Origin of the sequence: Stenotrophomonas sp. 22385, assembly GCF_052045085.1 — a bacterium.
Taxonomy (GTDB): domain Bacteria; phylum Pseudomonadota; class Gammaproteobacteria; order Xanthomonadales; family Xanthomonadaceae; genus Stenotrophomonas.
The window spans coordinates 864857-921457 of sequence record NZ_JBQEOG010000001.1; the positions used below are offsets into that span (position 1 = coordinate 864857).

The 56601-nt window shown below is 64.9% G+C and carries 51 protein-coding genes and 1 tRNA gene (2 of these 52 only partly in view); 33 read left to right on the forward strand and 19 right to left on the reverse strand.

The window, feature by feature from the left end; genetic code table 11:
- From ACTJI4_RS03700 to ACTJI4_RS03735, 8 genes are all read left to right on the forward strand, one after another.
- Positions 1–318: the final stretch of a TonB-dependent copper receptor gene (locus ACTJI4_RS03700; RefSeq protein WP_440868539.1), read on the forward strand. Its footprint begins 1743 nt before the window's first position; the window shows 318 of its 2061 coding nt (coding positions 1744–2061); its start codon lies beyond the left edge, outside the window; the stop codon is at positions 316–318.
- 410 nt (positions 319–728) lie between these two features.
- Positions 729–1907, forward strand: coding sequence for an efflux RND transporter periplasmic adaptor subunit (locus ACTJI4_RS03705; RefSeq protein ID WP_392917764.1), 1179 nt, complete (start codon positions 729–731; stop codon positions 1905–1907).
- Complete coding sequence (locus tag ACTJI4_RS03710; RefSeq protein WP_392917762.1) at positions 1904–5029, forward strand: efflux RND transporter permease subunit; 3126 nt, start codon at positions 1904–1906, stop codon at positions 5027–5029. Before ACTJI4_RS03705 ends, ACTJI4_RS03710 begins: the two co-directional genes overlap by 4 nt.
- Positions 5022–5561 (forward strand): GNAT family N-acetyltransferase, encoded by a 540-nt coding sequence (locus ACTJI4_RS03715; protein WP_440868540.1) that lies wholly within the window; start codon positions 5022–5024, stop codon positions 5559–5561. Before ACTJI4_RS03710 ends, ACTJI4_RS03715 begins: the two co-directional genes overlap by 8 nt.
- A gap of 231 nt (positions 5562–5792) precedes the next feature.
- A complete protein-coding gene (locus tag ACTJI4_RS03720; protein WP_440868541.1) occupies positions 5793–7310 on the forward strand; it encodes an alanine/glycine:cation symporter family protein in 1518 nt (505 codons plus the stop codon).
- Complete coding sequence (locus tag ACTJI4_RS03725; protein ID WP_440868542.1) at positions 7303–8136, forward strand: TrmH family RNA methyltransferase; 834 nt, start codon at positions 7303–7305, stop codon at positions 8134–8136. Before ACTJI4_RS03720 ends, ACTJI4_RS03725 begins: the two co-directional genes overlap by 8 nt.
- A 556-nt stretch (positions 8137–8692) precedes the next feature.
- Positions 8693–9685: a hypothetical protein gene (locus tag ACTJI4_RS03730; RefSeq protein ID WP_440868543.1), complete on the forward strand. Its 993-nt coding sequence runs from the start codon at positions 8693–8695 to the stop codon at positions 9683–9685.
- Positions 9685–11124 carry an alanine/glycine:cation symporter family protein gene (locus tag ACTJI4_RS03735; RefSeq protein WP_440868544.1) on the forward strand — a complete coding sequence of 480 codons (1440 nt, stop codon included), beginning with the start codon at positions 9685–9687 and terminating at the stop codon, positions 11122–11124. Before ACTJI4_RS03730 ends, ACTJI4_RS03735 begins: the two co-directional genes overlap by 1 nt.
- Before the next feature lie 56 nt (positions 11125–11180).
- Here ACTJI4_RS03735 and ACTJI4_RS03740 read toward each other — a convergent pair whose 3' ends face one another.
- The 4 genes from ACTJI4_RS03740 to ACTJI4_RS03755 all read right to left on the reverse strand — a co-directional run bounded on the left by ACTJI4_RS03740 (position 11181) and on the right by ACTJI4_RS03755 (position 14299).
- Positions 11181–12602 carry a M20/M25/M40 family metallo-hydrolase gene (locus ACTJI4_RS03740; RefSeq protein WP_440868545.1) on the reverse strand — a complete coding sequence of 474 codons (1422 nt, stop codon included), beginning with the start codon at positions 12600–12602 and terminating at the stop codon, positions 11181–11183.
- A 152-nt stretch (positions 12603–12754) separates the two neighbouring features.
- Positions 12755–13159, reverse strand: coding sequence for a large-conductance mechanosensitive channel protein MscL (gene mscL / locus ACTJI4_RS03745; RefSeq protein WP_392917741.1), 405 nt, complete (start codon positions 13157–13159; stop codon positions 12755–12757).
- 58 nt (positions 13160–13217) lie between these two features.
- On the reverse strand, positions 13218–13925 hold the full coding sequence (locus ACTJI4_RS03750; protein ID WP_392917738.1) for a fumarylacetoacetate hydrolase family protein: 708 nt from the start codon (positions 13923–13925) through the stop codon (positions 13218–13220).
- Between the two features lie 98 nt (positions 13926–14023).
- Positions 14024–14299: a hypothetical protein gene (locus ACTJI4_RS03755; protein ID WP_392917735.1), complete on the reverse strand. Its 276-nt coding sequence runs from the start codon at positions 14297–14299 to the stop codon at positions 14024–14026.
- Positions 14300–14476: 177 nt separating this feature from the next.
- On the opposite strand from ACTJI4_RS03755, the gene ACTJI4_RS03760 reads away from it, so the two are divergent.
- A complete protein-coding gene (locus ACTJI4_RS03760) occupies positions 14477–14824 on the forward strand; it encodes a Rieske (2Fe-2S) protein (RefSeq protein ID WP_392917733.1) in 348 nt (115 codons plus the stop codon).
- 103 nt (positions 14825–14927) lie between these two features.
- Here the strand turns inward: ACTJI4_RS03760 and ACTJI4_RS03765 are convergent, their stop codons facing one another.
- The 4 genes from ACTJI4_RS03765 to thiS form a co-directional block, all read right to left on the reverse strand.
- A complete protein-coding gene (locus ACTJI4_RS03765; RefSeq protein ID WP_392917730.1) occupies positions 14928–16775 on the reverse strand; it encodes an SLC13 family permease in 1848 nt (615 codons plus the stop codon).
- 27 nt (positions 16776–16802) lie between these two features.
- On the reverse strand, positions 16803–17537 hold the full coding sequence (trmB, locus tag ACTJI4_RS03770; RefSeq protein ID WP_392917728.1) for a tRNA (guanosine(46)-N7)-methyltransferase TrmB: 735 nt from the start codon (positions 17535–17537) through the stop codon (positions 16803–16805).
- Positions 17537–18331 carry a thiazole synthase gene (locus tag ACTJI4_RS03775; RefSeq protein ID WP_440868546.1) on the reverse strand — a complete coding sequence of 265 codons (795 nt, stop codon included), beginning with the start codon at positions 18329–18331 and terminating at the stop codon, positions 17537–17539. The genes trmB and ACTJI4_RS03775 overlap by 1 nt, the downstream gene beginning before the upstream one ends.
- 77 nt (positions 18332–18408) lie before the next feature.
- On the reverse strand, positions 18409–18618 hold the full coding sequence (gene thiS, locus ACTJI4_RS03780) for a sulfur carrier protein ThiS (RefSeq protein ID WP_392917721.1): 210 nt from the start codon (positions 18616–18618) through the stop codon (positions 18409–18411).
- Between the two features lie 192 nt (positions 18619–18810).
- Between thiS and ACTJI4_RS03785 the strand changes: the two genes are divergently transcribed.
- From ACTJI4_RS03785 to ACTJI4_RS03795, 3 genes are all read left to right on the forward strand, one after another.
- Positions 18811–20640, forward strand: a complete 1830-nt coding sequence (locus ACTJI4_RS03785; protein ID WP_392917719.1) for an autotransporter outer membrane beta-barrel domain-containing protein — start codon at positions 18811–18813, stop codon at positions 20638–20640.
- 86 nt (positions 20641–20726) lie between these two features.
- Positions 20727–20800: transfer RNA gene (locus ACTJI4_RS03790), tRNA-Gly, on the forward strand.
- 361 nt (positions 20801–21161) lie between these two features.
- A complete protein-coding gene (locus ACTJI4_RS03795; protein WP_440868547.1) occupies positions 21162–21521 on the forward strand; it encodes a nuclear transport factor 2 family protein in 360 nt (119 codons plus the stop codon).
- On the opposite strand, the gene ACTJI4_RS03800 is transcribed toward ACTJI4_RS03795, so the two are convergent.
- The 3 genes from ACTJI4_RS03800 to ACTJI4_RS03810 all read right to left on the reverse strand — a co-directional run bounded on the left by ACTJI4_RS03800 (position 21502) and on the right by ACTJI4_RS03810 (position 24238).
- Positions 21502–22374, reverse strand: coding sequence for an NAD(P)H-hydrate dehydratase (locus tag ACTJI4_RS03800; RefSeq protein WP_440868548.1), 873 nt, complete (start codon positions 22372–22374; stop codon positions 21502–21504). The two genes, ACTJI4_RS03795 and ACTJI4_RS03800, sit on opposite strands and share 20 nt — an antisense overlap.
- A gap of 1 nt (position 22375) precedes the next feature.
- Positions 22376–23155: a histidine phosphatase family protein gene (locus ACTJI4_RS03805; RefSeq protein ID WP_392917709.1), complete on the reverse strand. Its 780-nt coding sequence runs from the start codon at positions 23153–23155 to the stop codon at positions 22376–22378.
- Positions 23156–23332: 177 nt separating this feature from the next.
- Entirely contained in the window at positions 23333–24238 is a 906-nt protein-coding gene (locus ACTJI4_RS03810; protein ID WP_440868549.1) for a manganese catalase family protein, read from the reverse strand.
- Positions 24239–24507: 269 nt separating this feature from the next.
- On the opposite strand from ACTJI4_RS03810, the gene rimK reads away from it, so the two are divergent.
- The 4 genes from rimK (at position 24508) to ACTJI4_RS03830 (ending at position 28129) form a co-directional block, all read left to right on the forward strand.
- A complete protein-coding gene (gene rimK / locus ACTJI4_RS03815; protein WP_440868550.1) occupies positions 24508–25410 on the forward strand; it encodes a 30S ribosomal protein S6--L-glutamate ligase in 903 nt (300 codons plus the stop codon).
- 232 nt (positions 25411–25642) lie between these two features.
- The gene (locus ACTJI4_RS03820) at positions 25643–26116 is read left to right on the forward strand and encodes a hypothetical protein (protein WP_440868551.1); all 474 of its coding nucleotides are present in this window, start codon (positions 25643–25645) and stop codon (positions 26114–26116) included.
- 8 nt (positions 26117–26124) lie between these two features.
- Positions 26125–26802: a response regulator transcription factor gene (locus tag ACTJI4_RS03825; protein WP_017356179.1), complete on the forward strand. Its 678-nt coding sequence runs from the start codon at positions 26125–26127 to the stop codon at positions 26800–26802.
- Positions 26765–28129, forward strand: a complete 1365-nt coding sequence (locus ACTJI4_RS03830) for a sensor histidine kinase (RefSeq protein WP_440868552.1) — start codon at positions 26765–26767, stop codon at positions 28127–28129. The genes ACTJI4_RS03825 and ACTJI4_RS03830 overlap by 38 nt, the downstream gene beginning before the upstream one ends.
- 89 nt (positions 28130–28218) lie before the next feature.
- Here the strand turns inward: ACTJI4_RS03830 and coaE are convergent, their stop codons facing one another.
- The 3 genes from coaE to ACTJI4_RS03845 are packed head-to-tail and all read right to left on the reverse strand — an operon-like array spanning position 28219 to position 30966.
- Entirely contained in the window at positions 28219–28827 is a 609-nt protein-coding gene (gene coaE, locus ACTJI4_RS03835; RefSeq protein WP_440868553.1) for a dephospho-CoA kinase, read from the reverse strand.
- 8 nt (positions 28828–28835) lie between these two features.
- A complete protein-coding gene (locus ACTJI4_RS03840; RefSeq protein ID WP_440868554.1) occupies positions 28836–29699 on the reverse strand; it encodes a prepilin peptidase in 864 nt (287 codons plus the stop codon).
- A 7-nt stretch (positions 29700–29706) separates the two neighbouring features.
- Positions 29707–30966: a type II secretion system F family protein gene (locus ACTJI4_RS03845; RefSeq protein WP_440868630.1), complete on the reverse strand. Its 1260-nt coding sequence runs from the start codon at positions 30964–30966 to the stop codon at positions 29707–29709.
- A gap of 360 nt (positions 30967–31326) precedes the next feature.
- On the opposite strand from ACTJI4_RS03845, the gene ACTJI4_RS03850 reads away from it, so the two are divergent.
- The 8 genes from ACTJI4_RS03850 (at position 31327) to ACTJI4_RS03885 (ending at position 42027) form a co-directional block, all read left to right on the forward strand.
- Complete coding sequence (locus ACTJI4_RS03850) at positions 31327–31755, forward strand: pilin (RefSeq protein WP_440868555.1); 429 nt, start codon at positions 31327–31329, stop codon at positions 31753–31755.
- A gap of 111 nt (positions 31756–31866) precedes the next feature.
- On the forward strand, positions 31867–32280 hold the full coding sequence (locus ACTJI4_RS03855; RefSeq protein ID WP_440868556.1) for a pilin: 414 nt from the start codon (positions 31867–31869) through the stop codon (positions 32278–32280).
- A 78-nt stretch (positions 32281–32358) separates the two neighbouring features.
- Positions 32359–34086 (forward strand): type IV-A pilus assembly ATPase PilB, encoded by a 1728-nt coding sequence (gene pilB, locus ACTJI4_RS03860; protein ID WP_440868557.1) that lies wholly within the window; start codon positions 32359–32361, stop codon positions 34084–34086.
- Between the two features lie 243 nt (positions 34087–34329).
- Positions 34330–38889, forward strand: a complete 4560-nt coding sequence (locus ACTJI4_RS03865) for an RHS repeat-associated core domain-containing protein (RefSeq protein ID WP_440868558.1) — start codon at positions 34330–34332, stop codon at positions 38887–38889.
- 13 nt (positions 38890–38902) lie between these two features.
- Positions 38903–39223 (forward strand): hypothetical protein, encoded by a 321-nt coding sequence (locus tag ACTJI4_RS03870; RefSeq protein WP_440868559.1) that lies wholly within the window; start codon positions 38903–38905, stop codon positions 39221–39223.
- A 398-nt stretch (positions 39224–39621) separates the two neighbouring features.
- A complete protein-coding gene (locus tag ACTJI4_RS03875; RefSeq protein WP_440868560.1) occupies positions 39622–40056 on the forward strand; it encodes a hypothetical protein in 435 nt (144 codons plus the stop codon).
- A gap of 258 nt (positions 40057–40314) precedes the next feature.
- The gene (locus ACTJI4_RS03880) at positions 40315–40593 is read left to right on the forward strand and encodes a hypothetical protein (protein WP_440868561.1); all 279 of its coding nucleotides are present in this window, start codon (positions 40315–40317) and stop codon (positions 40591–40593) included.
- A gap of 960 nt (positions 40594–41553) precedes the next feature.
- Positions 41554–42027, forward strand: coding sequence for a hypothetical protein (locus ACTJI4_RS03885; protein ID WP_440868562.1), 474 nt, complete (start codon positions 41554–41556; stop codon positions 42025–42027).
- Between the two features lie 102 nt (positions 42028–42129).
- Here the strand turns inward: ACTJI4_RS03885 and ACTJI4_RS03890 are convergent, their stop codons facing one another.
- The 3 genes from ACTJI4_RS03890 to ACTJI4_RS03900 form a co-directional block, all read right to left on the reverse strand.
- Positions 42130–42678, reverse strand: coding sequence for a SymE family type I addiction module toxin (locus ACTJI4_RS03890; RefSeq protein ID WP_440868563.1), 549 nt, complete (start codon positions 42676–42678; stop codon positions 42130–42132).
- A 537-nt stretch (positions 42679–43215) separates the two neighbouring features.
- Positions 43216–44601 (reverse strand): sigma-54-dependent transcriptional regulator, encoded by a 1386-nt coding sequence (locus tag ACTJI4_RS03895; RefSeq protein ID WP_440868564.1) that lies wholly within the window; start codon positions 44599–44601, stop codon positions 43216–43218.
- Positions 44602–44665: 64 nt separating this feature from the next.
- Positions 44666–46279, reverse strand: a complete 1614-nt coding sequence (locus tag ACTJI4_RS03900; RefSeq protein ID WP_440868565.1) for a sensor histidine kinase — start codon at positions 46277–46279, stop codon at positions 44666–44668.
- Positions 46280–46523: 244 nt separating this feature from the next.
- On the opposite strand from ACTJI4_RS03900, the gene sucC reads away from it, so the two are divergent.
- The 6 genes from sucC to ACTJI4_RS03930 all read left to right on the forward strand — a co-directional run bounded on the left by sucC (position 46524) and on the right by ACTJI4_RS03930 (position 52511).
- Complete coding sequence (gene sucC / locus ACTJI4_RS03905) at positions 46524–47693, forward strand: ADP-forming succinate--CoA ligase subunit beta (protein WP_259206417.1); 1170 nt, start codon at positions 46524–46526, stop codon at positions 47691–47693.
- 21 nt (positions 47694–47714) lie between these two features.
- The gene (gene sucD / locus ACTJI4_RS03910; RefSeq protein ID WP_017356169.1) at positions 47715–48590 is read left to right on the forward strand and encodes a succinate--CoA ligase subunit alpha; all 876 of its coding nucleotides are present in this window, start codon (positions 47715–47717) and stop codon (positions 48588–48590) included.
- A gap of 241 nt (positions 48591–48831) precedes the next feature.
- Complete coding sequence (locus ACTJI4_RS03915; protein ID WP_440868566.1) at positions 48832–50466, forward strand: NAD+ synthase; 1635 nt, start codon at positions 48832–48834, stop codon at positions 50464–50466.
- A 110-nt stretch (positions 50467–50576) separates the two neighbouring features.
- The gene (locus tag ACTJI4_RS03920) at positions 50577–51503 is read left to right on the forward strand and encodes a hypothetical protein (RefSeq protein ID WP_440868567.1); all 927 of its coding nucleotides are present in this window, start codon (positions 50577–50579) and stop codon (positions 51501–51503) included.
- Between the two features lie 74 nt (positions 51504–51577).
- Complete coding sequence (locus ACTJI4_RS03925) at positions 51578–51910, forward strand: hypothetical protein (protein WP_440868568.1); 333 nt, start codon at positions 51578–51580, stop codon at positions 51908–51910.
- Between the two features lie 211 nt (positions 51911–52121).
- Positions 52122–52511, forward strand: coding sequence for a hypothetical protein (locus tag ACTJI4_RS03930; RefSeq protein WP_440868569.1), 390 nt, complete (start codon positions 52122–52124; stop codon positions 52509–52511).
- A gap of 52 nt (positions 52512–52563) precedes the next feature.
- On the opposite strand, the gene ACTJI4_RS03935 is transcribed toward ACTJI4_RS03930, so the two are convergent.
- Positions 52564–53448, reverse strand: coding sequence for an outer membrane protein assembly factor BamD (locus tag ACTJI4_RS03935; RefSeq protein ID WP_392920936.1), 885 nt, complete (start codon positions 53446–53448; stop codon positions 52564–52566).
- Positions 53449–53564: 116 nt separating this feature from the next.
- On the opposite strand from ACTJI4_RS03935, the gene rluD reads away from it, so the two are divergent.
- The 3 genes from rluD to ACTJI4_RS03950 are packed head-to-tail and all read left to right on the forward strand — an operon-like array spanning position 53565 to position 55803.
- On the forward strand, positions 53565–54560 hold the full coding sequence (rluD, locus tag ACTJI4_RS03940) for a 23S rRNA pseudouridine(1911/1915/1917) synthase RluD (RefSeq protein ID WP_392920934.1): 996 nt from the start codon (positions 53565–53567) through the stop codon (positions 54558–54560).
- On the forward strand, positions 54560–55405 hold the full coding sequence (gene pgeF, locus ACTJI4_RS03945) for a peptidoglycan editing factor PgeF (protein WP_440868570.1): 846 nt from the start codon (positions 54560–54562) through the stop codon (positions 55403–55405). Before rluD ends, pgeF begins: the two co-directional genes overlap by 1 nt.
- Positions 55402–55803, forward strand: coding sequence for a thiol-disulfide oxidoreductase DCC family protein (locus tag ACTJI4_RS03950; protein WP_440868571.1), 402 nt, complete (start codon positions 55402–55404; stop codon positions 55801–55803). Before pgeF ends, ACTJI4_RS03950 begins: the two co-directional genes overlap by 4 nt.
- Before the next feature lie 35 nt (positions 55804–55838).
- On the opposite strand, the gene ACTJI4_RS03955 is transcribed toward ACTJI4_RS03950, so the two are convergent.
- On the reverse strand, positions 55839–56601 hold the 3' portion of the coding sequence (locus ACTJI4_RS03955) for an OmpA family protein (RefSeq protein WP_392920926.1). 506 nt of this gene lie beyond the right edge of the window; the window shows 763 of its 1269 coding nt (coding positions 507–1269); the start codon falls outside the window, past its right edge; it ends in the stop codon at positions 55839–55841.

The following is a 56601-nucleotide window of genomic DNA, read 5'->3' on the forward strand; positions in this document are numbered from 1 at the left end:
GGCTGGGAAGGCGCGCGCTGGAGCGCGGGCGCACTGGCCCGCGCAGTGACCCGCCAGAACCGCGTGGCACCGGGGCAGGGCAACGTGGTCGCGCGCGACCTCGGCCCAAGCGCAGGCTTCGCCACGCTCGCGCTCAACGCCGGCTACCGGATCAGCGATGCACTGCAGCTCAGCGCAGGCGTGGACAACCTGTTCGACCGCGCCTACAGCGAGCACCTCAACCTCGCCGGCAGCGCAGATTTCGGCTTTCCCGCCGATCCGGTACGCATCAACGAACCCGGCCGCACGGCCTGGATGAAGGTGAATTACCGGTACTGAGGCAGGTGCCGACCATTGGTCGGCACGCCGCACGGGGTAGGGTCGGTTCCCAAACGACTGCCGTGAACGCCCCAGCACCCGGTAACGCATGACAATGATCGGCGCAGGCTCTGGCGCTTCCACGGCCACCGCAAACGCCAGCTTCGGCTACGGTCATGCGTTACCGCACCGATCCGCAGGGTCAGCGGTCGTTTGGGAACCGACCCTACCGCCGATTGCCCTGCACGGTACAGCGGAGACGCAATCCGACATGCGTTGACACATGCCGTTACATGCCCCGCAGGCCCCAGCACGAAAGGGATTGCGCGTGCCACCCGGTGATGTGAAGGTGCCGGTAAACGCTTGGCACATATGCCTGGCGCAGGTCGTGGCTACACTTGCCGGTCGTGGAACATCAAGGGCTGTACTTCATGTCGGGACGCATCACCGCACGCATCATTGCCGGCCTCGGCCTGGCCATCCTGGCCGGGTGTGGCAGCAAGGACCAAGCCGCCCGCCGGCAGGCCGAGGTCGTGCCGGTGACCACCCAGGTGGTGCAGACCTCCGCGTGGAGCGACACCCTGCAGGCGCTGGGCACCGCCAAGGCCCGCGAGTCGGTGACCATCACCGCCAAGGTCAGCGAAATCATCGAAACCGTGCACTTCGACAGCGGCCAGCAGGTCTCCGCCGGCACCCCGCTGGTCACCCTGCGCGGGCAGGCCCAGGAAGCGGCCCTGCTGCAGGCCCAGGCCACTTTTGCCGAGGCCGACCAGCTGTACAGGCGCCAGCGTGAACTGGCCGCCCAGCAGCTCGTCGCCAGCGCCACCCTCGACACCCAGCGCGCCATCCGCGATGCCGCTGAAGCGCGCGTGCGCGAAATGCAGTCCGACATCGGCGACCGCCGCGTGCGCGCCCCGTTTGCCGGCGTGCTCGGCATCCGCCAGGTCAGCGAAGGCTCGCTGGTCACCCCCAGCACCGTCATCGCCACCCTCGACGACATCGAACGCATGCACGTCGATTTCCAGGTGCCCGAAGCCGAACTGGCTTCGCTGACCAAGGGCGACAAGGTCAGCGCCACCAGCGTGGCCTACCCGGGGCGCACCTTTGAAGGCGACGTCGCCACCATCGATACCCGCGTCGATCCCGGCACCCGCGCCGTCACCGTGCGCGCCGATTTCATCAACGCCGACCACGCCCTGCGCCCGGGCATGCTGCTCGACGTGCGCATGTTCCGCCCCGAACGCCAGGCCCTGGTCATCCCCGAGATTGCCGTGGTCCAGGTCGGGCGCGACTCCTTCGTGTTCCGCGTCAAACCCGACCACGTCGTCGAGCGCATCGACGTGGTCAGCGGCGCGCGCCGCTCCGGTGTGGTTGAAATCCGCGAAGGCCTCAAAGCCGGCGACCGCATCGTGGTCGACGGCACCGGCAAGCTGCGTCCCGGCCTGAAGGTCAACGACACCGCCGCGCCGGCAGCAGCACCTGCACCCGCACCCGCAACCCCGGCCGCCAGCCCGGCTGCGGAGAAAGCCACGGATCCGGCCCCGGCCGGCACCACCCGCGCCCCGACCGGCGCGACCGCTGCGGCAGCGCCCGTGGGCAGCGCCGGATGAAACTGTCCAACATCTCCATCCAGCGGCCGGTGTTTGCCGTGGTGATGAGCCTGCTGCTGGTCGTGCTGGGCATCATGTCGTTCACCCGCCTGACCCTGCGCGAACTGCCCGCGATCGACCCGCCGATCGTCTCGGTCTCGGTCGATTACACCGGTGCCTCGGCGGCCGTCATCGAAAGCCGGATCACCCAGGTGCTGGAAGACGCCCTGGCCGGCATCGAAGGCATCGACACCATCAACGCGCGCAGCTCCAACGGCCGCGCCCAGGTCAGCATCGAATTCACCTCCAACCGCGATATCGAAGCGGCCGCCAACGATGTGCGCGACGCCGTCAGCCGCGTCGCCGACCGCATGCCCGAAGAGGCGCGCCCGCCGGAAATCGCCAAGGTCGAGAGCGACGCCGACCCGATCATCTGGTTCAACATGACCTCCTCCAGCATGAACACGCTGGAGCTGAGCGACTACGCCGACCGCTACGTCGTCGACCGCTTCTCCAGCCTCGATGGCGTGGCCCAGGTCCGCATCGGCGGCCGCCAGCGCTATGCCATGCGCATCTGGCTCGACCGCGACCAGCTCGCCGCGCGCGGCCTGACCGTGGGTGATGTCGAAACCGCGCTTCGCAACGAGAACGTGGAGCTTCCGGCCGGTCGCATCGAATCGGCCGACCGCGATTTCACCCTGCGCGTGGAGCGCAACTACGTAAAGCCGGAAGACTTCGCCACCATCCCGCTCGGCAAAGGCGCCGATGGCTACGTGGTGCGCATGGGCGACGTGGCCAGGATCGAACTGGCCTCGTCCGAACGCCGCGCCTACTACCGCAGCAACGGCGAACCGGGCATCGGCCTGGGCATCGTCAAGACCTCCACCGCCAACTCGCTGGACGTGGCGCGCACAGCACGTGCCGAGGCCGAACGGGTCGGGCTGACCCTGCCCGAAGGCACCCACATCTTCGTGGCCTTCGACAACACCACCTTCATCGAAGCCGCCGTCGACCGCGTGTACGCCACGCTGGTGGAGGCCATGCTGCTGGTGCTGGCGGTGATATGGCTGTTCCTTGGCAGTTTCCGCGCCGCGCTGATTCCCGCCGTGACCGTGCCGGTCTGCCTGGTGGCGGCCTTCATCGCGTTGTACGCCTTCGGCTTCTCGATCAACCTGCTCACCCTGCTCGCACTGGTGCTGTGTATCGGCCTGGTAGTGGACGACGCCATTGTGGTGGTCGAAAACGTGCAGCGCCGCATCGACCTGGGCGAGCCGCCACTGGTGGCCTCCAAGCGGGGCACGGCGCAGGTGGCCTTCGCGGTCATCGCCACTACGGCGGTGCTGGTCGCCGTGTTCCTGCCCGTCGGGTTCCTCGAAGGCAACACCGGCCGGCTGTTCCGCGAACTGGCGGTGGCCCTGGCCGCCGCCGTGGCGCTGTCGGCGTTCGTGTCGCTGACCCTCACGCCGATGATGGCTTCCAAGCTGCTCAAGCCGCACACCGGCCAGCCGCCGCGCGGCCTGCACGGGCTGATCAACCGCAACCTGGACCGCGTCTCGGCGGCCTATGGCCGTGTGCTCGACAGGCACGTCGGCAAGATCTGGGTCTATGTCGTAGTGATGCTGCTGTCGCTGGCCGCCAGCGCCCTGCTGCTGAAACTGCTGCCCTCCGAGCTGGCCCCGGCCGAAGACCGTGGCTCGTTCCAGATCATGATCGACGGCCCGGAAGGCGCCGGCTACGACTACACCGTGGGCCAGGTGCAGGAAGTGGAAAAGATCGTGGCCGGGTATGTCGGCGAGGACAAGCCGATCGTGCGCGCCAATCCACGTGTGCCCGGTGGCTTCGGCGCCAGCGAGGAAATGCATACCGGCCGCATCAGCGTGTTCCTGCAACCCTGGCGCGAGCGCGCGACGGCCACCCCCGAGGTAGCGGCCGAACTGCAGAAAGACCTGGACGGCATCCGTGGCGTGCGTGTGCGCACCCAGGTGGGGGGCGGGCTGGTGCGCAGTGGCGGCCAGCCGTTCCAGATTGTGCTGGGTGGGCCTGAATACGCCGAAATCGCACAGTGGCGGGACCGCATGCTCGAGCGCATGGCCGACAACCCCGGCCTGGTCGGCCCCGACTCGGATTACAAGGAAACCCGCCCGCAGATGCGGGTGAACATCGACCGCCAGCGTGCGGCCGACCTGGGTGTGTCGGTCACCGCGATTGGTTCGGCACTGGAAACCATGATGGGCTCGCGCCGGGTCACCACCTTCGTCGACAACGGCGAAGAGTATGACGTGCTGGTCCAGGCCGGCCGCGAAGGCCGCGCCTCGCCCGACGACCTGGCCGCCATCCGCGTGCGTGCCACCAGCGGTGAACTGGTGCCGCTGTCCAACCTGGTCACGCTCAGCGAAGTGGCCGAAGCGGGCAACCTAAATCGCTTCAACCGCCTGCGCGCGATCACCATCAGCGCCGGTCTCGCCCCGGGTTATCCGCTCGGCGAGGCGATCGCCTGGGCCCAGCAGACCGCACGCGAAGAATTGCCGCAGCATGCGCAGATCGACTGGAAGGGCGAATCGCGCGAGTACCAGAACGCCGGCAGCGCGGTGCTGCTCACCTTCGCCATGGCCCTGCTGGTGGTGTACCTGGTGCTGGCCGCACAGTTCGAAAGCTTCATCCACCCGCTGGTGATCATGCTCACCGTGCCGCTGGGGGTGCTCGGCGCGCTGTTGGGCCTGTATGTCAGCGGCGGTACCATCAACCTGTTCAGCCAGATCGGCATCGTCATGCTGGTCGGCCTGGCGGCCAAGAACGGCATCCTGATCGTCGAGTTTGCCAACCAGCTGCGCGATGAGGGGCGCGACGTGCACCGCGCCATCGTCGAATCGGCGATGGTGCGCCTGCGCCCGATCCTGATGACCTCCATCGCCACCGTCGTCGGTGCGATTCCGCTGGTGGTCGCTGGTGGCCCCGGTTCGGCCAGCCGCGGCACCATTGGCATCGTGGTGATCTTCGGCGTCACCGTCTCCACCTTCCTGTCGCTGTTCGTGGTGCCGGCGTTCTACGCACTGCTGGCACCGTACACGCGCTCGCCCGAAGCAGTGGCCCGTGAACTGGAGAAGCAGGAAGCCGACACCCCGTCGGTTGGCGGCCATGCCTGACCTGCCGCTGCGGCTGGAAGGCCCCGGATTCGTGCTGCGCCCCTGGCGCAGCAGCGATCTGCAGGCGCTGCTGCAGCATGCCAATGACGAGGCGGTGTCGCGCGGGCTGCGCGACCGCTTCCCGTTTCCGTACACCCGCGAAGACGGCGAAGCCTTCCTCGGTGGCCGGATCCTGGCCCCCGGGACGCTCAACCTGGCCATCGAGATCGACGGCTGCGCCTGCGGCAGCATTGGCGCCCAGCCGGGCGTGGCCGAGCGCGTTCACACCGCCGAGCTGGGTTACTGGCTGGGCCGCGCGTACTGGGGGCAGGGCTGGATGACCCGCGTGGTGGGCCTGTTCGTCCCTTGGGTGATGGACGAACTGCGCCTGTTCAGGCTGCAGGCCGACGTGCTGGATTTCAACGAAGGCTCGGCCCGGGTGCTGCTGGGCAACGGGTTCCAGGAAGAGGGCACCGCCCGCTGTGCGGTCTTCAAGCGCGGCCAGTTGCATGATCTGAGGCGGTTTGCCCGGGTGCGTGAACGGACGCCCTGACGGCCGGCCGCGTCCCGACCAACGGTCGGGACCTACCGGCGTCGGGCACCCCGCACGCCGGTGTGCCGCGACCGCGCGGCGCTGACCCGGGTATGCCACGACCGTTGGTCGTGGCGTGGCGCCCGATGCCGAATATCGGCCCTATCGGGCTGGCGCGCGATCGTGGAGAATCGACCCGGTCCCTTCCAGCCGACGGGACGTCCTTCATTTTCCGCCGACTGGAGAGAGCGCGTGGAAGCAGTAGTTGAATTCATCAATGGCATCATCTGGAGCAAGGCACTCATTTTCCTGTGCCTGGCTGCCGGCCTGTTCTTCAGCGTACGCACCCGCTTCATGCAGCTGCGCGGCTTCTTCGAAATGTGCCGGCTTACCGTGCAGGGCGAAAAGTCCGAGGCCGGTGTTTCTTCATTCCAGGCCCTGGCCATGTCCATGGCCGGCCGCATGGGTATCGGCAATATCGCCGGCGTGGCCACTGCCATCGCCTTCGGTGGCCCCGGTGCGATCTTCTGGATGTGGGTGATGGGCTTCCTCGGTGCCTCCACCTCGTACGTGGAATGCACCCTGGCGCAGATCTACAAGACCAAGGATGCCGAAGGCCGCTACCGTGGCGGCCCGGCCTACTACATCGAAAAAGCCATGGGCCTGAAGTGGTACGCGATGGCGTTTGCCATGGCCACCATCGTGGCCGCCGGCTTCCTGATGCCGGGTGTCCAGGCCAATGCCATCGCCGACAGCATCATCAACTCCTGCCGCGGCGGTGCCCTGTGCGGACCGCTGGATGGCCAGTTCATGGGCATGGAATCGGTGCAGGCGCTGAAGCTGGGCATCGGCGTCGTGGTCGCCCTGCTGCTGGGCGTGGTGATCTTCGGCGGCGTCAAGCGCATCGCCAACTTCGCCGAAGTGGTGGTGCCGTTCATGGCCGCCGGATTCATCCTGATGGCCATCATCATCATGATCCTCAACTACGAGCGCGTGCCGGACATGTTCCGCACCGTGTTCAGCAGTGCGTTCGGTGCGCATGCTGCGTTCGGCGCGATGATGGGCCTGGCGGTGGAGTGGGGCGTCAAGCGCGGCATCTACGCCAATGAAGCCGGCCAGGGTACCGGCCCGCATGCGGCGGCGGCGTCGGAAGTCTCGCATCCGGCCAAGCAGGGTTACGTGCAGGCCTTCGCCATCTACTTCGACACCATGATGGTGTGCACCGCCACTGCCTTCCTGATCCTGGCGGCCGGTACCTACAACGTGTATTCGCCCACGCCCGGCGCCGAGCCGGTGTTCGCCGGCCTGGCCGGTGTGGCCGAAGGGGCGGGCTACGCGCAGGCGGCGGTGGAAACCGTGCTGCCGGGCTGGGGTTCGGGCTTCGTGGCCCTGGCGATCTTCTTCTTCGCCTTCACCACCATCATGGCCTATTACTACATGGCCGAAACCAACCTCAGCTACATCAACCACAACCGCAAGCGCCCGCTCACCGTGCTGGCGCTGCGCCTGGGCATCATCGGCATGGTGGTGTTCGGTGCTTTCCACAACGCCAAGATGGCCTGGGCGCTGGGCGACATCGGCGTGGGCCTGATGGCGTGGTTGAACATCATCGCCATCCTGATCGTGCAGAAGCCGGCCCTGATCGCCCTGCGCGATTACGAGCGCCAGAAGAAGCTCGGTCTGGATCCGACCTTCGACCCCGATGCCCTGGGCATCAAGAACGCCGATTTCTGGCGTCACCGCAAGCTGGAGCAGTCCCGTAGTGAATGATCCCTGGAAGAACGCCCGCCGCCCGTCGTCGCGACCGCCGCGGGCCACTCCGCTGCCGCCGCGCGAAGGCGGCAGCCCGCCACCGCCGGGGCGCGGTAACGACGAGCTGCGCCTGTATGGCTGGAACGCCGTGCAGGCGCTGTTCGAGCGCCGGCCGCAGGCACTGCGCAAGCTGTACCTGGCCGAGGCGTTGATTCCGCGCCTGCAGCCGCTGCTGAAGTGGTGCGTGGCCAACCGCGTGGGCTACCGCGTGGTGGAAGAGGGCGACCTCAACAAACTCGCCGCCACTACCCATCACGAAGGCGTCGTGGCTGACGTGCTGCGCGCCCCGATGCTGGAACTGGGTACATGGCTGGCTGGTCTGCCAGCCGACAAACCGGCGCTGGCGCTGTGGCTGGATGGCGTGGGCAACCCGCACAACTTCGGCGCCATCCTGCGTTCGGCCGCGCACTTCGGCGTGGCCGGCCTGCTGTTGCCGCCCGATTCCACGCTGGCGTTGTCCGGTGCGGCGGCACGCGTGGCAGAAGGCGGCGCCGAAGCGGTGCCGTTGGTGCGGCTGCCGGCGCTGCCGCAGGCAATGGACGCACTGCGTGCCGGCGGCTTTGGCCTTGCCGCCACGCTGGTGGAAGGCGGCGCGGATCTGTTCAGGACCCCATTGCCTGCGCGCCTGGTCTATGTGATGGGCGCTGAAGGCGAGGGCATGGACCGGGCGCTGGCACAGACCTGCGACATGCAGGTATCCATTCCCGGCAGTGGCGCGGTGGAGAGCCTCAACGTCGCATCGGCCACCGCTGTGTTGCTGTCGCACTGGTATGCACAACGGTAACTTCGGGTAACGCTTGCGCGCTGCCCTGCGTGATGTGATCGACGTCTCCAATGAAGTCGTGCCTACAGTGGATTCGGATTTTTCGCATGGTGCGCCGCTCTCGCGCTGCGTCACAGTGCAACGCGGCGCCGTACTGTGTAGGTGAGGAGAGACACCCACCCAGTGCGGCGCCGTTGTCCGGATCACGGTCTGTTCCGTGGCGCTCACCGCGTGGGGTGTGATGAATCCCGGTAGCCCGGCCGCTTGGCCGGGCTTTTTTTATGCCCGATCGCAGCGCGCATGGTCGGAGTGCGACACGTCGGTCCCGCGTATCCGCCGCCGAAGCGGCCGCGCTCGCTGACGTTCCGGGCCGCCGGGGATGAAAATCCGGAAGCGCATTCCATGCGGGAAACCTGCTGAAAAACAGCGTTGGCGCGATAGGCATTTTCCTGTGTGCGCCCGCGCACAGAACACAAGATTCGCGTGATTTACCGATTTTTCCGAGATGACTTCCTGTGCAGATTGCCGGTGCGGCGGATTGGCCTGCCGCATCACTCTGCCACCGAGGAGGCATTCCATGACATTCGATGCGCTGCGTTTCCTGCGCCCGATTTCCTTCGCCCTGATCGCCGGCCTGCTGCCCGCTGCCGCCCAGGCTGCCGAGCACTCGCTCGATGGCGTCAATTTCATGGGCCCGCTGATCACCCCCAACCCCGCCGGTCTGCCGAAAGGGAACCTGTTCATCGAGCCCTACCTGGTCCGCATCGACAGTGATCGCCACTTCGACGGCGAAGGCCGCCGGCATGACAGCGATGGCCGCAGTGCCGCGTGGCTGACCGTGGTGCCGATCGCCTACGGCCTCGGCCAGCGCGTGACCGCCCAGGTCAACCTCAGCGCTTCGCGCGCCGAGACCGGCAGCGACCGCAGCCGCGGTTTCCGTGCCGGTGATACCACTGCCATGGTTCAGTACCTGCTGCAGGCACCGAACGAAGACGGCACCCGCCCGGCGATGTCGGTCTCGCTGAGCCAGCGTTACGCCACCGGCAGCTATGACCGCATCGATGGCAACCCGCTCAACGCCCAGGGCGATGGCGTGCAGCGCACCACCTTCGGGCTGGGCATGCAGCAGGTGGTGTGGCTGCCCAACGGCCGCCCGCTGCGCTGGCGCGGGCAGCTGAGTGCCAGCCCCGCCCCGGCGCGCGTGGCGATCAACGATCACAGCGTGTACGGGACCCCCGATGGCTTCCGCGGCAACGTCGCCCCGGGGTCGCTGCTCGGCCTCTCGGCCGCCGGCGAGTACAGCTTCAATTCGAAGTGGGTGGGCGTGTTCGAGTTCGCCATCAGTCGGCAGAGCGACCGCCAGCTCAGCGGTTACGCACCCGCTGCCGATGGCACCATGCAGCGCATCGATGAGCGTCTTCCCGGCAGCCGCAATGTCACCCTCGCGCCTGCGGTGCAGTACCACTTCAGTCCCAATGTCGGGCTGATTGCCGGGGTGGAGTTCACCGTGGCCGGCCGCAACACCGGCAGCTACATCAATCCGCAGGTCGCCCTGGGCATGTTCTTCTGATGGGCCTCGATGACATCGTTGCCCGCCTGCTGGGCATCGTCTGGAGCCCGGCGCTGGTCGGCTTGTGCCTGCTGGTGGGCCTGTATTTCAGCGTGCGCACCCGTTTCATCCAGCTGCGTGGCCTGCCACAGATGCTCAAGCTGATGTTCCAGGGGCGCAGTTCCGTCGCGGGCGTGTCTTCGTTCCAGGCATTGAGCATGTCGCTGTCCAGTCGTGTCGGCGTGGGTAACATCGCCGGCGTGGCAATGGCGATTGCCTACGGTGGGCCGGGTGCCATTTTCTGGATGTGGATCGTCGCCTTCCTGGGGGCGTCCAGCGCTTTCGTCGAATCGACCCTGGCGCAGATCTACAAGCAGCGCGACAGTAACGGCATGTACCGTGGTGGCCCGGCGTACTACATCGAGAAAGGCCTGGGCAAACGCTGGTACGCGGTGTTGTTCGCCCTCAGCACGGTGATCGGTTGCGGGCTGCTGCTGCCCGGCACCCAGTCCAACGCGATGGTAAGCGCGCTGGATGAGGCATGGGGAGCACCGGACTGGATCACCGCCGCAGGCATCGGCACCGTAGTGGCGATGGTCATCTTCGGTGGCGTACGCCGCATTGCCCAGGTTGCGCAGGTCATCGTGCCGTTCATGGCGCTGGGCTACCTGGTCGTGGCTGCCGTGGTGATGGTTCTGAACCTGGATGCGGTGCCGGAGATGTTCAGCATCATCCTGCGCAGTGCCTTCGGGCAGGATGCCGCGTTCGGCGCGATGATCGGCACGGCCATCCAGTGGGGCGTGCGCCGCGGTGTGATGTCCAACGAAGCCGGCATGGGCAGCGGCGCACATCCGGCCGCGGCGGCGGAGGTGTCGCACCCGGTCAAGCAGGGCCTGGTGCAGGCGTGTTCGGTGTACATCGACACCATGGTGGTATGCAGTGCCACCGCCTTCCTGATCCTGTCGGCCGGCACCTACAACGTGTATGACCCAGGCGCACCCGCGCAGTGGATCGTGGCCAACGTGCCCGGGCTGGAGGCGGGGCCTCGTTTCGTACAGCAGGCGGTGGAGACAGCGCTGCCGGGGTTCGGGCGTTCATTCATCGCCCTGGCGATTCTGCCCTTCGCCTTCACCACCATCCTGGCGCTGTATTACACGGCGGAAACCAACGTGGTGTACCTGTTGCGCAACCGCAACTCGCCGTGGGTAATGGCGTTGTTCCGGCTGGGCTTCCTGTGCGCCATGCTGTATTCGGCGTTGAACAGCGCCACCGTGGCATGGTCACTGGGTGATATCGGCGTAGGCCTGATGACCTGGCTCAATATCATTGCGCTTCTGCTGTTGCAGAAGCCGGCGCTGGCCGCGCTACGCGATTACGAAGCCTCGCGCGGCGCAGGCAGGGATCCGGTGTATCGCCCGGACAACATGACGCTGCCTGCCAGCACGGTGTGGGTGCGATAGGGGCCGTAGCAGCGGACCCACGGTCCGCTGCTACCGGATGACCGGGTTACCCGCCGTCATTCATTCGGCGGGGTAGTGGCCTTGGCTTCACTACCGAAAGTTCCATCGGCTTCGGCGGCCAGGTAGGCGAACACCGTGTATGCCGCCACGTTCTGCGCCAGCGCCGCCGGCTCGATCTTGTCCAGCGTGTCGTCGGCGGTATGGTGCAGGTTGAAGTAGTCGGTTCCGTCCTGTGCCAGCCACGCCCACGCGCCACCCTTGGCGGCCAGCGGGCCGATGTCCGGGCCCGGGCCACCCTTGTCCGGGGCATACTCGATGCCCAACGGCTTGAGCACGTCGGCAATCTGGGCGGTCGCCCCGCGCGAGCCTTCCGGGTTCGGCGAGCCGGTGTTGAACGCATAGATGCGGCCGGCGCCGAAGTCACTCTCGGCGGCCAGCTGGTGCAGCACGATGTCCTTGGCATGCGCTTCGGCATACGCCTTGCCGCCATACAGACCCTGCTCCTCGTTGGCGAAGGCCACCACACGGATGGTGCGCTTGGGCGCCTGCTTGAGTTGGCCGATCAAGTGGCCGGCGGCCATGGTCAGCGCCACGCCGGCACCGTCATCGATCGCGCCGGTGCCCAGGTCCCACGAATCAAGGTGGCCACCAATCACCACCACTTCCTTGGGCAGGCTGCGCCCGGTGATCTCACCGATCACGTTGTACGACGTGGCCGTGCCATCCCAACCGCAATCGAGGCTGAGCTTCACCTTGGTCGGGCCCATTGCGACCAGCCGCGCCAGCTGGTTGGCGTCGGGCACCGACAGCGCCGCCGACGGCACCGGAGTCAGACCGTCGTCGAAGCGGGTGATGCCGGTATGCGGGACGCGGTGCGAATCGGTGCCCGCCGAACGCATCACAAAGCCGACCGCGCCCTTGCGGATCGCTTCGGACGGGCCCTTGCTGCGCACCGCGCCGCCCTTGCCGTAGTCGCGGCCATCGCGGTACGCGGTCATCTGGTAATCCACGAAGGCGATCTTGCCCTTGAGCGAGCCTTCCGGCGCGGCCTGCAGCGCGGCCAGGTCGGCGAAGCGCACCACCTCGGCCTCGACCGTGCCGCCCGGGCTGCCGCCCAACGCGGTGATGCTCAGCGGCTGTGCGTGCCTGCCCACCACCTGGGCATGTTCACTGCGGCGTTCCCACTTGGGGAAGGTCACCGGCTCTTTCCACACCTTGTCAAAACCCAGCGCCTTGAACTTGGCTTCAGCCCAGGCTACCGCGCGGGCATCGGCCTCGCTGCCGGCAATCCGCGGGCCGATTTCGGTCGTCAACGATTCGACCACCTTCCAGCCCGTGTCATCCTTCAGGGCCTGCTCGCGCAGTTCAGCGGCGGTGGCCAGCGATTTCGGCGGCAGGGTGGTGGTGCCCGTCGCGGCGAAGGCCGGCGCGGCCAGCAGGGCGAGGGAAGATGCGATGGCAAGGACGCGGCGACGCATGGGACGGACTCCGGGGGAACAGGGCGGAAGCCCCCGAGCTTAGCAGCCTGCCCGCGCCGCACATGGGCGGGAGGTCATGGTTGGGCGAATGCTGTTTTCCACCGGTGGGCAGGGCGACGACCAACGGTCGTCGCCTACCCGCCAACCCGATCCTACTTTTTCAGGTTGTCGCGGATCTCGCGCAGCAGCACGATCTCTTCCTTCGGCGCCGCCGGTGCCGCTTCCTTCTTGCGGGCCAGGCGGTTGATCACCTTGATCACCATGAATATCGCGAACGCCACGATGATGAACTGCACCAGCGTGTTGAGGAAATCACCGTAGCCGATCACCACCGCAGGAATTTCCTGCCCATCCGGGCCGAGCCGCGCCGGCGCCAGTGTCCACGCCAGTTCGGAGAAATCCACTCGACCGATCAGCCAGCCCAGCGGCGGCATGATGATCTTGTCCACCAGCGCGGTGACGATCTTGCCGAACGCAGCACCGATGACCACACCGACCGCCAGGTCGATGACGTTGCCACGCATGGCAAATTCCTTGAACTCAGTCAGCATTCCCATCGGGTTCTCCTGTAACGGGGGTATCAAAGACCGGCGCAGCGTAACGCAGCGTCTGTCGTCATCCGGCGATGATGCCGTGCCGCTCCGCGACGTTTTCCAGACGCGCGCTGAAGCGATCGCCTGGCTTGAGTGCGGCTACCCCCGCCGGCGTGCCCATGAACACCAGGTCACCGGCGCGCAGCGCCCACAGCTTGGACAGCTCGTGCAGGATCTCCGGCACGTTCCAGATCATCTGGTCCAGCAGCGATTGCTGGCGCACTTCACCATTGATCTCCAGCGACAGGTTGAGTGCGGCAAGGTCGCCTACTTCACCGGCCGGTACCAGTTCGCTGACCGGCGCGGAATGGTCGAAGCCCTTGGCCGAATCCCATGGGTGGCCCTTGGCCTTGGCGGCGGCCTGAAGGTCGCGGCGGGTCAGGTCCAGCCCCACGCCATAGCCGAACACCAGCGCCTCGGCCTGTTCCACCGGCAGCTCGCCGGCAGGCGCGTCACGGCCAATCGCCACCACCAGCTCCACTTCATGGTGCAGGTCCTGGGTGGAAGGCGGGTAGGGGATCACATCGTCATGGCCGACCACGATCGCATCGGCCGGCTTGCTGAAGAACATCGGCCGGCCGCGGTCATCGGTGGCGGGCACGGCAGCGCCCATTTCCCTGGCATGATCGGCGAAATTGCGCCCGACACAGTAGATGCGGCGGACCGGAAACGTTCCGCCACCGGCGACCGGAATACGGGGTTGCTCGGGGGCCGGGATTACATCAGACATGCGCGCGTCCTATGGAAAGGGGTCGCACGAGTGTATTCCGGCGCGCTGCCCACTAAAAGCCGGGTTGCCGGCCAGCAGTCGGCACGACCGCCATGATCTCAGTGGGACAACGGCAAGGCCTGCTTGCGCACCACGCGGTATTCGCCTTCCACCACCTGCGGATCAGCCGCACGGACAGACTGCTTGCGCGAGGCGAGCAGCTTCCACGCAACGCCTGCGATGATCATTGCCGCCCCCACGAACACGCCCACGAACACCAGGGCAGCCAGGATGGCCAAACCCAACAGGCCCACCGCAACGCGCACCAACGGATGACGCGGCTTGCGCGGCGCAAACAGGGAGCGGAACTGGTTGAACTGGAAGCGGTTGTACATGACGGTTCTTTGGCTGAAGTCAGCGAGCCGCCAGTATCCCGTCAGCGCCGCCCGGTTGAGTGAAAAAGTCGTTAAACACCGCCGTTGGTTATTTTAAATCAATGGCTTGTGTTCATCCCGGAGCCAGCGACATGACGGCATGCGACAATTGCGTGCCTCATCAAGGATCGCGTTGTCATGTCCGTTTCCGATGCTTCCGCCACTGCCCTGATCGCGCTGGAACGTATTGCCGACGAGGGGTTCGCCGAAGCCGAAGCATGCATTGACGGCGACCACGAGTCGGTGGTGCTGTACCGCGAGGGTGACGACGTGCGCGGCTGGCTGAACATCTGCCCGCATGCCGGGCGGCGGCTGGACTGGGCGCCGGGGCAGTTCCTCAAGAGCAAGGCGGGCGATCTGGTCTGCGCCGCGCACGGTGCCTCGTTCTCGCTGGCTGACGGCAGCTGCGTGGCCGGCCCCTGCAAGGGCGACCGGTTGCGTGCGGTTGCGCTCGATGTGCGCGACGGCCAGGTATTCCTCGCCTGAGCCAATGCCGACCAACGGTCGGCATCTACCCGTTGCCGGTCAGTGGTCGGCATTTATCCGTTGCCGGTAAACGGCAGGTATCGACCGTTGGTCGATACACGCCTCAAAACATCACGTTGATCATCGCCACCACCACAATGGTGTAGATCATCGACAACGGCGCACCCACCCGCCACAACTCGCGCGGCGTGTAATTGGCCGGGCCGGTGATCATGGAAATCACCGGGTTGGACGCGGTCATGAGATTGTTGGACGCCGACAGCGCCACGATCAACGCAAACGCGGTCGGGCTGCCGCCGGCCGCCAACGCCAGGTTCACCGCAATGGGCACCATCACGATGGTCGCGCCTACGTGGCTGATCACCAGCGAGAACACGGTGGTCAACAACGCCAACGCGATCTCCAGCACCCACACCGGAATGCCGGTAGGCAGGCGGTCGATCGTATGGCCGGCCACCCAGGCTGCCGCGCCGCTGCTGTCCATCGCCCAGCCGAGCGGAATCAGCCCGGCCATCATGAACACCGTTTTCCAGTTGATCGAGGCGTAGGCCTCGTCCATGCGCAGCACGCCGGTGAGCAGCATGCCGGCAACGCCGGTCATCAGGGTCAGCGCCACCGGCAGCCTGGAGGTCAGCGCGATCAGGATGGTGATGGCGAAGATCGACATGGCGATCTTGAACTTGTGCGGGCGCTGCTCGCCCTTCGGGTAATCCGTCACCACCACGAAGTCGCGGCTCTTGGCGGCCTGCGCCAGATCGGTCCAGATGCTGTGGAACACCAGCATGTCGCCGGCGCGCAGCGGCACGTTGCGCACGTCTTCGCGGATTACCTGCTTGTCGCGGTTGATCGCCAGCAGGCTGATGCCGCGCTGCTTGCGCAGGCGCAGGTCCGAGGCGCTCTTGCCGATCACTTCGGAGGTGGGCGGAATCACCGCTTCGGAAATCCCCGCGCGGCTGGGGTTGAACAGGTCACCCAGGTGCTTCAGCCGCGAGGACATGCGCAGGAACTGGTTCTGGGCAAAATCGCCCACCTGCTGGCGGCTGCCCATCACGCCCAGCACGCTGCCCACCCAGATGCGCATCTCCGCGGGCGGCGCCAGGCGGGTGTCGTTGCCGGTCTTGAGCGCCAGCATCAGCGGGGCATCGTGCAGGTTTTCGGCTTCGCCCAGGGTCATGCCGACCAGCGGGCTTTCGGCGCTGACCACCAGCTCGAATACATCGCCCTCGATCCCGTAGGTCTTGGCGAAGTAGCTTTCGGTGCGGGCCGGGGTGACGCCGTCATTGGCCAGCGTCTCTTCTTCCACCAGCTTGCGGTCGCCGAAGTAGCGGAAGTACAGCAACGACGCGGCCAGCAGCGCCACACCGATCGGCAGCGGCGCGAACATGCGCAGCGGCTCGATGGTCGCCAGGCCGGACGGCAGGTTGTTGTTGGCCGAGGCCAGCAGATCGTTGAGCAGGATCAGCGGCGAATTGCCGACCATGGTCAGCGCGCCGCCCATCACGATCGCCGCGGCGATCGGCAGCAGCAGGCGCTGCAGGGTAAGCCCGGTGCGCGCCACCAGCCGCGAGGCGACCGGCAGGTACAGCGCCATCACCGAGGGATTCTGCATGAAAGACGAATTCAACCCGGCGATGGCCGTGGTCATCATCATCAGACGCGTCTCAACCCCATGCCCGCGCCGCAGCAGCCAGGCGGCCAACCGGTTCAGCGCCCCGGTGCGGTCCAGGCCCGCACCCAGAATGGTAGTGGCGATGATGCTCATCACCGCGTTACCGGAGAAGCCGCCGAAGATTTCCTCCGGCGCGATCAGCCCGGTCACGCCCAGCACCACCAGCACCACCAGCGCTACCACATCGGCGCGGATGCGCTCGAACAGGAACATCGCCATCGTGAAGCCGACCAGCCCCAGAACGAGCTTCATGTCGGTGGTCAGCGTCAGCGTGGTGTCCATGGGGTAACGCGGTTCCTTGGAAGGGGATCAGGTACGGTCGTACAGCAGGTCCCACACCCCGTGGCCAAGCTTCTGGCCGCGGGTTTCGAAGTGCGTCTGCGGGCGCCATTCCGGCCGCTCGACCTGGCCGCGCGGACCGGCGCGGTTGGTGAGCCCGGCGGTGGCGTCCAGCACCTCCCACATCTGCTCGGCGTAGTCTTCCCAGTCGGTCGCGCAGTGCAGCCGGCCACCTGCGCGCAGCTTGCGCACCAGCAGGTCGGCGAACGCCGGCTGGATCAGGCGGCGTTTGTTGTGGCGCTTCTTGTGCCACGGATCCGGGAAATAGATGCGCACTTCATCCAGCGCGCCATCGGCGATTTCCTTTTCCAGCACTTCCACCGCATCGTGGTGGTACAGCCGCACGTGGTCGGCATTGTCCTCGGCCAATGCATTGAGCAGGCGGCCCACGCCGGGCGCGTGGACTTCCAGCCCGATGTAATCGCGGCTCGGGTCCTGCTGCGCGGCAAACCGCAGCGCGGCGCCGTTGCCGAAGCCGATTTCCAGTACCTTGCGCGCATCGCGGCCGAAGGTGGCGTCGAGATCGCGCGGCTCGCCGGTGAAGTCCAGCCCGAAACGCGGCCAGCGGTCGTCGAACGCGCGCTGCTGGGCGGGGGTGAAGCGGCCCTGGCGCAGCACGAAGCTGCGCACCTCGCGGCGGCCTTCGGTGACGGTAAAGGGCTTGGGCGGGGCCTTGGCGCCCGCGCTGTCGAAGGGATTGGTCATCAGCCGATCAACCCGTCCACCGGCGAAGACGCGTTCGCATGCCGCCTGCGCGGAATGCGCCCGGCCAGGAACGCCTCGCGGCCGGCCTCGACCGCCTTGCGCATCGCGCTGGCCATCAGCACCGGGTTGCGCGCGCCGGCAATGGCGGTGTTCATCAGTACACCGTCGCAGCCCAGCTCCATCGCGATTGCCGCATCCGAAGCGGTGCCCACCCCGGCATCGACGATGATCGGTACCTTGGCGTTCTCGATGATCTCCATCAGGTTGTACCGGTTCTGGATGCCCAGCCCCGAACCGATCGGCGCGGCCAGCGGCATCACCGCCACGCAGCCGATCTCTTCCAGCCGCTTGGCCAGGATCGGGTCATCGGAGGTGTAGACCATCACCTCGAAGCCGTCCTTGACCAGCGTTTCGGCGGCCTTGAGGGTCTGCACCACATCCGGGTAAAGCGTCTTCTGGTCGCCCAGCACTTCCAGCTTGGTCAGGTTGTGGCCATCGAGCAGCTCACGCGCCAGCCGGCAGGTCCGCACCGCATCTTCGGCGGTGTAGCAGCCGGCGGTGTTGGGCAGGATGGTGTAGCGGTCCGGCGGCAGCACGTCCAGCAGGTTCGGCTCGCCCGGGTTCTGCCCGATGTTCGTGCGGCGGATCGCCACGGTCACGATCTGGGCCCGGGCCGCCTCGGTGGCGGTGCGGGTTTCGTCCAGGTCCTTGAACTTGCCGGTCCCGGTCAGCAGCCGGGAGGCGTAGGTCTTGCCGGCGATCACCAGCGAATCGGGGGAAGAATGAGCAGTCATGGGCGAATTATCACACAGCCCACTGCCGCAGACCGGTAGCGCCCGCCCGTTGGCCGGCGCACGCGATCCGTGGATCGTCACCCACCACCCAACGCATGCACGATCTCGACCACGTCCCCCTCCTGCAGCACGTGACTCGCGTGGCGGCTGCGGGTCACGATCTCGCCGTTGACCTCGACCGCTACCCGGCGCTCGGTCAGCTGTTCGGCCTGCAGCAGGTCCAGGACGGTGGAATGTTGCGGAAGCTGGCGGCAATCGCCGTTGAGCACGAAGTTGACGAAGTTCATGACGGAATTGTCCCCCAAAGCGGTCGGTTGTGCGTACCCTTGCGCCCCCACCGATGCCCGTCCCGGCTCACCTCGGCTGCACGGGTCCCGGCCATGCCGCAACGCAGCGTGATGTCGCGGGGGGGCAGTGGAACCATGGCACCGTGCGCCGGCGTACGTCGGCCGTCATCACCCAGAAAAGGAGTTTTTTCCATGCTGCTCAGCAAGCGTCCCCTGCGTTCCATGATGGCCGTGGCCATCGCCCTGGCCGCTGTGCCGGCCATGGCGCAGTCGCCCTATTCGAAGACCATCTTCATCGGCGACAGCCTGACCGATCAGGGCTACTTCCGTCCGCTGCTGCCCGCGTCCGTGCAGCCGGTCACCGGTCAGTTCACCACCAACCCGGGTTGGGTATGGGCGCAGCACGTGGCCGACTACTACGGCACCAATGCCACCGCCCACGGCAACGGCCAGGGCGGAGACAACTACGCCATCGGCGGTGCGCGCGTTGGCGTGGATTCCACCCAGACCCTGGCCCCGGGCACCCCGGCCATTCCGGTCTACTCGCTCAAGACCCAGACCGCGCAGTACCTGGCGGCCAACGGCGGCAAGGCCGATGCCAACGCGCTGTACACCGTGTGGGGCGGCGCCAATGACCTGTTCGCCATCCAGGCCGGTGCACCGCTGCAGGCCACCCTCGGCGCGGCCGTGACCGACCAGGTCGGCATTGTCGGGACCCTGAAGAATGCAGGCGCGCAGTACATCGTCGTGCCGACCCTGCCCGACATCGGCCTCACTCCCGCCGCACGCGCCGGTGGCGCAGTGGGCATGGCGCAGGGCACCGCGCTGGCCAAGGCTTACAACGATGCCCTGTTCGGCGGCCTGAAGGCAGCCGGTCTGCAGGTCATCCCGGTGGACACGTTCCACATCCTGCAGGAAATCGTCGCCAGCCCGGGCACCTACGGGTTCGTCAATGTCACCAGCCCGGCCTGCACCACCGCCTCGTCGCTGACCTGCAACCCGACCGCGTACGTCAATCCGAACGCGGCCAACAATTACGTGTTCGCCGACGGCGTGCACCCCACCACCGCCACCCACCAGATGCTGGGCCAGTACACGCTGTCCATCCTGGAAGCCCCGCGCAACCAGCAGATCCTGACCCACACCGCGCAGACCGTGGGCCGTGCGCGCGCCGATCAGGTAAGCGGTCACCTGGATGGCCGCCCGGCCGATGGCCTGAGCTGGTGGGGCGGCCTGCGTGGCGACATGCAGCGCTACGACCATGCCGACCTGTACGACGGCCTGGCCCCGGCCGGCCTGTTCGGGATCGACTGGGCCAAGGACGGCATGGTGGTCGGCGGCTTCGCCGGTTACGGTCGCATGGATGCCGACTTCGGCAACAGCAAGGGCGACTTCACCCAGTCCGACACCACCCTGGGCCTGTTCGCAGGCTGGTACGGCGAGAACACCTGGGTCACCGGCCAGGTCAGCTACAGCTGGCTGGATTACGACGTAACCCGCCGCGTGCAGCTGGGCCCGGCCGAGCGCACCCACACCGGTTCGCCGGAAGGCAGCAACCTGACTGCGGCCCTGAATGCCGGTTACGAGTTCGGCACCGAGGGCGGCTTCCGCCACGGTCCGGTGGCCGCGGTGATCTGGCAGCAGGTCAAGCTGGATGGCTACGTGGAATCCAACCCGAGCGCCACTGCGCTGGGCTATGGCGACCAGGATGCCGATTCCACCGTGGGCCGCATCGGCTGGCAGGCCCGCTTCGATGGCGGCAGCATCAAGCCGTACGTGCAGGTGACCTACGACCACGAGTTCGAAGATGGCAAGCAGGCCAGCGCCTGGCTGCAGACCATGCCGGACGTCGGCATGTACAGGGTGCCGGGCCTGGAGTTCGACAAGAACTACGCCACCGCCGTGCTGGGTGCCCGCATGAGCTTGTTCGGCCTGAACAGCAATATCGGCATGAGCACCACCGCAGCGCAGAAGCGGGCACGTGACGTCAGCCTGTTTGCCACCGTGAGCGGCAGCTTCTAAGCACGAAACCGGCGGCACACGGCACATCGCCGTGCGCCGCCCGTTGCCTTTTTACCGCTCCGGCGCATAAACTTGCCCGGCACCAAGCGGGTGTAGCTCAATGGTAGAGCTGTAGCTTCCCAAGCTACTGACGAGGGTTCGATTCCCTTCACCCGCTCCACGGTTTGCGCAGCAAACCATGGAGCGTGGCGGCATGCCACCAGATCCCCGCGCCTGTCGGCGCGGCCCCTTGACTCAGGGGGCCTGTTACTTCGATCGCTTTCTTCGTGGCCTTTGCTGTCCTGACCGCTGCGGCTGCGGCGCGATGCCGGTAGCGTTGGATCCCAATCAACCGCCGGTAACATTCATCGGCGCGGCGAACGCATGATCCCAACCCAGGAGCGCGTGCAGAATTCGCCGTCCCCTTCGACAGCGCAAACGCGTCACGCTGACACTTCGCTTCCATTCCCCTTGCGCGTTGTTAACCTGCCTGTTGTGACCATGGTGTGTCGGCGCCTTGCGCCCCCCACGGAGTATCCCGCATGCATGGTTCCAACAAATCCGTCCTGCTGCAGGCCAATGAGGCCATCGTGGCGGGCGACAACGAAGGGTTCCTCTCCCATTGCACGGAAGACATCCGCTGGACGACGGTAGGCGAGAGCACGCTGGAGGGCAAAGAAGCGGTTCGGCAATGGATGAAGACCGCTTACGCCACACCGCCGCGCTTCACCGTTGACCGCCTGATTGCCGAGGACGATATGGTTGTAGCGTTGGGTACGATCATGGGCGAGGGTGATGGGGGCGAACCGACCCAACTGGCCTACAGCGACGTGTGGCGTCTCCGTGACCGTAAGCTGGCCGAGCTCAACGCCTTTGTCCTGCCTACCGTCCGCCGCAGCTGAAGTGCTGCAGGATTCCTGGCACCCGTGACGAGATCTCCCTGGCGAGAAATCCCAGCGGCCCTGCCGCTTCGGCAAGCAGCCGGCCCGCCTCGCCATGTGTCCAGACGCCCCACAACGCAGCTTCCATCGGTGTGGCACCGCGCGCGGCGAAGCCTGTGATGAGCCCGGCGAGCACATCGCCCGAGCCGGAAGTACCCAGCCCAGGCCCGCCGCCTTCGTGCAGCCACACCTCGCCATCAGGGCCGACGATGAAGGTGCGCGGCCCTTTCAGCACCACCACGCTGGCGGTGGCGCGCGCCATCCGCAGCGCATGTTCGAGCGGCTCGCGCTCCACATCTTCCTTGCGGCCGCCGCACATGAACGCCATTTCGCCCGCGTGCGGAGTAAGAATGAACGGCGCGCTTCCCGCCGCCGACACACCGCCGTTCAGAGCTCCTGCATCGAGTACAACGGTGGCCTTCATCTGATGCAGTCGTGCGGTGAGCCTGGCAAGAAACGGCGTTGCGCTCATGCCTGGCCCGACCAGCACCGCGTCGCACTGGTCCAGTGCCTGGTGAAGCGCAGGGCTGCCCGGCGCGATCTCGCCGCTGGCATCCTCGGGCAGGCCGATGACAAGCGCCTCGGGAACCGCCACGCCCAGTGCGGTCGTGCAGGACCGGACCGTGGCGATCTGCAGCTTGCCCGCGCCTGCACGCAGGGCAGCCTCGGCCGCGAGCAGCGCCGCGCCTGGCACCTGCACCGAACCGCCCACGACGCAGAGCCGGCCCCGATCTTCCTTATCCGTGCCAGGTGCGGGCAGCGGCATCACCTGCAGTGCAGCGGGCGTAAGCTGGCGAACGGCGGGCGTGTGCATGTCAGCGCGCTCCCGCCGGAGCGTCAGGTGCACCGGTGCGACCCTGCTCTGCGAGCTCGGCAGGTACGAAATTGGTGGTCACCAGTTCCAGCGCCTCGCCGGTGGCGGAGGCCCTGTATTCGGTCACCCCGCAGTTGGGTACATCGCCTTGGCGGTCGATATCAAGAATCGCGCGCTCATCCAGGCCTTCCAACAGGTAGCGCATGCAGTTCACGATCACCTGATGGCCCACCACCATGACGTTGGCGCCCACATGGCTGCGCTGCAGGTCGGCGATCACGCCACGCAGGCGCAGGATCACATCGCACCAGCTCTCACCGCCGGGCGGCCTGAAATAGAACTTGCCCACCAGCTTGCGCTGCTCGGACAGCTCTGGGAACTTTGCGATGATGCCGGAGGAGGTGTATCGGTCCAACACCCCGAACTCCTTCTCGCGCAGGCGTTCATCCACGATCACCGTGTTCCGGGAATGCTCCAGCACCGCAGCAACCGCTTCAGCGGTCTGGCGTGCGCGGACGTAAGGGGACACCAGCACGACCGTAGGACGATCACCCTCCGGCATCTTCCTGACCCAGTCGCCCAGTGCGGCCGACTGGCGTTCACCCAGCGGGGACAGCGGCACATCGGCGTCGCGGTGCTCCAGTTCGATCAGCGCGATGCCTTCGGCTTCGGCATGATCCCGCGCCACGTTGCCGGCGCTCTGCCCGTGGCGTACCACCCAGATACGGTCAGGCCATCGGGCCGTGACCCCCTCCATCGCACTCTTCTGATCCACCTGCATCTCCCGGCTGCTTGAACAAGGGCGTCGTACCTTGGTGAAACACTAGAAGCGTGGCTGTTACGCATACGCGTAGCATCGTGAAGACCGGATACACGATGCTACGCGCCCTCGTACATTCTGCTGACACCCCTGCGGCGTGGTCGGCGCCCTCGAAGCCGCCGATCCACTGCATCACGCTCAACCCGGCAACGCGTCGGCAGGCTCTTCACCGCGAGCGCGGCCCGCGCCGAGCTCGGCACCGGTCAGCGGATCGGCATCGGGGTCGGACGCGGTGCGGGCCGCCAGCGCGTCCAGCGCGTCCTGCTGGGCTTCGGTGAGCCCATCGACGCTGGCGTCGCCGTCGCCGCCGTCCAACGCGTACTGCTCATCGCGTGAGGACACCACGGTCCACTGCTTGCCGCTGTTCCAAGGGCCTTCCACATCGCCATCGCCCTGCGACATGTCCATGTACACGTCGGTGAACTCCGGGTCACCCGGCAGCTTGCCCGGCGGGAAGTTGGGTTCAATGGCGTACAGCGCCTTCTCGAATGACTTCTGGTGGGCGATTTCGCGGGTCATCAGGAAGCGCAGCGCGTCCTTGATGCCCGCATCGTCGGTCACGTTGATCAGGCGCTCGTACACGATCTTGGCGCGCGACTCGGCCGCTATGTTCGAACGCAGGTCGGCGGTGGGATCACCGATCGAATCGATGTAGGCCGCACTCCACGGTACGCCGCTGGAGTTGACCAGCGCCGGCCCGCCGCCATACAGGATGGACTGGGTATGGCTGGTGCTGTTCTGGGTCAGCCCGCGCATCTCGATTGCTTCGATCATGCCTTCGGAGAGCTCGCCTTTGACGCCTTTGTTGAGCATCGCGATGATCGAGCCGATGATCTCCAGATGGCTCAGTTCCTCGGTGGCCACGTCCAGCAGCAGGTCCTTGCGGCCGGCGTCTTCCTCGGCCAGCGCCTGGGTGAAGTAGCGCATGGCCGCGGCGAGCTCGCCCTGCGGACCACCGAACTGCTCCAGCAGCAGCGCGGCAAGGATGGGGTCGGGGCGTTCGACGTGGACCGTATACATGAGGCGTTTGTTGTGCATGAACATCGGGGGGTAACTCCTGGATGGCAGCGGCGTGCGCCGCTGCGTGGGTGGGTAGGCCGACATCGTGGGCATCGTTCGGCGATCTGATGCGCTCGACGCTACGCGGCGCGTCGTGAGGGCGGTAACCCGAAGAAGTGAGGACGGAGAGACAGGTCGCGCATACAGGCGGCCCGCGCGCTGAAGTGTTCAGATGCAGGCGCATCGGCACGCCGTCATCTGCACGCGACCCCTGCACGCTATGCTTCGCGCTTTCCCCACCCACCCATGCCGCGATGAAACTGGCCATCCTTTCCCGCAACAGCAAGCTGTACTCCACGCGGCGGCTGGTGGACGCGGCGCGTTCGCGCGGGCACACCGTGCGCGTGCTCGACCCACTGCGCTGCTACATGCGTATCGCCGCCGACGGCTTCACCATGCATTACAAAGGCCGGCCCATTACCGGGGTGGACGCAGTCATCCCCCGCATCGGCGCCTCGGTGACCCGCTATGGCACTGCCGTGCTCCGCCAGTTCGAAATGATGGGGGCGGTTACTCCAAACCCCTCCGACGCCATCCTGCGCGCCCGCGACAAGCTGCGCGCGCACCAGATCCTGGCCTCCAAGGGCATCGACATGCCGGTCACGGTGTTTGGCGACAACCCCGATGACACCGTGGACCTGCTCTCGATGCTCGGCCCGCCGCCCCACGTGGTGAAGCTCAACGAAGGCACCCAGGGGCGAGGGGTGATCCTGACCGAGAAGGCCAGTGCCTCGCGCGGCATCGTCGAAGCCCTGCGCGGGCTGTATGCCAACTTCCTGATGCAGGAGTTCATCGGTGAAGCGCAGGGCGCCGACCTGCGCTGCCTGGTGGTAGGTGACCACGTGGTGGCCGCCATGCAACGCCAGGCCCCGGACGGCGACTTCCGCTCCAACCTGCACGCGGGCGGCAGCGCCCGCGTGGCCAAGGCCACCCGCGCGGAGCAGCAGGTGGCGGTGCGTTCGGCCAGGGCGCTGGGGCTGGGGGTGGCCGGGGTGGACCTGATCCGCTCCAGCCGGGGCCCGCTGGTGCTGGAGGTCAATTCCACTCCCGGCCTGGAAGGGATCGAGGGGATCAGCCAAGACGACCTGGCCGGGCGCATCATCGAACACGTGGCTGGGCAGGTGTCTGCGAAAAAGCCAGCAAAATCAAAGGCATGAATTTTATTTCGGGTCGGTATGCCGGTTTTAACACCGGTTTAATCGCCCTCCGCGTAGCCTTCAACGAACCGCAGCTCTGCCCTCCTCAGCAGATAACGGTAATCGGGAATGACTTCAGGCCCAGGCGGGATCCGTCTGGGCCTTTTTCTTCCCGTGCCATCGCTCACTTGCTGAGGTGAAGGCGAGGGGGATACATTCGGCGTTCCGTTCAGTTGACTAAGGATTGGTTGAAATGAAGCGAGTGATTCTGGCCGCCGGGACCGCGGCCCTCCTGCTGGCATTGGGCACCACCCAGGCAGCGCCGCAGGCCGAAGTGTTTGCCCGTGGCAAGCCGCTGGCAGAGCAGATGCAGCGCATCGACGTCGAAATGAACGACGGCGAGACCTATTCAGAGCTCACCCTTGAAGACCGCAGCCGGGTCCGCGAGGCCTTGGGCCGCATGCGTGGCGTGCTGGACCAGTACCCAGACCAGGCCACCATCACCGACGTCGCCAAGACCGAGCTCTACAACGACCAACAACTTGTGAACACCGTTTTGACGAAAGCGCGCGAAGATAGTCGCCAGATCTGCACCCGCGAAAAGTCGACCGGCTCACACCGTGCAACCACGCAGTGCAGGACCGTGGCCCAGCGCGAGCGGGACAAGACGTCTGCCCAGCACCAGCTTGGCACCGCGCAGCGTGTGGGCCACAACGTCATCCCTTAAGAGGTCACATGCGAATTCTTGTAATTGAAGACAACAGCGACATCGCCGCCAACCTGGGCGACTACCTCGAAGACCGCGGCCACACCGTGGACTTCGCCGCCGACGGCGTGACCGGCCTGCACCTGGCGGTCGTGCACGAGTTCGACGCGATCGTGCTGGATCTCAATCTGCCGGGCATGGATGGGATCGAGGTCTGCCGCAAGCTCCGCAATGAAGCGCGCAAGCAGACCCCGGTGCTCATGCTGACCGCACGGGATTCGCTGGACAACAAGCTGGCCGGGTTCGATTCCGGTGCCGACGACTACCTGATCAAGCCGTTCGCGCTACAGGAAGTGGAAGTGCGTCTGAACGCCCTGTCGCGTCGCGGCAAGGGCGTGCAGACCCGGGTGCTGGAAACCGGCGACCTGGAATACAACCTCGATACCCTCGAGGTTCGCCGGCAGGGCAAGCTGCTGCAGCTCAACCCCACCGCGCTGAAGATCCTCCAGGCGTTGATGGAAGCGGCCCCGGCCGTGGTCACCCGCCAGGAGCTGGAAACCCGCGTGTGGGGCGAAGAGCTGCCCGATTCGGATTCGCTGCGCGTGCATATCCACGGCCTGCGCGCCGTGGTGGACAAGCCGTTCGAGGTACCGTTGATCCAGACCCGCCATGGCATCGGATACCGCATCGCCGCCCCGGAAGCCTGATCCGGTGACGGGCAGGGGGGAGCGGCGCCGGGGCCCGTACCGGCGCCGGCTGCGCAGCCGCATCATCGTCTCGTTCGTTTTGTTGGGTTTCTGCCTGACGACGCTGTTCGCGTTTGCTACGACCTGGACCCGCGCGCGCGTGGAGAACCAGCTCGTCGAAGACGTGATGAACCGCAACATTGACGAGTACGCGCGCCGCTTCCAGCTCGACCCCTCGCGCAGCCCGGATCTGCCCGTTCAGCAGATCCGCGCGTTCGTGTACCCCAGCGACAAGTTCGACCGGGTTCGCGAGGAGCGCCCGGAGTGGGCCGCGTTCTCCAACGGCAACTACAGCATCACCGGCATGGACGAGCAGAACAACCCGTTCTCGTACAAGCTGGCCGTACGCAAGACGCCGGAAGCGTGGTTCTTCCTGGCCTATGACATGACCGAAAGCCTGCGCGGCGAAGGGCAGTTGAACCGCGCGCTGTTCTTCTCAGTGCTGGTGTTCAGCGCACTTTCGCTCGTGCTGGGCTGGTGGTCGGCCTCGAAAGTGATGAAGCCGGTATCCGACCTGGCCGCACGCCTGCGTGCCTACCGGGGCGGCACCAGTGATCCCACGCCCCTGGCGCCACGTTTCCCGGACGACGAAGTCGGGCAGCTGGCGCAGGCGCTGGATGATTATTCGGCGCGGCTCACCGAAGTGGTGCAGCGCGACCGCGAGTTCAATGCCGACGTCAGCCACGAGCTGCGCACGCCGCTGGCCGTGATCCGCGGCGCCACCGAGCTGTTGCTGACAAGGCCGGACCTGGACCCGAAGGTGCTGCAGCGCCTGCAGCGCATCCAACGTGCCGAACAGCAGTGCACCGACCTGATCGGCTCGCTGCTGCTGCTCTCGCGCAACGAGCGCGGGCAGGGCAGCAGCAACGTGGCGCGGGTAGCCGAGCAGCTGCTCGATTCGCACCGCGCCCAGCTGGGCGGCAAGCCGCTGGAGCTGGTGTTGGAGGGCGACCGCGAACTGGTCGTCGATGCCCCGGAATCAGCACTGTCGGTGGCCCTGGGCAACCTGATCGGCAACGCCGTGAAGTATTCGCAGGAAGGCTCGGTACGGGTGCTGGTCACCGGCAACCGGGTTGAAGTGATCGACAGCGGTCCCGGCCTCAGCGCCGAAGACGCGGCCAAACTGTTCCAACGCGGCTATAGGGGCACCCACGCGGGCCACTCGCAGGGCGGTGGTATCGGCTTGTCGATCGTGAGCCGCCTGTGCGATCTGTACGGCTGGCAGGTCAATGTGCGCCCGGGCGAAACCCGGGGAGTGGTAGCCACGCTGACGTTCGCCCCGGCGTAGCGACACGCCATGCGTGTCCCACGCAACCCCGAACGAAGGCCGACATGCCCGGGTGCCCTGGCACCCCGTTGGACACGCATGGCGTGTCCCTACGCGGCGGCCTTCCTGTAGATCCGATCCAGGCGTTCCACTTCCGCCTGCAGATGGTCCGGGTGACCATCATTGACCACCACGTCATCCGCCAGCGCCAGGCGTTCCTCGCGGCTGGCCTGCGCGGCAATCATGCGGTCGGCCAGATCGGCCGTGGTGCCATCGCGCTGCATCAGCCGCGCATGCTGTACCGCCACCGGCGCATCCACCACCAGGATCCGGTCCAGCCATGGGTATTGCTGGCGGCCGCCGGCCTCGGTCAACAGGGGGATGGCCGCGATGGCATATGGGCTTTGCGCCTGCTCACAGGTCTGCCGCAGCAGCTCCCGAATGGCAGGGTGGGTAATGGCTTCCAGCGCCTGCCGCTCTTGGGCGGAGCTGAAGATGCGCTCACGCAGCGCGACGCGGTCAAGCTGGCCATCGGCCAGCAGGATTCCGGAACCAAAGTGCGCCACGATCCGGGCCAGGCCATCGCTGCCAGGGGCCACCACGGCACGGGCGGCCACGTCGGCATCGGCGATGGTGATGCCCAGCGCCTCGAAGCGCCGGGTCACCTCGGTCTTGCCGGCGGCCACGCCGCCGGTCAATCCAATCACGAACTGGCTCATCGCTGTCCTCAGCGCAGGCCGGACATTCTCAGGTAGGCGTTGATCAACGGCTCGCCCCACATGAACACGATCCAGCCGGCAACGGCCAGGTAGGGCCCAAACGGGATCGGGGTGGCGCGGTCGCGTCCCCGCGAGTACAGCCAGATCGAGCCGATGATGGCACCCACCACCGACGACAGCAGGATGATGGGCAGGATGCCCTTCAACCCGCACCAGGCGCCCAGCGCGGCCAGCAGCTTGAAATCGCCGTGGCCAATGCCTTCCTTGCCGGTGATCTGCTTGAACAGCCACCACACCGACCACAGCAGCAGGTAGCCGGCAATGGCGCCCAGCAGGGCGGGCTTGGCCGGCATGTACAGGTTGTCGATGCTGCCAATCAGGCCCAGCCACATCAGTGGCAGGGTCAACTGGTCCGGTAGCAGCTGGGTGCGCAGGTCGATACCGGACAGGGCCACCAGGAAGCAGCTCAGTACGATGGCGCCAAAGCCCTGCCAGCCGAAGCCGAACTGCCACACGCCGGCGACCACCAGCAGTGACGTGATCAGCTCTACCAGCGGGTACTGGATCGAAATCGGCGCATGGCAATGGCGGCACTTCCCGCGCAACACCAGCCAGCTGAACAGCGGGATGTTCTCGTACCAGGACAGCTTGTGCTTGCAGTGCGGGCAGTGCGATGGCTCGACCACCACCCCTGGCGGTGGGGGCTCATAAATATCTGGCAGCTCCAGCACTTCCCGCGCGTCGCGCTTCCATTGCCATTCGAGCCGCTTGGGCAGGCGCAGGATGACGACGTTGAGGAAGCTGCCGATCAACAGCCCCAGTGCGGCCGCGGCGGGATAGCCGAGGCCGGGATGCTGGTCTAGAAATGCCATGGTTACCTTAGCCGACGACGGCGCCGAGTTTGAAGATGGGCAGGTACATGCCGATCACCATGCCGCCGACGATGGTACCAATGAACACCATGATCATCGGTTCCAACAGGCTGCTCAGGGCGTCCACGGCATTGTTGACCTCCTGCTCATAGTACTCGGCCACCTTGAACAGCATGGTATCGAGCGCACCGGCCTCTTCGCCGATGGCGGTCATCTGGATGACCATGTGCGGGAACAGGTTGATCTGCTTCATGGCCATGTTGACCGGGTAACCGACCGACACGTCGTCGCGCATCCGCAGTACGCCTTCTTCGTACACCTTGTTGCCGGTGGCGCCTGCCACGATGCCCAGAGCCTCCACCAGCGGCACACCGGCCTTGAAGGTCACGGCGGTGGTGCGGGCGAAGCGGGCGATGGCGCTGTTGTTCATGATCTCGCCGATGACCGGCACCTTGAGGATCAGGCGATCCATGGTGTGTTGCAGCTTGGGCGAACGCTTGTAGGTGTAAATGAAGCCGGCGAACGCTCCGCCTGCGATCAGCAACATTACCCACCAGTAAGACACGGTAAACCGTGACGCCCCCACGATGAGCTGGGTGAACGCGGGCAACTCTGCGCCGAAGCCTGCGAAGACCTCTTCAAATTGGGGTACCACGAAGATCAGCAGGATCGCGCTCACGATGATGGCAACGGCGACCACCATCGCGGGATAGAACAGCGCCTTCTTGATCTTGCCCTTCAGGGCCTCGATGTTTTCCTTATAAGTAGCCACCGTATCGAGCACGGTTTCCAGCACACCGGCGCCTTCGCCGGCACGTACCAGGTTGCGGTACAGCTCGTCGAACTGCACCGGATGCTTGCTGATGGCCTCATAGAGTGACGAGCCGCCCTCGATATCGGTGCGGATGCCGTCTACCAGCTTCTTCATGCGCGGGTTCTTATGCCCGCTGCCGATGATCTCCAGGGCGCTCACGATCGGCACGCCAGATTTCATCATCGTCGCCATCTGGCGACTGAAGAATGAGATGTCCTTGGCCCCTACAGCCTTGCCCGCCGCCCCGAACAAAGGCTTGGGTTTGGGCTTGACCACGCCGGGCATGATGCCCTGGCGGCGCAGCTCGGCACGCAGGAGGTTGGCATTCTTCGCCACCTGCTCGCCCTTCATCTTCACGCCCCGCTTGTCGGTCCCCTCCCAGACAAAGGGCTGTAGCTCCATGGTGCTTCGCGCCACGGGCTCTTTCTTGATCGCACTACGGCTGACAGACATGTAAGGCTCCCCGGCCGCGCCATCCCCAGGCGGGCTTCTCCGCCGAATGGTAGCCGGTTCCGGGCCGGAGTGGCATCCCTCTTGCACGGCAATCCGTGACCCGGGTCCAGGACCCGCCCCGTCAAAAGGTGACGCAATGCGTCACAATGCCGGTTATGTCGCAATTTGCTGTGAGGGGGGTTCCAATCCTGAAGATTGCTGCCATCATTGCGCCGGGGAAATGCTGGGGAGCATTGCTAAACCACTTGGCACGCAACCTGCTATCAACCACCCGCACGGGCGATTGCCTTGCTCAGCCGGTCCGCCGGCCAGGCTTCGCACCGGTGTTCGTTTTTTACCTACCTCTAGGGGATGTACACAATGAAGAAGCAGCAGGGCTTTACCCTCATCGAACTGATGATCGTTGTCGCGATCATCGCTATCCTGGCCGCCATTGCACTGCCGGCTTACCAGGACTACACCGTCCGCGCCCGCGTCTCCGAAGCAGCTGTCATTGCTGCCGGCGCCAAGGTCACCGTGGCTGAAAACATCGCCAACAACGGTGGCGCGCTGCCGGCCAACGCCTGCCTGGGCGTTGACACCGCGATTCCGGCCGACAACCCGAACGTTGCTTCGATGACCTGCACCGAAGCCACTGGCGCCATCGGCGTCACCATGACCGCTGACAAGGGCAAGGGCACCATCCTGACCTACACCCCGACCGCTCAGGCCGGCGCAGTGGGCACCACCTGGAAGTGCGTGGGCAGCGGCAGCGCGGCCAAGTACTACCCGGCTGAATGCCGCTCGTAATACCTTGCGTCAGCTAGCGTAAAAGGACCCCGCTTCGGCGGGGTTCTTTTTTAGTTGGCATGGAAAGTGCGTAGCTGTATTCATTATTCAATGCCGATCGGGGAGGCATGCGTGAAGAGGGTCAAGGGGTTTACGTTGATTGAGCTGATGATCGTTGTGGCGATCATCGCGATTCTTGCCGCGATAGCACTGCCTGCCTACCAGGACTACACGACCCGGGCCCGGGTGTCCGAGGCGCTTCTCCTGGCTTCGTCGGCCAAGGTGACCGTGACCGAGAACGTCAACAACATCAACGTGCTCGACGCTACCGCCTGCTCGGGTGTCGACTCCACCACAACGGCCACGCAGAACGTGCTGTCGATGGATTGCTCCGGGAACGGCGTGATCACGGTCAAGACCACAGTGAAGGCAGGGTCCGTGACTCTTCTGCTTCGCCCCAGCTACAATCCGAACGAAGTCATCCGCTGGCGGTGTGTCCGCAGCGTGGGTGAGAACAAGCACGTCCCGGCGGAATGCAGGTCCTGACCCAGCGTGGTCTGAGCGGCCCGGCCGGGTAGTGTGTCGGTAGCGCTGGATGCTTCAGCACCAAACTTGGGGTCAAACATGAACGCCGTCGTCACCGCGAACCTTGTCGGAATCACCGGCATAGCCCGTCGCCTCGTCCAGGATGGGGCCTTGGAAGAGGCTACTGCGCGCGATGCGATGGCCAAGGCCGCTGCCGCCAAGCAGCCCCTGCCGCAGTATTTTGCCGAGAAGAAGCTGGTTACCCCGGCACAGTTGGCCGCGGCCAATGCGCTGGAATTTGGCATGCCGCTGTTGGATGTCAACGTGTTCGACAGCGCGCAGAGCGCCATCAGCCTGGTGAGCGAAGAGCTCCTGCGCAAGCACCATGTGCTGCCGCTGTTCAAACGCGGTGGCAAGCTGTTCGTGGGTACCAGTGACCCGACCCATTCGCTGGACGAGATCAAGTTCCACACCAATCTGGTGGTCGAGCCGATCCTGGTCGATGAGGAGCAGATCAAGCGCACGTTGGAGCAATGGCAGTCCAAGCATGACACCCTCGGCAGCTCGCTCGGCGGTGACGACGATGGCATGGGCGACCTGGACGTCTCCAGTGGCGACGAAGAGGGCGGGGCAAGCGAATCGGGCCACGATGCCAAGGGTGACGACACCCCGGTGGTCAAGTTCGTCAACAAGGTGCTGGTGGACGCCATCCGCAAGGGCGCCTCGGACATCCACTTCGAGCCCTATGAAGACGACTACCGCGTTCGGTTCCGCATCGACGGCCTGCTCAAGAACGTGGCCAAGGCCCCGGTCAAGCTCAACCAGCGTATCGCCGCACGCCTGAAGGTGATGTCCCAGCTCGACATCGCCGAAAAGCGCGTGCCTCAGGACGGGCGCATCAAGCTCAATCTGTCAAAGACCAAGCAGATCGACTTCCGCGTCAGCACCCTGCCGACCCTGTTTGGCGAAAAGGTCGTGCTGCGTATTCTGGACGGCAGCGCGGCCAAGCTGGGCATCGACAAGCTTGGCTATGAGCCCGACCAGCAGAAGCTGTTCCTGGAAGCCATCCACAAGCCCTACGGCATGGTGCTGGTCACTGGCCCCACCGGCTCTGGTAAGACCGTGTCGCTGTATACGGCGCTGGGCATCCTCAACGATGAGACGCGCAATATTTCCACGGCCGAGGATCCGGTTGAAATCCGCTTGCCAGGCGTGAACCAGGTGCAGCAGAACGTGAAGCGCGGCATGACCTTTGCCGCCGCGCTGCGCTCGTTCCTGCGACAGGATCCGGACATCATCATGGTCGGCGAAATCCGCGACCTTGAAACCGCCGAAATCGCGGTCAAGGCCGCGCAGACCGGTCATATGGTGCTGTCCACGCTGCATACCAACGACGGCCCGCAGACCATCGCGCGCCTGATGAATATGGGTATCGCCCCGTTCAACATCACCAGCTCAGTGACCCTGGTCATCGCCCAGCGCCTGGCGCGCCGCCTGTGCAACAACTGCAAGCGGCCGGTGGACCTGCCGGACAATGCGCTGCTGGCCGAAGGCTTTACCCAGGCCCAGCTGGATGCAGGTATCACCCTGTACGAGCCGGTAGGCTGCGAAGAGTGCACCGAAGGCTACAAGGGCCGTACCGGTATCTACCAGGTGATGCCGATGAGCGAAGAGATCTCGGTGATCGTGCTGGAAGGTGGTAATGCCATCCAGATTGCCGAGGCGGCGCAGCGTGCGGGCATCCGGGATCTGCGCCAGTCTGCGCTGGTGAAAGCGGCTGCGGGCACGACCAGTCTGGCGGAGATCAATCGCGTCACCAAGGATTGATCCAGCGTCAAGATCAATGCCCCGAGATGTACAACAGGCCCCGATTTTTGGGGCCTTTTGTTTTGTGAGGGAAGTTCCATATCGTTGCCCCGGTGCATGTCATCATCGGCCATGCTGATCAACAACACAGAACGGAATCGCGGCACCGAAACCATGCCGCCCTAAAGGGATTTGGGTATGCAATCTGCAGCTGCAGGGAAGCTTGGGCCATGGTTTGCCAGAGCCGGGGCGCTCATGCGAAGCATGTCCCGTTTTGCTCCGGTCGGCATGGCTCTGATGGTGCTGGGTCTGCCGCTGGCGGCGTGGGCGCAGGCTCCACAGGAGTGGACGGCCACCGGACAATCCGGGAAGTTTCCCAGCGAGTCGGCAGCGCTGGCGGCGATCCATGCTATGGGCGGGCGATACGCGCTTGCGGAAGAGATTGAGTCAGTCTCGGTCTCCCCTACGGGCGACAGGATTACATACGCGTACAGGGCTAGGCCCCGCCCTCAGAACATCAGCGAATGGAAGTATGCCGGGCAGTGGACAATCGGCGCTCCGTTCTCGTCTGGGGACGAGGCTCTCGCCAACGCGCTAGCCAATCTTAAGTCTGAGTATCCGCAGTGTGGTTTCCAGTCCATTGAGGTAGTTAACGATTGGTGGCTGTACCAGTCAAATTTCGATATCCCCACGATCTACATGCGGGACCTGAAGGCCGAAGCTGCGGAAGGCTCGACCTGTTCTAAGACGTGGACACTCCAGCACTATAAGCAAAGGACCGTTACATGCCCTCCGCTTATGGGCCTTAGTGATGGAGTTTGTGTGGCAACTCAAATCGCGCACACCAGCACCGCGCCTCCTCCGTGCGATCCGTGCGATCAGCGTGGCAATCCTGTAAGCGTCAACAGCGGCAGCAAAATTCAGCGTGAGCGCGATCTTTCGCTTGGATGGCTTGAGTTCTACCGAACGCTGAACTCTTCTTATCAGGCAGAGGGTGGACTGGGGCGGTACTGGACGCACAATCTAAATATGCGTGTCTACGGTACGGTTGCGGCAAGTTCGGTTGTCTTGTCCTCCGGTGGAGGCATGATGGCCTTCCAGTCCCGCGAAGCCATTGACGGCTCAGGTGCGACACTTCGCACGGAAGGGGCCGATACGATCCTTTCGCAGGGAGATGGCCTTTACTACTTCAACGGCTCCGGGCGCCTGTATCGAATAGAGCGCTTCGCCGGTGACACACTGAACATTGCGTTCGACGGCCGCAAGCGCATCGCACGCGTGGTTCACTCAAGCGGACGAAGTGTAGAATTCGGATATTCAGGTGGTTTCGGAGCCGGGGAATCTGATCTGGCCTACATCAGAGACCAGGAGGGGACGTTGGTGGCCTATGCCTACGACGATGCAGACAGACTGATCAGTGCCACTTACCGCGACGGATCAGGACGTCACTATCTGTATGAGAATCCAGCCTTACCGGATGCTCTCACGGGCATCCAAGACGAGACCGGCAACCGCTTTGCCACCTACGCCTACAACGAGGATGGCCTGGCCATTTCCACCGAACACGCCGGCGCATCGCAGGCTGCCAGCTTCCAGTACCAGTCCGACGGTTCTACCCTCCATATCAACGCACTTGGCGCCGTCGAACGGGTCACTTTCACGCCCGCAAATCCGTACCGCAAGATCGCATCGAGCACTACACTGTCTGGCGTCGAATCCTGGGAGTACGTTCCATCCACGGGAACCGCCTCCGACTTCCGCCGCCGCGTGAAATCCCATACGCACCGCAACGGGCGCATTGATCTTTACACCTATCAGGACCTCACCGACCCCGTTCTGGGCGAGGTGCACATCAAGCGCACGACAGAAGCCAGCAGCCGCCCAGAAGCGAACGTCACCGAAGTCTGGAAACGCCGCGACACCAACCAGGTCGTGAAGCGGGTCAGCAGCTCTCGTACCCAGACCTCGCAGCACAACGCCCGCGGTCAGGTCATCCAAGAGTCCACGGTTACCCAGGATGGATCCACTCGCACCACTGCGTACAGCTACTGCGAACAGATCAGCCCGCAGCAGGGCTGCCCGCTGGTTGGGCTGCTGCTGTCAGTGGATGGTCCCATGCCTGGTACGGCAGATACGGTCAGCTACACCTACTACAATGAAGACGCCCCGGGCTGTGCCTCTGGCGGAACAGCCTGCATCTATCGCAAGGGCGACCTGTGGAAAACCGTCCAGCCGCTGGGAAACATCACCGAGGTGCTTGCCTACACCTCGAGTGGGCACCCGCATCTGGTGATGGATCCCAATGGAGTCGTCACTGAGTATCGCTACACGCCGCGTGGCTGGCTGGCATCCACGACAGTAAAGGGTTCAGACGATGGCTCCGCCGCGGATGACCGGGTCACCGCAATGGAGTACCTGCCAACTGGTCAGGTAAGTCGCGCAACCGCTCCAGACGGAAGCGTCGTCACCTACGAATACGATGCCGCCCAACGACTCATCAAGGTGGGCGATGGCGCAGGCAACAGCGTCCACTACACCCTGGATGCCGCCGGCAACCGGGTGCACGAGTCGTATCGCGGTCCGGATGGCACAGTAACGCGGGAGGAATCCCGCGTATACAACGCCATGAGTCAGCTGGTGACCTTGGCTGACGCGTACGCCAACCCTACCGATTACGGCTATGACGCGGCGGGCAACCAGATCTCCGTCACCTCAGCATTGGGTCGAGTGGACCGGCAGGAGTACGACTCACTCAACCGGCTCAAGCGAAGCCTGCAGGACGTAGACGGCATTGGAGCCGAGTCGCGCTTCAACTACGACGCCGAAGGTAAGGTGGTTGAGATCACCGAACCCAAGGGATTGAAGACCACCTATGCCCGCAACGGTTTCGGGGAAGTGGTCACCCAGACCAGCCCCGATACCGGCGTCACTGCCTTCACGTACGACAGTGCGGGCAATGTGCTGACCCGTACGGATGCACGCGGCGTGACCGCCAACTACAGCTACGACGCGATCGGCCGCACGACGGCCGTGACCTTCAGCGATCCTGCGGCGGACATCCACTACGTCTACGACCAGCCCTCTAGCCAATGCGCGGAGGGCGAGCGTGCAGGTATCGGCCGCATTGCCAGCATGATCGACCCAAGCGGGCGTACGGACTACTGCTACAGCGCCATGGGCGACCTGGTTCGCCGTGTCCAGGTGGTGGATGGCCAGGCGCTGACGCTGCGCTACGCCTACGATGCAGCAGGCCGGATGCAGTCGATGACCTACCCGGATGGGAGCCTGGTCGACTATGGCTACGACACGCTTGGCCAGGTTAGCAGCGTGGGTGTTACACCGGCAGGCGGCACCCGCGAGGTGCTGCTGCAGGGGGTGCAGACGCTGCCGTTCGGGCCTGAGCAGACCTGGACGTTTGGAAACGGGCGTCGATTGGATCGCAGCTATGACTTGGACTACCGGACGGTGGCGATCAGCGATGGACGCGATGGTTTGAACGTCACTTTCGGATTTGATGAAGCGGGAAATATTGCCTCGCTGACCGATGGCGGTCCGCAGGGGCAGCGTGCGACGCTGGACTATGACGCGCTGGGGCGCCTGACGGCTTTCAAGGATGCACCGACAGGTGTAGCCATCGAACAGTACAGCTACGATTCGACCGGCAACCGCCTGTCCTTCGGTAACTCGACGGGAACGCAGGCATACACATACCCTTCGAACAGCCACCGATTGGCATCAGTCGATGGTGTCTCCCGTGCGTACGATGCGATGGGCAACACCTTGACCATTGGCGGTGAGTGGAATTACGCATATGACCTTGCCGGTCGGCTAAGCGCTGCATCCCGTGCTGGCTCCGCGCAAGCTTCCTATCTTCACAATGGCGCGGGGCAGCGTGTCCTGCAGCAAACTGGCACTGAAACGAGGCTGCACCTACATGGTGAGGGTGGGGAGTGGCTTGGCTCATATGACGACCACGGCATGCCCACTCAACAGATAGTCTGGCTGAACTCGATGCCAGTTGGTCTAATCCAGTCGGGGAGGGTTCTTTACATAGAGGCCGACCATCTGGGTTCGCCACGGGGCGTTATCGACCCACCGCGTGACTTATTGGTTTGGCGCTGGAGCTTGCTGAGCGAGGGGTTCGGTAGTGGCGGCGTAGCCGAGGACCCTGATCAGGACGGCATCTCACAGCATCTAGCGCTGCGATTCCCCGGGCAGCGAGTGGAGCCGTCCTCCGGACTTACTTACAATTATTTCAGAGACTATGAACCTCAAGTTGGACGATATTCTCAAAGCGATCCAATCGGGCTCTTAGGAGGGGGGAGTACCTATCTCTATGTGGGCGCGAGTCCGGTTTCGACAGAAGATCGATTCGGTTTGCAGGCATATACACCAGGCACCATGCCGCCTCCGGGTATCCCCGGCGGCCCATGGACGCCAGCACCAGGCCAGCCGCCGGGCAGCTTCCAAGGCCCAAGGAACGGCGCCAATCGCGCCAGTTGTAGATATGTCCCGGACGCGAGGAATGGCGGACCAGGCGGGGCCACCAACGGTGGATACTGGAAGTCGAAGACTCCCACGAGCGAATGGCAGCGATACAATCTCAGAGGCCAGCCCATAACTCCGGCGCAGGCCCACCCGGGCAATGCGGTCGGCAACGCCGGCGGCGGCGGTATCAGCCCGATTCTTTTCCGTTCCCTTTCAGCTTCTAGCGTGGCCCTATTCTTTGCCACATATTCAATGCCGCTGAATTCATCCGAAGAAGGGTCTCTCAGGACCATGCGGGAAGAGGAGGAGTACTGTGGACGATGCGGAGCAGAATAGGCATGACGAATCAATGAAGGATTGCCTGTTTTACCTTGAAGGCGCAGCAAGAAGCGTCTTGGCTGGTCCCGACCGAGCGTTGCACCAGTTTGATGGTCACTTCGCTGCCGCGTGGGAGCTCAGGCAAGAGATTCTGGTCGGGGCGTCGCTGGTAGGCTGGAGTGGGCTGACCGAGGCGCTTCGGCAGAGTGTCGAGCGTTTGGTCGCCGCTGCCGCTGCACTTCCAGAGGCGGCATTTGCAGGAAATGACGCGAGTGAACTCTTTCATCCGTCTTGGGGGCAGGTCAGGGAAGCAGCGAACCGGTTTCTCGCCGCGAGAGAGCAGGCTGGATGAATAATGTACTGCGATGGCTTGCAGTTGTGCCAGTTTCTCTCACCAGTTTCGGGGTGGTTCTGCTGGCCGTGATGTCGCTTCGCGTCCTATTGCTGCGCTTTTGCCCCGCCGGTGACCTAGGTAGTGAATGGACCTCGGATCTATCGCGGCGCGACTACGAAATAGGCGGCCCCACCTGCTACGCGGAATGGTTTCCGGGCGCCGAGATGTCCTTGTTGGTAGTGGCGTTCGCGGGCGCAGTAGTTGCGGCTGGAGGTGTAGCGGCATGGGTGGCGCCGACCAGAAGGCTGGCAAGTGGGTTCTCCGTGGCCGTTCTGTCCATTCTTTGCACGTATCTGCTTTTCCGCTTTTCATGACAACGTTCAAGCCTATGCTCAGGGATAGCGCATGGTGACCCTATGAAGATCTTCTCAGACGAATGGTTTCGGTCCGAATGGAGGAAGCTCGGGTTCCACTATGACCGTGATGATGAATCCAAGCGGTGGATCATCACAGGTTCCGAAGAGGGGTTGCGTGCGTTTGTGGCCGCAATTCGAACCTATGCGGCAGACTCCGAGAATGACTGGGTATCCTGTCACTGCAACTTGGGGCCGTATGATTTCCTTGAGATTGGTACCTGGCCGTCAGCGATCATCGACGGCCAATGGATTGCAGGTCGTCTGAGCGATCTTCAGGCATTGGCGACCTACATTGAGGAGTGGATCGACGCCGCGCAAGATGTGGGCGCTTGTCTTTCTGTCAGGTCGTTCTCCAGCCCGGGCTCCCCATACGATGTCTGGCTCGGGCTGGAATCGGATGGCTTTGATCCGTCAACGTTGGACCCCTCTCTATAGGCACCTTGAATGCCCGGTTGTATCCACGTCCTGGTGCATCAGGACGCCCCTCCACTACCTCAAGCTGACGGAGTAGCAATGATCCCAAGAATACTTCTGCTCGCCTTGGCGTTTTGCGTGTTCGCGATAGCTGGCTGTGGAAGTGGGCAGCCTGGCCCAAGCGACACTCAGCAGCTGAGTCCTAGCGACGCCTTTGTGATTCCTGAGAGCGAGCATGCGGCGGTAGAGGCCGCGGCGGAGCAGGGTGACGTTGCCGCGATGAAGAAGCTGATTGCTCACTATGATGCGCTTTCAGGCACCGATGAGCTTGCAGAGAGATGGAAGGCAGCGGCGCGGGAGGCCGGAGATTCGGAGCAGCTGAATTACTATGCGTCAGGGCTGCTGGTGGCCGCCGGACGTGAGAGCGATCCCGCGAAGCGACGAGCAATGTTGGCTGATGCATTGGCGTCGGCCAAGCGGTCCAATGAGGGCAAGGCCAACAGGTCTGCGCAGAAAATCAATTTGGAGCTGACTCGAGCAGTTGAGGCTGAGCAGTAGCGGTGAAACTCCGCTGTGGCGCCAGCGCATCGCCCGACATCATGTCAGGGCGCAGCGCGTTTCATCAGGTGTACTACTTTACGTTTGCTAGGTTGGGCAGATGACTATGGACATTGACGAGTATCTCAGTACGATGGGGTTTCACCCAAGATGGCGTGAGCATGGCATGTTGCCAGCTGGGCTGATTGAGCGGCTCTGTGCGACCTACCAGCCTGGAATGGCGGAGGCATCGGAACATGACCGAAATGGCGTCTTCCACTGGTGGCTGAGGAATTCTCCGACAAAGCAAGTGCTGATGAGGTTGGTCGAACTATCCTTCTTGGATCCTGACCAGGTCATGGCAGAGGACGTTAGAGCCCATATCGCGCGAAGCGCGTCGTACGACAGGGACGTGGAGCGCAGGATTGTTGACGGACGTCTCTCCCGCTAAGAAAGGTCTCGGTAGCCTGTGTTGGAGGGAGATATGGATATGCTTCGTAGGTTCGTCCTGGTCGCTTCATGCGCTGCTCTGTCGGCGTGCTCAAGTGAGATCGCTGACCCAGTCGATTTGTCTCATGAAAAGATTGAATGTAGTTCGCCAGCGGAGGCGGAGTACGGGGCGTGGTCGAAGTCAGGAAGCTACCAAGCCTGCAAGATAAAGCACGGGCCATTTGTTGCTTGGGAAGATGGCTACGTCCACGTGCGAGGTGAGTACGACATGGGCAAGGAAGCTGGTGTGTGGCGTTGGTACGACCGGAAAGGGCACGTAGAAAGGGAGATCGACTATTCGGCAGCCGCTACTTCGGTACGGAAGGAGTAAGCCGTCTTCTCGATTTTCACGTTGGGCTACCCAGCATCGACGGTCTCGCATCGGCGGAGGCGAATGAGCGCGTGGATATTTGTCATTGCCGGCCACGCAGGGCGCTGGATCAGGCACTTCTTCTCAGATAGGATCGCGAATAGGAGATGGAGTCTCACCGGGTGAACATGCTAGTGAAGGCGCGTAAAGCGTTCCCCATACTGATAGCGGTAGGAGCGGGGCTCATCTTCGCCTTGAGCCTGTACTCTGATTACCAGTCCGCAGATTGGGCCGGGAAGCCCGATGTGGATCAGCTCACGCGAGCCGGCACCCAGCTGGAGTTGCCGGCCAATTCAATCGGCGAGCCACTCAAGATTTTTTCGAAAGTCACATTGATTGGTGCGCTAAGGAATGTGGTCACTCAACTTGACTTGGCGTCGGTTGAGGACCATTTCCACGAGCTGGCGGTGACGCATGGATGGCAGCTCCGGTCAAGGCGGGTCGCGAACGGAGAGACAAGCCTTACGTATTGTGCGGGGGATTTCTCTCATGTCATGGCTTTCCGCCGCCGTGGTGACCAAGCCGCCATTTTTGCTGCCACGTACTGGGAGGCGGACACCTCCTCTGAGCTGTACTGCCGTCAAGCGGCTTCCTGATAAGAGGGGCGTGGCTGCTGATAGCGATTTGGTTGCACGGGTGGGCGGCTTGCGTCTCACCCTGTCAGCCACGCAGGGCGTGGCTCTACGGCCGGAGCGCGGTCATCGTATCGAACGGTGCTTGTGCTGCAGATCCAACCACAGCTTCTGCGACGTTCGGCCGAATGGCCCCAAGCGTTGGGCTAGATCCAGATCCACATCCTGATCGCCCGCCAGGAAGCATTCGGCGAAATCCTGCGACACGCCAATCGCGTGCGCGAAGTCCAGGGTGGAAGCGCCCATCGGCGCCAGGATGAGTTCGCGTACCATCCAGCCCGGGTGTTCATGGTTGATCTGGCTGTCCGGGGTAGCGCGGCCGCGCTTGGCGATGTGATTCTCGAATGCCGTGGAGCTTCCGTTATGTGCTTCTTCCGGGAACTCGATCAAGGTCACGATCAGTCGGCCGGCCGTTGCTTCGATGCTGACGCTTGAGCCGACGCTGAAACCGGCGCTCTCCAGCCAGTGGCCGTGTATCGACAGACATGGCACGGTGCCGCCGCCGAAGGTGTCCATCCAAGCGTAGGTGTGGGCACGCACGGTGTAGTGGCGCGGGCGGTCGGCCGTGGGCAGCTGGAGTTCGGGGAATAGGGGGGTATTGCGTGGCGAGCGCATGGGGAGCCTCCGAGGGGAAATCTCCCTTGCCGGTAGGGCAAGGGAGCCGGGAGGTTCAAATCCGCGTACGTGCTGCGGCGTGGAGTATTTCCCCGGTTGAGGGGTCTTGTATTAGCCACCCTCCCGACATGGGACGTCCATAATTTTGCACGTACATGGAGATTTGAAGCTCCGTGGCACACCATGCGCCGTGGTGGGGTCGGTAGCCAATCGATTGTGTCTGTTGGTTTTGCCCGGTTCGATAGGCGTTGCCGACCGGTTGTCGCTAGCGGCTTGGGTTGGAGCGGTAGTGGGACGGCGGTGCGGTTTTTGCGGGGTGTTGGCGACAGAAGAATCTGGCGTTACGTGGGACACGCATGGCGTGTCACTACGCGGGTTCGTGCCTGTAGCGACACGCCGTGCGTGTCCGACGAGATGCAGGGCGTTGTGATCGGTAGTGACACGCCATGCGTGTCCATCGCGATGCCGGTGATGCGGCCCCGTGGGCAATTGGGTTGGTCGGCGCGTTTAAGCCACGCAGGGCGTGGCTCTACGGGTTCAATCCATTCCCAGCTTTTTCAGCTTGTACCGCAACGCGCGGAACGTAATGCCCAACTGCGCCGCAGTCCGCGTCTTGTTCCAGCGGTTCTCTTCCAGCGCCTTCTGGATCGCGGTGCGTTCCATCTGCTCGATGTACGAAGGCAGCGCGCCACTCCCCGCCGGCAGATCCACCACCGCTTCTTCATGCGGCGCCACCGGCGCCCCACCATGTCGCGGCGCACCCTGCTGCGGCAACCGAAGATCACTCGCGCCAATGGTGTCACCCTCGGCCAACGCCAATGCACGCTCCAGGATGTTCTCCAGCTCGCGCACGTTGCCCGGGAAGTGATACGTGCCCATCGCCTCCAGCGCGGACGGCGCCAGCAGCGGAGTGGGGCGCCCATGCGTACGCGCCAACCGGGCCAGGATCGAAGCCGCAAGCTGCGGCAGGTCACTACGGCGCTCGCGCAGCGGCGGCACGCGCAGTTCAATCACGTTGATGCGGTAATACAGGTCATGCCGGAAGCGCCCGTCTTCCACCAGGTCGCCCAGGTCCTTGTGCGTGGCCGAAAGAATGCGCACATCCACCGGCACTTCAGTCGCCGCGCCCACCGGGCGGATCGACTTCTCCTGGATGGCACGCAGCAGCTTCACCTGCATCTGCAGCGGCAGTTCGGCCACTTCGTCCAGGAACAACGTGCCGCCATGCGCGGCCTGGAACAGGCCCGGCTTGTCGGCATGGGCACCGCTGAAGCTGCCCTTCTTGTGCCCGAAGAATTCGCTTTCCATCAGTTCTGATGGAATGGCGCCGCAGTTGACCGGCACGAACGGGCCGGCCGCACGTGCGCTCTGGCCGTGGATCGTGCGGGCCACCAGTTCCTTGCCCACGCCCGATTCGCCCAGGATGTACACCGGCGCCTGGCTGCGGGCGACCTTGGTGATGGTGGCGCGCAGGCCATCCATCGCCCCCGATTCGCCCAGCAGGCGTGCGGTGGTGTCGCTGGTCAGCGGCGGCGGGGCAGGGCGTTCGGTGTTGTTGAGTTCCAGCGCGTGCTTGACCAGCCCGCGCAGCACCGAAATGTCCACCGGCTTGCTGACGAAATCGAACGCGCCGGCCTTCAACGCTTCCACCGCCAGGTCCATGCTGCCGAACGCGGTGATCATCGCCACCGGGGTGCGCGGGTAGTGCTGGGCGATTTCAGTCACCAGCTCGATGCCGTTGCCGTCGGGCAGCCGCATGTCGGTGATGCACAGGTCGTAGGGGTTGCTGGCCAGCAGCTCGCGCGCTTCGGCGAGGTTAGCCGCGGTGCTGATGCGCAGGCCCATGCGGCCCAGGGTCAGTACCAGCAGTTCGCGGATGTCGCGTTCGTCGTCGACGACGAGGGCGCTGCGGTTTTCGTTCATATGGGGGAAAGATAGCCGAGTGCGGTTGAAAACGACAAACTATTGACGCCTGCAGGGTAGCGCGTCATTGCGGCCGCATGGTGTGCGGTCCGGGCAGTACCAACCGGAAGCAGGCACCGCCGGCGGGCACCGAGACGTACTCCAGGCTGGCCTGGTTGCCCTTGCACAGCTCACGGGCGATATACAGGCCCAGCCCGGTGCCATGTTCGGAGGTGGTGTAGAACGGTCGGAACAACTGGTTGGCGACGGATTCGGGAATGCCCGGACCCCGGTCCATCACGTCGATCACCGCATTGCGGTCCTGGCGGGCCACACGCAGGCGTACGCGGGCCGGGTCCTGGCCGGTGCGGCCGTACTTCAGGGCGTTGTGCACCAGCACGGTGAGGATCTGGTGCAGGTGGCGCGGGTCCACCAGCCCATGCACGGAAGACTCGCTGATGATCGGCTCGATGCTGTCGGTTTCCAGCGTGAGGCTCTGCTTGTACTCCAGCACGAAGCGGCGGACGAACGCGGCCAGGTCCAGGTTCTCCGGGTTGGCGCGCTCGCGGCGGGCCAGGCCCAACACGCTTTCCACGATGCCGTTGGTGCGCTGGCACTGCTGGTGGATGATCTGCAACAGGCGGCGGTCGGTATCGCCGATGGCGGTGGATTCTTCCAGCAGCTGCGCAGCGTAATTGATGGCCGCCAGCGGGTTGCGGATCTCATGGGCCAGGCTGGCCGAGAATCGGCCCATGGCCGAAAGCGTGAGCGATTCGGCGCGGCGCGAGACCACGGTGGAGTCGTCCAGGAACACCAGGGTGAGGTCACTGCCGGCCAGCAGGCGGGCAAAGCGCGGCTGCACTTCGGGCTGGTCAGGGGAGAGCTGCAGCGGGGTTTCTTCGTTGGTCCAGCCGTTGCGCCAGCGCTGCAGGCGGCGGCTCAGGTCGGGCGCGGCGCTGCCCAGTTCGAGCAGGCCGCTGCCGCTGTTGCCGTCGTTGTCGCCAATCAGGGTGGCCGCCGCTTCGTTGGCCAGGGTGATGCGGTTGGCGCCATCCACCACCAGCACGCCGGTGCGCATGCGACGGATGATCAGTTCGTTGATTTCGAACAGGTTGGCTACCTCGGCACCGCGCTGGTTGGCCAGCTGCTGGTTGCGGCGGGCGCGGCTGCCCACCTGGTAGCTCACGAACGCCAAGGCCAGGAAGCTGGTGATGAACATGGCCAGCTCGGCCAGCGTGCGGTTGGGCTCGCCATTTTCCAGCAGGTTCCAGGTGTACTCGCCGGCGGTGGCCGCGGCGGCGGCCAGCGCCAGGCCCAGGCCCAGCGACAGCGGCAACAGGGTGGCGGCGGCGGCGATGTTGAACAGCAGGGCCATGGACAGGCCGGCGCTGGCGCCGGGCAGGGCGTGGGCCAGCAGCACGGTGGCGGTGATGTCGATGAGCACGCTGCCCACCACGATGGGCCGCAGCCAGCGGTCGTTGCGGCCGGCCGCCAGGATCAGCAGCGACAGCACCAGGTAGCTGCCGCTGACCCCGGCGGCCAGCTGCGGGTGGGTGGATTCGCCCACCATCGCGCTCAACGGGCTGAACAGCAGGGCGGCGATGACCGCAGCGATCAGCACCCGGTAGAGGGCGAAAAAGTACAGCTCCCGCTTCGGCATGGACTCGATGCGGTCGATCAATGAAGCACTGGGTGACACGCCGGAACTCCCCTTCTGGCTGGACCCAGTATAGGCATAGCTTTGGGCCCGGAGCCGCGCATTTTGACCATTCCCGACCCACCCCCATGGGGGCCGCCCCGGCGCAACTGCCTGAATGAAGGTGAAAATATTGTCTCCTTCACGCCCCAAGGGCCGGTTTCTTTGCGCCGCGCCGCCGGGTCGTCCACAATAGTGGGCCCGCCGCGGTCCGTGCGTGCGGTCGTTCCTATTCCCACGGTGACGCATGAATTTCCACGAATACCAGTCAAAACAGCTGCTTGCCGAGTACGGCATTCCCGTCCCGGCCGGCAAGGTCGCGGCAACCCCCGATGAAGCCGTCGCTGCTGCCAACTCCCTGGGCCAGGGCCCCTGGATGGTGAAGGCGCAGATCCACGCGGGCGGTCGCGGCAAGGCTGGCGGCGTCAAGTTCTGCAAGACCACCGATGACGTCAAGGCCGCTGCGGCCAAGATGCTCGGCACCAAGATGGCCACCTACCAGACCGCGGGCGTCGAACTGCCGGTCAACCTGGTGCTGGTGACCACCGCCGGTGAGATCGTCAAGGAGCTGTACCTGTCGGTGCTGGTTGACCGTGGCACCAAGACCATCACCTACATCGCCTCTTCGGAAGGCGGCGTGGAAATCGAGCAGGTGGCTGCTGAAACCCCGGAGCTGATCCACTCGCTCAACGTTGATTTCGTTGAAGGCGTGCAGGGTTACCACGGCCGCGATTTCGGCTTCAAGCTCGGCCTGACCGCCAAGCAGGCCGGCCAGTTCGCCAGCATCATGGTGAACCTGTACCGCCTGTTCAACGAAAAGGACCTGGCGCTGGTTGAAATCAACCCGCTGGCCATCCTGGACGACGGCAACCTGTACGCGCTGGACGGCAAGTTCGACAGCGACGACAACGCCGCGTTCCGTCAGAAGGCCCTGGTCGCCATGCGCGACAAGACCCAGGAAGACGAAACCGAAGTGACTGCTTCGGAGCTGGACATCAACTACGTCACCATGGACGGCAACATCGGCTGCATGGTGAACGGCGCCGGCCTGGCGATGGCCACCATGGACGTCATCAAGCTCAACGGCGGCGAGCCGGCGAACTTCCTGGACGTGGGCGGCGGTGCGAACAAGCAGCGCGTCATTGAAGCGTTCAAGCTGATCCTGTCTTCGGACAAGGTCGAAGGCATCTTCGTCAACATCTTCGGCGGCATCGTCCGCTGCGACATGATTGCCGAAGGCATCATCGCCGCTGTGAAGGAAGTGGGCGTCAAGGTTCCGGTCGTGGTGCGCCTGGAAGGCACCAACGTGGAAGAAGGCAAGCAGCTGCTGCGTGACAGCGGCATGGCCATCATCCCGGCCGACAACATCAACGACGGTGCCAAGAAGGTCGTTGAAGCTGTCAAGAACGCCGCCTGATCCGACACCGAAGGAATAACAATGTCTGTTTTGATCAATAAGAACACCAAGGTGATCGTGCAGGGCTTCACCGGCCAGCAGGGTACCTTCCACGCCACTCAGATGATCGAGTACGGCACCCAGGTTGTTGGCGGCGTGACCCCGGGCAAGGGCGGCACGACCCACATCGACCTGCCGGTCTTCAACACCGTTGCCGACGCCGTGCAGAGCACCGGCGCCAACGCCTCGGTCATCTACGTTCCGCCGCCGTACGCGGCTGATGCGATCCTGGAAGCGGCGGCTGCCGGCATCAAGGTCATCGTGTGCATCACCGAAGGCATTCCGGTGCTGGACATGCTGCGCGTGAAGAACGTGCTGACCCGTTCGCACCCGGACACCGTGCTGATCGGGCCGAACTGCCCCGGCGTGATCACCCCGGGCGAGTGCAAGATCGGCATCATGCCGGGCCACATCCACAAGCCGGGCAAGATCGGCATCGTGTCGCGTTCGGGCACCCTGACCTATGAAGCGGTCAAGCAGACCACGGAAGTGGGCCTGGGCCAGTCGACCTGCATCGGTATCGGTGGCGATCCGATCAACGGCCTGAACTTCGTTGACTGCCTCAAGCTGTTCAACGAAGACCCGCAGACCGAAGGCATCATCATGGTCGGCGAAATCGGCGGCGACGCCGAGGAAGCCGGTGCGGAGTACATCAAGAACCACGTGAAGAAGCCGGTCGTCGGCTTCATCGCGGGCGCTTCGGCTCCGGCCGGCAAGCGCATGGGCCACGCCGGTGCGATCGCATCGGGCGGCAAGGGCACCGCTGAAGGCAAGTTCGCCGCCATGGAAGCTGCCGGTGTGGTCACTGTCCGCTCGCCGGGCGACCTGGGCGCCGCCATCGCCAAGCTGGTCAAGTAACAACGCTGCATGGGTAGGGCCCGACCGTTGGTCGGGCCGCACCAACAAACGCCGCCTCCGGGCGGCGTTTGTGTTTCCGGCATCCGGCGCGCGCCGCCGCACGACCAACGGTCGTGCGCTACCGGGGTGCACATCCGGTCGGGTAGCGTCACGCACCTCACGGTAGGTGCCGACCGTTGGTCGGCACGCCTCGCAGGCGAAAGGCCTAGAATGTAGAAAGTACCTACTGAGGCTTCACCCCATGACGTCGATCCGCATCGCGATGGCCCAGTTCGATTTTCCGGTGGGCGCGGTCGCGCAGAACACCGACAACATCATCGCGATGATCGCCGAGGCGCGCGATGAGTTCGGCGCCGAACTGGTGGTGTTCCCCGAGCTGGCCATCAGCGGCTATCCACCCGAAGACCTGCTGTTGCGCCCGGGCTTCCTGTACGACTGCCAGCAGGCGCTCGCCCGCATTGCCGGAACCACCCACGGCATCACCGCCGTGGTTGGCTGGCCCGAGGCCACCGGTGCAGTGGTCTACAACGCGGCCAGCGTGCTGCGCGATGGCCGCGTACTGCACACCTACCGCAAGCGCGAACTGCCCAACTACGCGGTGTTCGATGAGCGCCGCTACTTCGACGTGGACCCGGACGGCGGCAGCTGCGTGTTCGAGCTGAAGGGCGTGCCGGTGGGCGTGCTGGTCTGCGAAGACCTGTGGTTCCCCGAGCCGCTGGCCGACACCGTGCGCCAGGGCGCCGAACTGGTGGTGGTGCCCAACGCCTCGCCGTACGAACGCGGCAAGCACGCCCAGCGCGATGCGCTGCTCGCCGAGCGCACCCGCGAAACCGGGGCGGCGCTGCTGTACGTCAACATGGTGGGCGGGCAGGATGCGCTTACCTTCGATGGCGCCTCGGTCGTGGCCGATGGCGATGGCACCGTGCACCCGGCCGCGGCCGCCTTTACCGACCAGTGGCTGGTGGTGGACTACGACGCCGAAAGCCGCCGCTTCCTGCCGCGCGAGTGGATGGACGATGGCGACGAAAGCATGGATGCGTTGGCCTGGCGCGCGGTGACCCGCGGCATCCGCGACTACTGCGGCAAGAACGGCTTCAAGAAGGTGTGGCTGGGCCTGTCCGGCGGCATCGACTCGGCGCTGGTGCTGGCGATGGCGGTGGATGCGCTGGGCGCGGACAACGTTACCGCGGTGCGGCTGCCCTCCCGCTACACGGCCGACATGTCCAACGACCTGGCCGCCGAGCAGTGCCGCACGCTGGGCGTGAAGCTCGAAGCGGTATCGATCGAGCCGGTATTCGAGGGCTTGATGACCGCGCTGGGGCCCATGTTCGAAGGGCAGCCGGCCGATGTCACCGAGGAAAACCTGCAGTCGCGCGCGCGCGGGGTGATCCTGATGGCCCTGTCCAACAAGTTCGGCGGGCTGCTGCTCACCACCGGCAACAAGAGCGAGTACGCGGTGGGTTACGCCACCATCTACGGCGACATGTGCGGTGGCTATGCGCCGCTGAAGGATCTGTACAAGACCGAGGTGTTCGGCCTGTCCAAGTGGCGAAACACGGTGGGCGGGGCGCCGGTGATTCCGCCGGCGGTGATCGCCCGGCCGCCGTCGGCCGAGCTGCGCGCCAACCAGACCGACCAGGATTCGTTGCCGGCCTACGACGTACTGGACGGCATCCTGTACCGCTACGTGGACCAGGAGCAGTCGCGCGAGGAGATCGTGGCGGCCGGTTACGCCCCCGAGGTGGTGGACCGCGTGCTGCGCCTGGTACGCACCAGTGAGTGGAAGCGCCACCAGGCAGCACCGGGTCCGAAGGTGTCGCGCCGCGCGTTCGGTCGCGAGCGCCGCTACCCGATCAGCAACGGCTACAAAGGCTGAACGCATCCACACATGGGGGGCGCGCATGCCGCGCTCCTGATGGCTTCATGAAAGTGGCGGCAATCGGCGAAAACTAGAGTGCGCGCCTGGTCGCCCCCGGTTTCTGCTGCATGCCCAACATCAACACCAAGATCCATACCTTCGCACAAGCGCTTTGGAACAAGCGCAACAACGTCTCGCTGTCGCCCAAGACACGGCTCAAACTCACCGAAATCGCCAATGTTGAGTTCGGTGGCAGTGCCAAGCACATATTCAACGGCAAAGCCGGTGGCGTCGCCCGGTTCGATGGTGATGGCGCCGGGCTGCGCAAGGCGATTGCGGGTGGGCTGATGAATGTACGTTCGCCGGTTCTGCGCAGGACAATGAGTCAGTGGCTTGAGCGACTGCCTGTTCCCGACCCGCATCCAGGTCATCGGTTCGAGCTCAAGGTCACACAGCGCATCGCAACGGCGCCGGATCGCACGTCCATCGTCAGCGCCTGGCTCGCGACGTCCCCGAACGGCGGCGCCGCGCAGCGAAAGGAGCTGCCGGCGGTTGAGATTCCGCCCGAGGACTACCAGACAACCCGGATTCCCGCCGCCGGGATTCCAGAGCCAGACTATGACGACGACGCGGAGGTCCTGATTCCGCCTGAGGACTATGACCATGAGCCATTCCGTCCAGAGCCCGAAGCACGTCAGCCCCGCGGCACGCAGGACGGGCCCTGCGTCCGATTCAATGACGTTGTGCTCGTCGTGCCCGCTGCGACGGCAGACGAAACGGAGATGTCGTCGGCGCCTGAACCGTCCCAACTGAGAGAGGCTTCCAAGTCAAAGCACGACATCCTGCTGTCTCAGTTTCTCGAGGAGATAGCGCAATCGCGCGAGGAAGGCAGGCCGCAGGGTGATTTCAGTCCGCAGGAGCTGGAAACGTTTGCGCACGCGGCGCTCCGCTCAAACGCCGTGTCCAAGCGGGCGAAAGACAAGATAAGGGATATCGTGGCCACCACAGCTGCGGTGCCCACCGCCACGCGGCTTGAGCGGCTGATCACACGCTAGGGGCTGAGCGAAACGAGAAAGCGCATCCATGGGCAACGAATAAAGTCCGGGTGCCATCCCCTGGAGTCTTTTCCATGCGTATCACGCCTCCCGACCTTCGCCCCGTTGATCTGACGCGTATTGCCGTCAGCGCGCCCCCATCACGCGCCTTTCGCGACGCCCCCAGGCCCGTATTTGTCATCAATGACCCGGGGCTTCAGGCCGGAGCGCCGATGCCGACTGAGCGCGTCATAGGGCGTTTCCAGATCACCGCCGCCGATTTGCGCCAAGTCGATCCCGTGCCGGACCATGCCTGTGTCTTGCCGGCCGTTGATGGGCGTCGCGTGGCCATTGCTGCATGGTCTACTGAAATGAATGCCAATGGCCGCATCACGCCCGTGCCTACGCGAAGGGCGGATGGCCCGTGAGCAGCCAGCCATCCGCGTGCCGACCCACGGTCGGCACCTACCGTGCAATGAAAAAAGGATCCCGCAAGAGACCCTTCTTCTTTATCTGGTTCGCGCGGGTATCAGCGGCGATTCATGGTGGCGTTGCAATGGCCACAAGGGCTGAGCGAAATGCTAAAGCGTCTAAGCGGGAGTTGGTAGATGCTTGGATGATTTCCTAGGAGCGTTCCACATGATTATTTCACCTCCCGCTCTCCGAGCCATCGAACCCAACCGCGCTACGGCGATCGAAAATAGCCGCGCTGCGGCGGATATGCGTATAGCTGGTTTCCAGCCGGCCGGAAACCATCCGACGATGTTGTCACTGCGGAATGTGGTGTCACACCATCCGGCCCAAGAACCGCAGCCGGTCATCCCCCCAGTCGACTATGAAGTCGGTCGCCCGGATAACACCGGTGCCCGTAACACCGCGCAGATCACGCAGCGATGCATCCAGCGCAACCTGCAGTTGGTGGACTGTACGATGGGCCGCTTCAATCTCTCACCGGCGGCCGGCATCACCCTGCGGGAGGCAGAGCCGGCACCGGACTATTCAGGTGCCCGTATCGCCGGCGCGCCGTAAATCAAAAGGGTCCCGCAAGGGACCCTTTTTCTGTTTCAGCACCGCGCTGGTATCAGCGGCGGTTCATCGTGGCGTTGCGCTGGCCGGTGCTGGCGGATTTCTCACCGGCGAACGGGTTCAGCTTGCGCACCATCCACGGGTACTTCGGCCAGTTCCCCTGCAGCCACGGGTGCTCGGGCTGGTTCAGCTCCAGCACGCGGCGGGCGTCATCGGCCAGGGTCTTGTTGCCCAGGTGGGTGTAGGCCTCGCCCAGGGCGGCCACGGCGTCGTACTGGAACGCGCTCTGCGGGTAGGTATCCAGCAGGTAGTTGGCGCGGCCGGCGGCGGACACATAGGCCTCGCGGCGCAGGTAGTACAGCGCATTGTCCAGTTCATGCTGGGCGAACACGTCGCGCAGCTCCAGCATGCGGCTGCGTGCATCGGCAGCGTAGCGGCTGTTGGGGTAACGCTCGACCACGATGTTGAAGTCGGCGTAGGCCTGGCGCGGGGTGGACAGGTCGCGGCGGCTCGGGTCCAGCGACCACACGCGACGCAGGAACACCGTGTTGCGGTTGCTGTTGGCCAGGCCACGCAGGTAGTACATGTAGGCGATGTTGCGGTGGGTCGGGTAGGTACGGATGAAGCGGTCGATGCTCGACACCGCGTCATCGTGCTTGCCGGCCTTGTACTGGGCGTAGGCGGTCTCGATCATCGCCTGCTCGGTGTACGGGCCATACGGGTACTGGGCGATCAGGCGGCGGAAAGTGGTTTCGGCGCCACTCCAGTTGCCCTTCTGCATCAGGCCGTGGCTCTTGTCGTAGATCGTTTCGACGGGCTGGCCTTCTTCCGGGTTGTCACCCTTGGCGCCACGGTGGCAGCCGGTGGAAACGAGGGCCAGGACCAGCATCAGGGCCGCGGTGCGGACGGGCGCGGACAGCAGGGAAGAGCGTCGGATCATGGGGTCAGGGCGGGACGCGGCTGGAATACGAAGGGTCGATGATAGCCTAGTGGCCTGTCCTGCGACTGAAAGTGGTCGCCGGGACCCCCAATTTGTCTTCCTGCGGTGTGCTTCCCATGTCCGATAACGCTTCTGAAACCGAATCCACCCGTCAGGCCGTCGTGCCCGATACCGCCGCCGGGCGGCGCTTTGACGCCGTGCTGGCCGACCTGTTCCCCGAATTCTCGCGCTCCAGGCTGAGCGAGTGGATCAAGTCCGGGGATGTGTTGCTGGATGGCGAACCCGTGCGCGGGCGCGACCCGGTCCGCGGCGGTGAGGTGGCCAGCCTGCATGTCGTGCTCGACACCCAGACCCACGCCGAGCCCGAAGACATCCCGCTGGACATCCTGTACGAGGATGAACACGTTTATGTGATCAACAAGCCGGTCGGCCTGGTGGTCCACCCCGGCGCGGGCAACCCCACCGGCACCCTGGTCAACGCACTGCTGTTCCGCGACCCGGGCCTGTCGGTGCTGCCGCGTGCGGGCATCGTGCACCGCCTGGACAAGGACACCAGCGGCGTCATGGTGGTGGCCCGCACGGTCCAGGCGCAGACCGCGCTGGTGGAACAGCTGGCCGCGCGCAACGTGCACCGCCAGTACCTGGCAGTGGTGGTGGGCGCGCTGGTTTCCGGCGGTACCGCCGATGCGCCGATCGACCGCCACCCGCGCGACCGCATCCGCATGGCGGTGCGCGAAGATGGCAAGGACGCGGTGACCCATTACCGCCTGCGTGAGCGCTTCCGTGCCCATACGGCGCTGGAATGCCGCCTGGAAACCGGGCGTACCCACCAGATCCGCGTGCACATGGCGCACCTCAAGCACGCCATCGTGGGCGATTCGCTGTACGGCGGCGCGCTGAAGCTGCCCAAGGGGGCCACCGACGAGCTGGTGGCGCAGCTGCGCGGCTTCAAGCGCCAGGCGCTGCATGCCGAAACGCTGGAATTCGCGCACCCGATCACCGGAGAGCCGATCCGCAACACGGCCCCATTGCCGGCCGACATGGTGGCGCTGCTGGACGCGCTGCGCGAAGACACCCAGCGCTTCACCGAGCTGGAACGCGGTCGCCGCTGATGGCTACGCCCCCGGCTTCCGTTGCGTCGCACGACGCGCCGCTGCCGGTGCTGGCCGCCGACTGGGCGGCCGCGCCGGGGGTGCATGCGCTGACCACCCTGCGCTACGGCGCAGGGGGCTCGAAGGCGCCGTTCGACCAGTTCAACATGGGCAACCGCACCGCCGCCGACGGCGACGACCCGGACCAGGTGGCGCGCAACCGCGCGCTGCTGCAGGCCGGGCTGGGCCTGCCCTCGGCACCGCACTGGCTGCGCCAGGTGCATGGCACGGCGGTGCTGCGCTTCGATGCGCCACCCGTGGCCAGTGGCATGGATGCCGAACCCACCGCCGATGCGGCGGTGACCTCGGTGCCCGGGGTGGTGCTGGCGATCCTGACCGCCGACTGCCTCCCGGTGGTGCTGGCCGCACGCGATGGCAGCGAGATCGGGGCCGCCCATGCGGGCTGGCGGGGGTTGGCTGACGGCATGCTCGAGGCCACGATCGCGACCATGCACACCGCGCCCGACCGGTTGCAGGCATGGCTGGGGCCGGCGGCGGGGCCGGCCGAGTACGAAATCGGCGCGGACGTCTTCGCCGCGTTCGTGGACCTCGACGCCGGGGCGGCGCAGGCGTTCGTGGCTACCCGCCCGGGGCATTGGAAGGTGGATCTGTATGCCCTGGCCCGGCGGCGGCTGGTGGCGGCCGGGGTGGAGCCGGGCGCGATCAGTGGCGGGCAGCTGAGCACGATTGCCGAGCCGGGGAGGTTCTATTCGCATCGGCGGGATCGACGGACGGGGCGGATGGCGACGTTGGCCTGGTTGGCGCCGCATTTCGCAGCCACGCAGGGCGTGGCTGTACGCCAATGAGCGCGCCGTCGGTGATTGTGTTCGATGGCGTCTGCGCGCTGTGCAGCCGCTGGGTGCGGTTCCTGCTGCGGTTTGATCGGCGGGGGCGGTACCGGTTCGCGGCGATGCAGGGGGTGCACGGGCGCGCGCTGTTGCAGCAGCATGGGCTGGATCCGGATGACCCGCTGTCGTTCCTGCTGGTGGAGCAGGGCCGCGCGTGGAGCGATACCGATGCCATCGCGCGGGTACTGGCCGGGTTGGGTGGGGCGTGGAGGGCCGCACACCTGTTGCGGTTGGTGCCGCGTAGTTGGCGCGATCGTGCGTATCGCGCGCTGGCCCGCAACCGATACCGGTGGTTTGGCCGGCATGAGCGGTGTTTCCTGCCCACGCCGGCCCAGGCGGCGCGCTTCCTCGATTGATGCCCCGCCCCCACGCCCTGCGCGGCGTCGCGATCTCAGCGCAGAACGCGGTACTCGATCCGCCGGTTACGATCCCGCCCACTGTCCAACCGGTTGTCGGCCACCGGATGTTCTTCCCCATACCCACGCGGCTTCAAGGCGCTGGCCGGCACGCCCAGCGCCTGCAGTTCGGCCACCACCACACCCGCGCGTTGCCGGCTCAGCTCGAGGTTGGTTTCGGCCGCGCCCAGGCTGTCGGTATGGCCACCCACTTCCAGACGGATACCCGGCCCTGCGGCCCGGATCGCCTGCGCGCTGGCCCGCAGCATGTCGCGGCCGTCCGCCCGCAGCACTGACGACTTGTGCTCGAAACCTACCTTGCCCTGGTTCAACGCCGCCACCAGCTCATGCGGTTCGGGGTTGGCCGGCAGCTGTGCCAGCGCAATGCGGCCGGCGTCCCACAGCCCGCTCACGTCCAGGTGACCGAACGCGCGGCGCAGGGTATCGGACACCGCGATGCGATCCTCTTCGGGAACCCGGGTCATGTCCACGTGCAGTGCATCGCCGTTAAAGGAGAGCGAAAGCCCGGGATGGCGCAGCACCGGGGCCAGGGTAACCAGCCGGTCCAGCCAGCGCGGGGCCTGCGCCTGCGGGTCGCGCAGGATGTCGCCGGTGACGCCGCGCTGTCCGTACTGGGCCACCAGCGCGCTCCACACCCGTCGCCGGTCCGACTCCCTTGGCAGCCGCCCACGGACGTCGATCACGCCGTCGTTGTTCATCAGCGACAACCGCGGTGGGTGCTGCTGCTCGGCGTAGGCC

What these genes read in the sequence shown, in the direction of transcription:
- ACTJI4_RS03705 (WP_392917764.1), top strand. Translation starts at nt 729, where the DNA reads ATGTCGGGACGCATCACCGCACGCATCATTGCCGGCCTCGGCCTGGCC.
- ACTJI4_RS03710 (WP_392917762.1), top strand. Translation starts at nt 1,904, where the DNA reads ATGAAACTGTCCAACATCTCCATCCAGCGGCCGGTGTTTGCCGTGGTG.
- ACTJI4_RS03715 (WP_440868540.1), top strand. Translation starts at nt 5,022, where the DNA reads ATGCCTGACCTGCCGCTGCGGCTGGAAGGCCCCGGATTCGTGCTGCGC.
- ACTJI4_RS03730 (WP_440868543.1), top strand. Translation starts at nt 8,693, where the DNA reads ATGACATTCGATGCGCTGCGTTTCCTGCGCCCGATTTCCTTCGCCCTG.
- ACTJI4_RS03735 (WP_440868544.1), top strand. Translation starts at nt 9,685, where the DNA reads ATGGGCCTCGATGACATCGTTGCCCGCCTGCTGGGCATCGTCTGGAGC.
- ACTJI4_RS03740 (WP_440868545.1), bottom strand. Translation starts at nt 12,602, where the DNA reads ATGCGTCGCCGCGTCCTTGCCATCGCATCTTCCCTCGCCCTGCTGGCC.
- mscL (WP_392917741.1), bottom strand. Translation starts at nt 13,159, where the DNA reads ATGGGAATGCTGACTGAGTTCAAGGAATTTGCCATGCGTGGCAACGTC.
- ACTJI4_RS03750 (WP_392917738.1), bottom strand. Translation starts at nt 13,925, where the DNA reads ATGTCTGATGTAATCCCGGCCCCCGAGCAACCCCGTATTCCGGTCGCC.
- ACTJI4_RS03755 (WP_392917735.1), bottom strand. Translation starts at nt 14,299, where the DNA reads ATGTACAACCGCTTCCAGTTCAACCAGTTCCGCTCCCTGTTTGCGCCG.
- ACTJI4_RS03760 (WP_392917733.1), top strand. Translation starts at nt 14,477, where the DNA reads ATGTCCGTTTCCGATGCTTCCGCCACTGCCCTGATCGCGCTGGAACGT.
- ACTJI4_RS03765 (WP_392917730.1), bottom strand. Translation starts at nt 16,775, where the DNA reads ATGGACACCACGCTGACGCTGACCACCGACATGAAGCTCGTTCTGGGG.
- trmB (WP_392917728.1), bottom strand. Translation starts at nt 17,537, where the DNA reads ATGACCAATCCCTTCGACAGCGCGGGCGCCAAGGCCCCGCCCAAGCCC.
- ACTJI4_RS03775 (WP_440868546.1), bottom strand. Translation starts at nt 18,331, where the DNA reads ATGACTGCTCATTCTTCCCCCGATTCGCTGGTGATCGCCGGCAAGACC.
- thiS (WP_392917721.1), bottom strand. Translation starts at nt 18,618, where the DNA reads ATGAACTTCGTCAACTTCGTGCTCAACGGCGATTGCCGCCAGCTTCCG.
- ACTJI4_RS03785 (WP_392917719.1), top strand. Translation starts at nt 18,811, where the DNA reads ATGCTGCTCAGCAAGCGTCCCCTGCGTTCCATGATGGCCGTGGCCATC.
- ACTJI4_RS03795 (WP_440868547.1), top strand. Translation starts at nt 21,162, where the DNA reads ATGCATGGTTCCAACAAATCCGTCCTGCTGCAGGCCAATGAGGCCATC.
- ACTJI4_RS03800 (WP_440868548.1), bottom strand. Translation starts at nt 22,374, where the DNA reads ATGCACACGCCCGCCGTTCGCCAGCTTACGCCCGCTGCACTGCAGGTG.
- ACTJI4_RS03805 (WP_392917709.1), bottom strand. Translation starts at nt 23,155, where the DNA reads ATGCAGGTGGATCAGAAGAGTGCGATGGAGGGGGTCACGGCCCGATGG.
- ACTJI4_RS03810 (WP_440868549.1), bottom strand. Translation starts at nt 24,238, where the DNA reads ATGTTCATGCACAACAAACGCCTCATGTATACGGTCCACGTCGAACGC.
- rimK (WP_440868550.1), top strand. Translation starts at nt 24,508, where the DNA reads ATGAAACTGGCCATCCTTTCCCGCAACAGCAAGCTGTACTCCACGCGG.
- ACTJI4_RS03820 (WP_440868551.1), top strand. Translation starts at nt 25,643, where the DNA reads ATGAAGCGAGTGATTCTGGCCGCCGGGACCGCGGCCCTCCTGCTGGCA.
- ACTJI4_RS03825 (WP_017356179.1), top strand. Translation starts at nt 26,125, where the DNA reads ATGCGAATTCTTGTAATTGAAGACAACAGCGACATCGCCGCCAACCTG.
- ACTJI4_RS03830 (WP_440868552.1), top strand. Translation starts at nt 26,765, where the DNA reads ATGGCATCGGATACCGCATCGCCGCCCCGGAAGCCTGATCCGGTGACG.
- coaE (WP_440868553.1), bottom strand. Translation starts at nt 28,827, where the DNA reads ATGAGCCAGTTCGTGATTGGATTGACCGGCGGCGTGGCCGCCGGCAAG.
- ACTJI4_RS03840 (WP_440868554.1), bottom strand. Translation starts at nt 29,699, where the DNA reads ATGGCATTTCTAGACCAGCATCCCGGCCTCGGCTATCCCGCCGCGGCC.
- ACTJI4_RS03845 (WP_440868630.1), bottom strand. Translation starts at nt 30,966, where the DNA reads ATGTCTGTCAGCCGTAGTGCGATCAAGAAAGAGCCCGTGGCGCGAAGC.
- ACTJI4_RS03850 (WP_440868555.1), top strand. Translation starts at nt 31,327, where the DNA reads ATGAAGAAGCAGCAGGGCTTTACCCTCATCGAACTGATGATCGTTGTC.
- pilB (WP_440868557.1), top strand. Translation starts at nt 32,359, where the DNA reads ATGAACGCCGTCGTCACCGCGAACCTTGTCGGAATCACCGGCATAGCC.
- ACTJI4_RS03865 (WP_440868558.1), top strand. Translation starts at nt 34,330, where the DNA reads ATGTCCCGTTTTGCTCCGGTCGGCATGGCTCTGATGGTGCTGGGTCTG.
- ACTJI4_RS03870 (WP_440868559.1), top strand. Translation starts at nt 38,903, where the DNA reads ATGAAGGATTGCCTGTTTTACCTTGAAGGCGCAGCAAGAAGCGTCTTG.
- ACTJI4_RS03875 (WP_440868560.1), top strand. Translation starts at nt 39,622, where the DNA reads ATGAAGATCTTCTCAGACGAATGGTTTCGGTCCGAATGGAGGAAGCTC.
- ACTJI4_RS03880 (WP_440868561.1), top strand. Translation starts at nt 40,315, where the DNA reads ATGAAGAAGCTGATTGCTCACTATGATGCGCTTTCAGGCACCGATGAG.
- ACTJI4_RS03890 (WP_440868563.1), bottom strand. Translation starts at nt 42,678, where the DNA reads ATGCGCTCGCCACGCAATACCCCCCTATTCCCCGAACTCCAGCTGCCC.
- ACTJI4_RS03895 (WP_440868564.1), bottom strand. Translation starts at nt 44,601, where the DNA reads ATGAACGAAAACCGCAGCGCCCTCGTCGTCGACGACGAACGCGACATC.
- sucC (WP_259206417.1), top strand. Translation starts at nt 46,524, where the DNA reads ATGAATTTCCACGAATACCAGTCAAAACAGCTGCTTGCCGAGTACGGC.
- sucD (WP_017356169.1), top strand. Translation starts at nt 47,715, where the DNA reads ATGTCTGTTTTGATCAATAAGAACACCAAGGTGATCGTGCAGGGCTTC.
- ACTJI4_RS03915 (WP_440868566.1), top strand. Translation starts at nt 48,832, where the DNA reads ATGACGTCGATCCGCATCGCGATGGCCCAGTTCGATTTTCCGGTGGGC.
- ACTJI4_RS03920 (WP_440868567.1), top strand. Translation starts at nt 50,577, where the DNA reads ATGCCCAACATCAACACCAAGATCCATACCTTCGCACAAGCGCTTTGG.
- ACTJI4_RS03925 (WP_440868568.1), top strand. Translation starts at nt 51,578, where the DNA reads ATGCGTATCACGCCTCCCGACCTTCGCCCCGTTGATCTGACGCGTATT.
- ACTJI4_RS03930 (WP_440868569.1), top strand. Translation starts at nt 52,122, where the DNA reads ATGATTATTTCACCTCCCGCTCTCCGAGCCATCGAACCCAACCGCGCT.
- ACTJI4_RS03935 (WP_392920936.1), bottom strand. Translation starts at nt 53,448, where the DNA reads ATGATCCGACGCTCTTCCCTGCTGTCCGCGCCCGTCCGCACCGCGGCC.
- rluD (WP_392920934.1), top strand. Translation starts at nt 53,565, where the DNA reads ATGTCCGATAACGCTTCTGAAACCGAATCCACCCGTCAGGCCGTCGTG.
- pgeF (WP_440868570.1), top strand. Translation starts at nt 54,560, where the DNA reads ATGGCTACGCCCCCGGCTTCCGTTGCGTCGCACGACGCGCCGCTGCCG.
- ACTJI4_RS03950 (WP_440868571.1), top strand. Translation starts at nt 55,402, where the DNA reads ATGAGCGCGCCGTCGGTGATTGTGTTCGATGGCGTCTGCGCGCTGTGC.